The organism is Lentzea sp. (genome assembly GCF_035525475.1).
In the GTDB taxonomy this organism is placed as follows: domain Bacteria; phylum Actinomycetota; class Actinomycetes; order Mycobacteriales; family Pseudonocardiaceae; genus Lentzea.
Genome location: NZ_DATLEC010000090.1, coordinates 1 through 57,671 on the forward strand (window position 1 = coordinate 1; position 57,671 = coordinate 57,671).

25 protein-coding genes and 1 pseudogene (1 of these 26 running past the window's edge) are annotated in these 57,671 nt (G+C 72.2%); 17 read left to right on the plus strand and 9 right to left on the minus strand.

All coding sequences use genetic code 11. The features are described 5' to 3' along the window. Positions 1 to 819 precede the first annotated feature (819 nt). Complete coding sequence (locus tag VM306_RS16060; protein WP_325515790.1) at positions 820 to 2,412, plus strand: tryptophan halogenase family protein; 1,593 nt, start codon at positions 820 to 822, stop codon at positions 2,410 to 2,412. A 151-nt stretch (positions 2,413 to 2,563) separates the two neighbouring features. Here the strand turns inward: VM306_RS16060 and VM306_RS16065 are convergent, their stop codons facing one another. Beyond that, the gene (locus VM306_RS16065; protein WP_325515791.1) at positions 2,564 to 4,351 is read right to left on the minus strand and encodes an AfsR/SARP family transcriptional regulator; all 1,788 of its coding nucleotides are present in this window, start codon (positions 4,349 to 4,351) and stop codon (positions 2,564 to 2,566) included. A 349-nt stretch (positions 4,352 to 4,700) separates the two neighbouring features. Here VM306_RS16065 and VM306_RS16070 point away from each other — a divergent pair, with 349 nt between their 5' ends. The 14 genes from VM306_RS16070 (at position 4,701) to VM306_RS16135 (ending at position 38,950) form a co-directional block, all read left to right on the plus strand. After that, positions 4,701 to 5,147 carry a helix-turn-helix domain-containing protein gene (locus VM306_RS16070; RefSeq protein WP_325515792.1) on the plus strand — a complete coding sequence of 149 codons (447 nt, stop codon included), beginning with the start codon at positions 4,701 to 4,703 and terminating at the stop codon, positions 5,145 to 5,147. 19 nt (positions 5,148 to 5,166) lie between these two features. Then, complete coding sequence (locus tag VM306_RS16075; RefSeq protein WP_325515793.1) at positions 5,167 to 5,670, plus strand: hypothetical protein; 504 nt, start codon at positions 5,167 to 5,169, stop codon at positions 5,668 to 5,670. Beyond that, positions 5,670 to 6,836 (plus strand): MAB_1171c family putative transporter, encoded by a 1,167-nt coding sequence (locus VM306_RS16080; protein WP_325515794.1) that lies wholly within the window; start codon positions 5,670 to 5,672, stop codon positions 6,834 to 6,836. Before VM306_RS16075 ends, VM306_RS16080 begins: the two co-directional genes overlap by 1 nt. A gap of 38 nt (positions 6,837 to 6,874) precedes the next feature. Continuing rightward, positions 6,875 to 7,186, plus strand: coding sequence for an ArsR/SmtB family transcription factor (locus VM306_RS16085; protein ID WP_325515795.1), 312 nt, complete (start codon positions 6,875 to 6,877; stop codon positions 7,184 to 7,186). Further along, complete coding sequence (locus tag VM306_RS16090) at positions 7,183 to 7,431, plus strand: hypothetical protein (protein WP_325515796.1); 249 nt, start codon at positions 7,183 to 7,185, stop codon at positions 7,429 to 7,431. The genes VM306_RS16085 and VM306_RS16090 overlap by 4 nt, the downstream gene beginning before the upstream one ends. A gap of 106 nt (positions 7,432 to 7,537) precedes the next feature. After that, the gene (locus tag VM306_RS16095) at positions 7,538 to 9,673 is read left to right on the plus strand and encodes an MMPL family transporter (RefSeq protein ID WP_325515797.1); all 2,136 of its coding nucleotides are present in this window, start codon (positions 7,538 to 7,540) and stop codon (positions 9,671 to 9,673) included. Between the two features lie 73 nt (positions 9,674 to 9,746). Continuing rightward, a complete protein-coding gene (locus VM306_RS16100; protein WP_325515798.1) occupies positions 9,747 to 9,962 on the plus strand; it encodes an MbtH family protein in 216 nt (71 codons plus the stop codon). A gap of 30 nt (positions 9,963 to 9,992) precedes the next feature. Continuing rightward, positions 9,993 to 29,396: a non-ribosomal peptide synthetase gene (locus VM306_RS16105; protein WP_325515799.1), complete on the plus strand. Its 19,404-nt coding sequence runs from the start codon at positions 9,993 to 9,995 to the stop codon at positions 29,394 to 29,396. Further along, complete coding sequence (locus tag VM306_RS16110) at positions 29,393 to 30,610, plus strand: MFS transporter (protein ID WP_325515800.1); 1,218 nt, start codon at positions 29,393 to 29,395, stop codon at positions 30,608 to 30,610. Before VM306_RS16105 ends, VM306_RS16110 begins: the two co-directional genes overlap by 4 nt. Further along, positions 30,607 to 31,797: a cytochrome P450 gene (locus VM306_RS16115; RefSeq protein WP_325515801.1), complete on the plus strand. Its 1,191-nt coding sequence runs from the start codon at positions 30,607 to 30,609 to the stop codon at positions 31,795 to 31,797. The genes VM306_RS16110 and VM306_RS16115 overlap by 4 nt, the downstream gene beginning before the upstream one ends. Further along, the gene (locus tag VM306_RS16120) at positions 31,797 to 32,549 is read left to right on the plus strand and encodes a thioesterase II family protein (protein ID WP_325515802.1); all 753 of its coding nucleotides are present in this window, start codon (positions 31,797 to 31,799) and stop codon (positions 32,547 to 32,549) included. Before VM306_RS16115 ends, VM306_RS16120 begins: the two co-directional genes overlap by 1 nt. 70 nt (positions 32,550 to 32,619) lie before the next feature. Beyond that, positions 32,620 to 37,350, plus strand: coding sequence for a non-ribosomal peptide synthetase (locus tag VM306_RS16125; protein ID WP_325515803.1), 4,731 nt, complete (start codon positions 32,620 to 32,622; stop codon positions 37,348 to 37,350). Beyond that, complete coding sequence (locus VM306_RS16130; RefSeq protein WP_325515804.1) at positions 37,347 to 37,610, plus strand: acyl carrier protein; 264 nt, start codon at positions 37,347 to 37,349, stop codon at positions 37,608 to 37,610. The genes VM306_RS16125 and VM306_RS16130 overlap by 4 nt, the downstream gene beginning before the upstream one ends. Further along, complete coding sequence (locus tag VM306_RS16135) at positions 37,607 to 38,950, plus strand: NAD(P)/FAD-dependent oxidoreductase (RefSeq protein WP_325515805.1); 1,344 nt, start codon at positions 37,607 to 37,609, stop codon at positions 38,948 to 38,950. The genes VM306_RS16130 and VM306_RS16135 overlap by 4 nt, the downstream gene beginning before the upstream one ends. Positions 38,951 to 39,072: 122 nt before the next feature. On the opposite strand, the gene VM306_RS16140 is transcribed toward VM306_RS16135, so the two are convergent. The 7 genes from VM306_RS16140 to VM306_RS16170 form a co-directional block, all read right to left on the minus strand. Continuing rightward, complete coding sequence (locus VM306_RS16140) at positions 39,073 to 43,902, minus strand: type I polyketide synthase (RefSeq protein ID WP_325515806.1); 4,830 nt, start codon at positions 43,900 to 43,902, stop codon at positions 39,073 to 39,075. 83 nt (positions 43,903 to 43,985) lie between these two features. After that, positions 43,986 to 45,032, minus strand: coding sequence for a ketoacyl-ACP synthase III family protein (locus VM306_RS16145; protein ID WP_325515807.1), 1,047 nt, complete (start codon positions 45,030 to 45,032; stop codon positions 43,986 to 43,988). An 11-nt stretch (positions 45,033 to 45,043) separates the two neighbouring features. Further along, entirely contained in the window at positions 45,044 to 50,308 is a 5,265-nt protein-coding gene (locus VM306_RS16150) for a non-ribosomal peptide synthetase (protein WP_325515808.1), read from the minus strand. A 10-nt stretch (positions 50,309 to 50,318) separates the two neighbouring features. Next, a complete protein-coding gene (gene sbnB / locus VM306_RS16155; RefSeq protein ID WP_325515839.1) occupies positions 50,319 to 51,311 on the minus strand; it encodes a 2,3-diaminopropionate biosynthesis protein SbnB in 993 nt (330 codons plus the stop codon). A gap of 16 nt (positions 51,312 to 51,327) precedes the next feature. Next, positions 51,328 to 52,644 (minus strand): cation:proton antiporter, encoded by a 1,317-nt coding sequence (locus VM306_RS16160; RefSeq protein WP_325515809.1) that lies wholly within the window; start codon positions 52,642 to 52,644, stop codon positions 51,328 to 51,330. Between the two features lie 15 nt (positions 52,645 to 52,659). Further along, positions 52,660 to 53,154, minus strand: coding sequence for a flavin reductase family protein (locus VM306_RS16165; RefSeq protein ID WP_325515810.1), 495 nt, complete (start codon positions 53,152 to 53,154; stop codon positions 52,660 to 52,662). A 3-nt stretch (positions 53,155 to 53,157) separates the two neighbouring features. Next, positions 53,158 to 54,090, minus strand: a complete 933-nt coding sequence (locus VM306_RS16170) for a TauD/TfdA family dioxygenase (RefSeq protein ID WP_325515811.1) — start codon at positions 54,088 to 54,090, stop codon at positions 53,158 to 53,160. A 144-nt stretch (positions 54,091 to 54,234) separates the two neighbouring features. Between VM306_RS16170 and sbnA the strand changes: the two genes are divergently transcribed. Both sbnA and VM306_RS16180 read left to right on the plus strand, forming a co-directional pair. Then, positions 54,235 to 55,188 (plus strand): 2,3-diaminopropionate biosynthesis protein SbnA, encoded by a 954-nt coding sequence (gene sbnA, locus VM306_RS16175; RefSeq protein WP_325515812.1) that lies wholly within the window; start codon positions 54,235 to 54,237, stop codon positions 55,186 to 55,188. Positions 55,189 to 55,855: 667 nt separating this feature from the next. Next, a complete protein-coding gene (locus VM306_RS16180) occupies positions 55,856 to 57,007 on the plus strand; it encodes a lytic transglycosylase domain-containing protein (RefSeq protein WP_325515813.1) in 1,152 nt (383 codons plus the stop codon). Positions 57,008 to 57,076: 69 nt separating this feature from the next. On the opposite strand, the pseudogene VM306_RS16185 reads toward VM306_RS16180, so the two are convergent. Further along, a pseudogene (locus VM306_RS16185) lies at positions 57,077 to 57,671 on the minus strand (PucR family transcriptional regulator) (its annotated part continues 929 nt past the right edge of the window); the annotation flags it as partial.

Genomic DNA, 57,671 nt, shown 5'->3' on the forward strand with positions numbered 1-57,671 from the left:
CCCAGGCTGTAGATCCGTACGTTGTCGGCGAGTGCTCGGCGGCTTGATCAACGAGTACGAACCTGCAGCGGCTTGATCCGCAGGTCAGGCCGTTGAGCCATGTTCTGGCACCCCACAGGGTCTGAGCGCTGTACGTGCCGAGAAATACGTTCGTGCAGGTCAGTAGGCATCGGTGGGTAGCGGTCGTCATCGGGCATGCACGCGTCCGTGCTGGTCCGCTTTGCCTACCTTGCCGTCTTCCAGGTCTTCGCCGCGTTGTGGCTGCTACGTAGGACCGATTGCGGCCAGAGGACGGGGGTTGCTCGCACAGATCCTGGACCGCACGATGATCTGGAACGAGGCCCATCTCCGGCACGCGCTGCGCGAGTACGAGCGGCACTGCAACGAGCACCGATCTCTCGCCGCCGCAGCACCCTTGCCAGCCCTGGCTCCAACCCCTTGGACCTGACCGGATCGAGCGCCTCGCGGTATGCCGACGGGACCATCTTGGTGGAGTCCTCCACGAGTATCGGCATGCCGCTTGACCTGTGTGGATGTAATTTTCGGCACGCACTGCGCCGCCGGGGCTCGCGCTCCTCGTTCCACCGCTCGGGCGATCTGCGGAGGAGCACAGCGGTCGTGACGAGGAATCCGTGCAAGTCGGTCAGGCCGGGGCCGTGCACCGCGGTGAAGGTCGAAGCCGGTTCCGCGGACGACCGTGAGCCGGTGCGCGAGCGACGGTTTTCGGCGGGAATAGCCTGAATATAGGCCGAGTATCAGCTGTGTGGGAACAGTGGGCGCCCACAGTGTTGTCGTGAAAACCGAAGGGTAGTGGTCCGGATGGAAGACCACAGGATATCGAACGTCGTCGTTCTCGGTGGCGGCACCGCGGGATGGATGACCGCGAGCTATCTGGGCAAAGCACTCGGCCGGCACGCGACCATCACGGTGCTGGAAGCGCCGTCGATTCCCCGGATCGGCGTCGGCGAGGCCACCGTCCCGAATTTGCACAAGACGTTCTTCGACTTCCTGGGCATTCCCGAGGAGGAGTGGATGCGGGAATGCAACGCCAGTTTCAAGATGGCGGTGAAGTTCGTGAACTGGCGCACGCCCGGCGAGGGCGAGCCGGAGGGTAGGCAGCTGCGCGGCCGACCGGACCACTTCTACCACCTGTTCGGGCTGCTGCCCACGCACGAGGGCCTGCCGCTGTCGCACTACTGGGCCGCGAAGAACCTCGGCGGGCAGACCGACGAGCCGTTCGACTACGCCTGCTACCGCGAGTCGCCGATGATCGACGCGCGCCTGTCGCCGCGATCGGCCGACGGCACCAGGTGGACGAACTACGCCTGGCACTTCGACGCGCAGCTGGTGGCGGACTTCCTGAAGCGGTTCGCGACCCAGAAGCAGGGTGTTGTGCACGTCCAGGACGAGATGGTGGACGCGACGATCGACCAGCGCGGTCACATCACCTCGCTCAAGACCAAGCAGGGGCGCACGATCTCCGGTGACCTGTTCGTCGACTGCTCCGGCTTCCGCGGCCTGCTCATCAACAAGCTGATGCGCGAACCGTTCCTCGACATGGGCGACCACCTGCTCAACGACAGCGCGGTCGCCACCGCCGTGCCGCACGACGACGCCGCGCACGGGGTCGAGCCCGCCACGTCGGCCATCGCGATGAAGTCCGGTTGGACGTGGAAGATCCCCATGCTCGGCCGGTTCGGCACCGGGTACGTCTACTCGAGCCGGTTCACCGACCCCGACGAGGCGGCGAGGGACCTGTGCAAGCTGTGGGACCTTGACCCCGAGGAGCAGCCGCTCAACCACGTGAAGTTCCGGGTCGGCCGCAACCGCCGCACCTGGGTGCGCAACTGCGTGAGCATCGGCCTGTCGTCGTGCTTCCTCGAACCGCTCGAGTCGACCGGCATCTACTTCATCACCGCCGCGCTCTACCAGCTGGGCAAGCACTTCCCGGACAAGCGGTTCGACCCGGTGCTGATCGACTCGTTCAACCGCGAGATCGAGACGATGTTCGACGACTCGCGCGACTTCCTGCAGGCGCACTTCACCCTGGCGCCCCGCGACGACACGCCGTTTTGGCGGGCCTGCAAGGAGATCACGTTGCCGGAGGACATCCAGTTCAAGATCGCCCAGTACCGGGCGGGCCTCGCGGTCAACATGCCGATCACGGACGAGGCGAACTACTACGAGAACTTCGAGGCGGAGTTCCGCAACTTCTGGACCAACAGCAGCTACTACTGCGTCTTCACCGGCCTGGACGCGCTGCCGGACCACCCGCTGCCGGCGCTGGCGTTCCGGCCGGACGCGGTCGAGGGCGCCGAGCCGACGTTCGCGCAGATCCGGCAGAAGCAGGCCGAGCTGCTGAAGACACTGCCCACCACCTACGACTACCTGCGTGAACTCCACGGCCGTTGACCACCCGGACGGTGGCATGCCAACTACTGGCGGCACCTGCTAAGTTTATTTGGCGGGTGCCGACCAGGATCGGCGTTCCGCGAGGGGATCCCCCACAGCCGGAAGAGGCTGCGCCCGGTGCACCGGGCGCAGCCTCTTCCGGTCTCGGGTCTCAGATGAGGGACAGCTCCGACAGGCCCTCGGCGTGTGCCGTCTCCCGCGCCGCGAGCCGGGCGAGCGGGTGGAACCGGTAGGCGGGCCTGCCCTCCTCGTCGACGTGGGCGAGCTCCAGCAGGTGGAGGTCGAGCAGGGACTCCGTGATCTGCTCGCCGTCCGCGTCGGACAGGCCGAGCAGCGTGCTCGTCACCGAGTGCGGGAACGACGGCAGGTCCAGCAGGGACAGGCGCAGCAGCGCGGCACGGGTGTGCGGTTCGAGCGAGTTGCTGCCGCCCGTGAGCCGCTCCCGCACGTCGAGGTCGCCGAGCCGCAGCTCGTCGAGCAGCCGGTCGGGATCGGCGAGCCGGTGGGCGAACCGGGCCAGTGGCCAGTGCCGCCGGGCGGCCACGCGCGCGCCGGCGATCCGGATGGCGAGCGGCAGGCCGTGGCAGGTGTCCACGATCTCGTCCGCCGCGTTCGTCTCGGCGGTCGCGCGCTCCGGTCCGATGATCTTGGTGAACAGCGACAGCGCCGCCTCGTGGCCGAGCGGTTCGAGGTCGAGCGTGTACTGGCCGGCCAGTGTGGTGAGCGAGCTGCGGGTGGTGACGATCGTGCGGCAGTGCGTGCCGGCCGTGAGCAGCGGCCGCACCTGCCGGTCGGTCGCCGCGTCGTCGAGGACGACGATCATCCGCCGGTCGGCCAGCGCGCCCCGGTAGAACAGCGCGCGCTGCTCCAGGCTCGCGGGCAGCGACGCCTCGTCGAGGCCCAGTCCCGTGAGCAGCGCTCCGAGCGCCTCGCGGGGCGGCAGCGGTGTGCTGTCGCTGCCGCGGAGGTCGACGACGAGCTGGCCGTCGGGGAAGTCCTCGCCCAGCCCGCTCGCGACCCTCAGCGCGAACGCGGTCTTGCCGACCCCGGCCATGCCGGTGACCGTCAGCGGCGCGGACCTGTGCCGCAACCGGTCGGCCGCGAGTGCGAGCTCGGCATCGCGGCCGGTGAAGTCCGGGGTGTCGGCGGCCAGGGTCACCGGCCAGGACGACGCGGTGAGGGAGTGGCGTTGCCTGGGGAACTCCCGGGAGACCTCGTTGGTGAGGATCGCCTGGTAGGCGCCCTTCAGCGTGGGCCCGGGGTCGACGCCGAGCTCGTCGGAGAGCAGTCTGCTGCCCTCCCGGAAGGTCGCGAACGCCTCGGCCTGCCGGTCCGCGCGGTACAGCGCGACCATCAGCTGGGCCCTGAACCGTTCGCGCAACGGGTTGGCGTTGACCAGCCCGACGAGCTCGGAGGTGAGCTCGTGGTGGCGGCCGAGGGCGAGCTCGGCGTCGATCCGCAGCTCGAGCGTCTTCATCCGGATCTCGTCGATCCGCGGGCGCTCGGTCTCGGCCAGCAGGTCGGTCACGTCGGTGAGCGTCGGGCCGCGCCACAGGTCCAGCGCGCTGCGCAGCGTCTCGGAGGCCTGGTCGAACCGGCCCGCCAGGAGAGCCTCACGACCGGTGTCCGCGAGCTTCTCGAACTCGTGGAAGTCGAAGCGGGACGACCCGATCCGCATGAAGTAGCCGGGTCCCTGCCGGAGCAGCACCATGCTGCCCTGCAGGTGCCTGCGCAGCCGGGACGCGTAGGTGTAGATCTGGGCCTGGTAGGTCGCGGGTGGGTTCTTGCCCCAGAGCACCTCGCCGAGTTGGGCGTCGGACAGCACCTTCTCCCTGGCGAGCAGCAGGGCCGCCAGGATCGTGCGCTGCTTGGAACCTTTCAGCGGAAGTTCAGCACCGTTCAGCCAGAGGCCGACTGGTCCCAGGATTCGGAACTCCAAAGGTCACGTCCCCCATTCAAAGTGTGCACCCCTCCCCAGTCCGGAATGGTGCGTCCCCTGAAGACACGAACTCCGGTGCGGATGCGGACCAGGAATGCCGATCCGTCCCGTGAGTTCGCCGGTGACAAGCGCGCCGAATGAGCTCTTCGATGTTCTTCCGCTGAGCGAGCAGATTTCTCACCAGGTGCGGCGCGATCTTGTTCATTGATCTCCAAACAGTCTCAACGTACCGAGATGCGCCAGGGCCGTCAACTGTGGTGGGTGGATTGTGTGCCTTTCATCCACATCGGCTGATGCGTGTAGGGTCGGTGTGCCGCGGCTGGCCGTGTGCGGACTGTGGAGGTGGTGGATGGCCGATGCGGACGGGCAGCCGGAGGGCTCCCTGGCGGCGAAGGTCGACCACCTGTTCCGGACCGTGCGTCCTCGTCCGGGGCGTGAGTACTCGTTCGACGAGGTCGCCGAGACGATCAAGGCCCGTGGCGGGCCGACCATCTCCGCCACCTACGTGTGGCAGCTGCGCCGCGGCCTGCGCGACAACCCCACGAAACGCCATCTGGAGGCGCTCGCGGGGTTCTTCGGCGTGCCGCCCGCCTACTTCTTCGACGACGCCGTCACCGAGATGATCGACTCCGAGCTCGCGCTGCTCATCGCCCTGCGCAACAGCTCGGTGCGCCGCATGGCGTTGCGGGCCTCTGGCCTGTCCGCCAAGAGCTTGAGCGCGCTCACCGCCATGGTGGAGCGGGCGCGGGAGATCGAGGGCCTGCCCGAGGGGCCGGACGGGGAGACGGGTCCGTGACGCGCCTGCGGGGGTCTTCGTGTTCGACGGGGGTCTGAGCCTGCGGCGGCTGCGCCGCCGCTGTGCCGCGCGGGTGCGCGAGCTGCCGATGCCCGACCCGTTCGACGTCCGCGCGCTCTGCGCTCTCGTCGCCGGACAGCGGGGGAGGCCGATCGAGCTCGTGCCGATGACCGAACGGCAGGGCGTGCTCGGGCTGTGGGTGGCGACCGACGACAGCGACCTGATCTTCTACGAAGAGGCGACCACGCTGCCGCACCAGGACCACATCATCCTGCACGAGCTGTGCCACCTGCTCTGCGACCACTACGCGGCGCCGCTGCCCGGGGCGGAGCTGATGCCCCACCTCGATCCCGAGATGGTCCGGTCGGTGCTCGGGCGCACCGGGTACTCGGCGGTCGAGGAGCAGGAGGCCGAGCTGCTCGCGTCGCTGGTCCTGCAGCAGGCCGGCCAGTCGGCGCCGCCGCCGGCCGAGGGGCTCGCCCACCGGATCTCCGACGCGCTGAACTGGGCCGACCCCCGCTGATGCCGGACGCCGTCCGGTTCTACCTGCCGCCGCTGCTGGTGTTCGGGTTCTTCGCGCTCATGCTGGTCAACGGCGAGTACCGGCCGCGCTCACCCGCCCAGCGCGCGGTGTGCCTCGGCCTGCTGGGACTCGGCAGCTCGCTGATCGTCCTGACCCCGGCCGGCTACGCGTTCGTCGCCGGGGTCAGCGGTGTGCCCAACATCGGCCGGCTGATCGGCCACTGCACCCTGCTCCTGGTGGCGTGGGCGGGGCTCGCGTTCGTCGCGTGGCTGACCGGATCGCCGGCGCAGGCCCGCCGCCGGTCGAGACGCGCCGCGTGGTGGCTGCTCGCCGGGGCCGCGGTGCTGACGGTGCTCTTCGTGCTCGCGCCCGTCGACGTGGACGACGTCCGCTTCGCCACGCGGTACGCGCGCACGCCGTGGGTGCTGGAGTACTGGGTCTGCTACGTCGCGTGCCTGACTCCGGCGATCGTCACGGTCATGCGCGAGACGTGGCGCTTCGCGCGGGTGACACCGGATCCCGTGCTGCGACTGGGGTTGCGGTTCGCCGCGGCAGGCGGCTTCTGCGGTCTGGTCTACCACGTCCACAAAGGACTGCTGTTCGCCGCGGCGAGGTTCGGCTTCGACTACCCGCACCTCGGTTTCGTCGACATGTTCGTGCCGCTCGCGTCGAACGTGCTCGTCTTCGGCGGCGCCACGATCCGCTGGTGGGCGCCGCGGGTCGGGCTGACCGCGCTCGTGGCGTGGGTCAAGCGCTACCGCACCTACCGATGGCTGCGGCCGCTGTGGCTCGACCTCTACCGGGCCAGCCCGCACATCGCGTTGCAACGGCCGCGCAGCGCCCACCTCGACCTGCTGCCGGACGACCTCGGGCTGCGCCTGTACCGCCGGGTGATCGAGATCCGGGACGGCCGGGTCGCGCTGCAGCCCTACCTCGATCCGGCCGTGGCCGCGCGGGCCCGGCGCAACGCCGCGCGCGCCGGGGTGCGCGGTCAGGAGGGCGACGCGTTCGTGGAGGCGACGGTGCTGGCGGACGCGCTGCGGTCCGCGGCACGGGGCTGTGAGCTCGCGGCCGAGGCGCGTGTCGGCGTGCCCGGCGGGGGTGACCTCGACAGCGACACGGCGTTCCTCGTCGCGGTGGCCAGGGCGTATCGCAGGCTCGCGTGACACCTGCTAACATTTCTTTGCATGTGCAGGGTTCAGTTGTGACAGGGGACGAGCTGCTGCGCGTCCTCGCGACGCTGGCCAATCCGCACCGGTTGCGGGTGCTGGCGGTGCTCACGAGGGAGCGCGCCTACGTCAGCGCGCTCGCCCGCGAGCTGGGCATCAGCCGCGCGCTGCTGCAGGTCCACCTGCGCAAGCTCGAGTCGGCCGGCCTGGTGCGGGCGCACCTGGAGCTGTCCGAGGACGGCAAAGCGATGAAGTTCTACGAGGTCGAACCGTTCGCCGTCGCGCTGTCACCGGAGTCGGTGGCGGTCGCCGTGCGGACCCTGACGGAGAAGGAAACGCAGGCATGAGCCCCTACGACTGGCAGGAGATCATCGGCGTCGTCGGGGTGTTCGTCCTGATCACCACCGTGACGACGGTCCTCGTCTGGCAGCTCGCGGCGACGTGGCGGGCGAAGGCGGCCCTGTCGCGGGAGAACGAGTACCGCGCGCTTGCCGAGCGGGCGGTGCAGGCGCAGGAGAACTCCGAGCGCAAGCTCGACGAGATGCAGGAGAGGCTGCGTTCCGTCGAACGCATCCTCAAGGAAGTCGAGTAGGTGGAGTGCTGGGCCGCGAGCGGCAACTCGACGGCCCAGCTGAAGAAATGTCTCTCGCCCGAGGGCGAGTTCTGGTGAGCACTCCTTCGAGGAAGGACCTTAGTCGATGCTGCCTGGACACAGGTCGGAAGTCGCACTGGTGGAACGGGTGGCCTCGTGGTCGGTCCGGCACCGGGGCCTGGCGGTGGCCGGATGGCTGCTGGTCGTGCTGCTGGCCGTGCTGGCCGGCGCGCTCGCGGGGCAGGGGGCCTCCGCCCGTGACCCCGGCGAGTCCGGCCGCGCGGGCGAGGTGCTGGACCAGCAGCGTTCCTACGCCCCCGTGCGGGAGAACGTGCTGGTCGAGGGCCCCGGCACCGAGGACCTCGTCGCGGCGCTGCGCGGCAGTGGCGCTGTCACGGAGCTGAGCGTCTCCGGCGAGACGCCCTCGCTGGTCACGTTCCACGTCGCCGGACCCGACGCCGAGGTCTCCGCGCACTACGACGCGGTCGTGCGGCTCGTGGCGGAGGCCTCGTCGCGCCACCCGGACACGCGGTTCTCCCAGGCGGGCGACCGCAGCCTCGCGAAGGCCGTCGACCAGGCGGTGAAGGACGACTTCCAGCGCTCGGAGCTCATCTCGCTGCCGATCACGGTCGTCATCCTGCTGGTCGTGTTCGGGTCGCTGGTCGCGGCGTCGGTCCCGCTGCTGCTCGCCGGGACCACGGTGGCGGCGGCGTTCGGGCTGCTCGGACTGGTCGGGACCTGGATCCCGGTCAACAGCGCCACGTCGTCGATGATCCTGCTGATCGGTGTCGCCGTCGGCATCGACTACTCGCTGTTCTACCTGCGGCGCGAACGCGAGGAACGCGCGGCGGGCCGTTCGGTGGCCGAGGCGTTGCGGATCAGCGCGCGCACGTCCGGGCGGGTGGTCGTGGTGTCCGGGCTGACCGTGGTCCTGTGCGTCGCGGGCTTGCTGTTCACCGGCCTGGACAACTTCCGCGGCCTGACCGTCGGCACCGCGCTCGTCGTCGGCCTCGCCGTCGCCGGCTCGGTCACCGCCCTGCCCGCGTTGCTGTCGCTGCTGGGGCGCTGGGTGGACCGGGTGCGCGTGCCGTTCCTGCGCCGCACGCACCCGCGCGAGTCCCGGCTGTGGACGGCGGTCGCGCGCAAGGTGGTCCGCCGGCCCTGGCTGTGGGGCGGCCTCGCCGTGCTGTCGCTGCTGGTGCTGGCCGTGCCCGCCCTCGGCATGCGGCTGCAGGACGCGGGCGCCACGAACAGCCTGCCGCGGTCGGTCGCCGCGGTCGACGGCGCGATCCGCATGCAGGAGGCGTTCCCCGGCACGCCCACGCCCGCGCAAGTCGTCCTGTCGGGCCGGGTGGACGACGTGGACGTCTCGGCGCTGCACCGCGAGATCGCGTCCAGCGGCGGGCTGCTGCACGAGCCGCTCACGGCCGCGCGGGTGGACTCCGCGCTGGTCCTGCGGGTCCCGCTGGCCGGGACGGGCACCGACGACGAGTCGAACCGGGCCCTGGAGCACCTGCGGGAGAAGGCGTTGCCCGCCGCGTTCGGCGACGTGCCAGGGGTGTCGTTCGCCGTGTCGGGCAGGACGGCGTTCGCCCACGACTTCACCGCACAGGTCCGGGCCACCACGCCGCTGGTGTTCGGGTTCGTCCTGCTGCTCGCGTTCGTGCTGCTCGTCGTCGCGTTCCGGGCGCTGGCCATCCCGCTGATCTCCATCGGGCTGAACGTCCTGTCGATCGGCGCGGCCTACGGCGTGCTCACGTGGGTGTTCCAGGACGGGCACCTCGAGTCGGCGCTCGGGTTCACGTCCTACGGGGGCGTGGTCGGGTGGCTGCCGCTGTTCATGTTCGTGCTGCTGTTCGGGCTGAGCATGGACTACCACATCTTCATCCTCAGCCGGATCCGCGAACGGTGGTCCGGCGGCGCCGACGCCCGTGCCGCGATCGTCGGCGGGGTGGGCGGCAGCGCCGGGGTGGTGACCAGCGCGGCGGTGATCATGACCGCGGTGTTCACCGTGTTCGTCACGCTGAGCGCGATCGAGTACAAGATGCTCGGCGTCGGCATGGCGGTGGCGATCCTCGTCGACGCGACCCTGGTGCGCGGCGTGCTGCTGCCCGCGGCCCTGGCCGTGCTGGGCGACCGGGCGTGGGTCCTGCCCGGCGGCCTGGGCCGGTTCGCCCACGTTCCCGGGCTCGCCGGCGGCTCCTCCCGGCAGCGCGCCGCGGCGCGCCTCGGCGCCGGATAGTTCGGGTATAGACCCAGTATTGGGCCCGCGAGAACTGTTCAGGCGACCGGAGACGATCACCTGAGGAGTTCTCGTGGCCGAGGAACAGGACGACAAGCAGACCTACCGCGTCGTGCTCAACGACGAGGAGCAGTACTCGATCTGGCCCACCGACCGGGACCTGCCCGCCGGGTGGCGCGCGGACGGCACCGAGGGAACCCGTGCCGACTGCCTTGCGCACATCGGTGAGGTGTGGACGGACATGCGCCCGCTCAGCCTCCGCCGCCGCATGGCGGAAGCAGCGCACTAGTCCGCACGATCGGGGAGGAACGGGTCGACCATGAGCACCGGCGAGATCGAGCACACGAGCACCGCCACCGACAGGGACGAGCTCCTGCGCCGGTGGCTCAGCGGCGGCGTGCGGGGCAGGCGGCGGGGGATCGGACGTGCGGACCGGTCCGCGCCGCTGCCGCTGTCGCACGGCCAGCGGCAGATGTGGTTCCTCAACCGACTGGACCCCGGCAGCGCCGAGTACCTGGTGCCCCTGGCGTTCCGGCTGCGCGGACGGCTCGACGTCGCCGCGCTGCAACGGGCCTGGCAGGAGGTCGTCGCCCGGCACGAGGTGCTGCGCACCCGGTACGCGGTGAACGGCGCCGAGCCCGTGCAGGTGGTCGACCCGCCCGCGCCGCTGATCCTGCCGGTCACCGAGGTGTCCGATGTGGACGCCGCGGTCGGCGAGGAGGCGGTCGAGCCGTTCGACCTCGAGCACGACTGGCCGGTGCGTGCCCGCCTGTGGCGCAGCGGGCCCGAGGACCACGTGCTGACGCTCGTTTTCCACCACGTGGCGTTCGACGCGTGGTCCACGCGCGTCCTCGGCGAGGAGCTGGAGGCGCTCTACACGGCGTTCACGCGCAGTGAGCCCGCGTCGCTGCCGCCGGTACCGACGCAGTACGCGGACTACGCGGCGTGGCAGCGCGACGACCCCGCCCTGGCGGACCAGCTCGCCTACTGGCACGGCCAGCTCGCCGGCGTCGAGCCGGCGGACCTGCCCACCGACCTGCCGCGGCCCGCGGTGCGCGACTCCGCCGGCGACGCCGTGGAGTTCGAGGTGCCGGCCGGGTTGTCCGCGCGGATCCGGGACGTGGCCAAGGAGTTCGGCACCACACCGTTCGTCGTGCTGCTCACCGCCTTCCAGGTGCTCCTGGCCCGCTACACCGGCCGGCCCGACGTGCCGGTCGGCACCACCGTGTCCGGGCGGACCCGCCCCGAGCTGCAGGGCATGATCGGCTACGGCGTCAACACCCTCGTGCTGCGCGCGCGGTGGGCCGGCGACCCCGCGTTCCGCGAGCTGCTCGTGCAGGCACGCGGCACACTCGCCGACGCCTACGACCACCAGGCGGTGCCGTTCGCCCGGCTCGTCGACGACCTGCAGCCGGAGCGGGACATGTCCCGCACCCCGCTGCACCAGGTCGCGTTCACCATGCACGACCGCGGCGGGGCGCCCTTCGGCCTGCCCGGCGTCACCGTCGAGCCGCGCACCGCCACCGGGCGGGTGGCCAAGTGCGACCTCGAACTGCAGATCAACGACCTGCCGGACGCCACGTTCGCCGGTCAGCTGGTCTACGCCACGTCGCTGTTCCACGAGGAGACGGTCGAGCGCGCCGCCGGGCACCTGCTGCGGCTGCTGGAGTCGGCGCTCGCCGACACCGCGCTCCCGATCTCCCGGCTGACCGTGCTCGACGACGCGGAGCACGCGCTCGTCACCGGGTCGGTGCCCGGCTGGAACGCCGCGGTGACCGACTGCGTGCACACGCTGTTCGAGGAGCAGGCGGCCCGCACGCCGAACGCCGTGGCGGTCGTCGCCGGTGACACCCGGCTGACCTACGCCGAGCTGAACGCGCGGGCGAACCGGCTGGCGCACCACCTGCGTTCCCTCGGGGCGGGGCCGGAGCAGCTCGTCGGCGTGCGCCTGGAGCGCGGACCGGACCTGCTGCCCGCGTTGCTGGGCGTGTTGAAGTCCGGTGCGGGCTACCTGCCGCTGGACCCGGTGAACCCGGAGGACCGGCTGCGGTACGTGCAGGCCGACGCGGGCGTCACCCTCGTGGTCGACGACGCGCTGCTTGCGTCGCTGCCGGAGGGCCAGGACACCAACCCTGCCAACCTCTCCGGCCCGGACAACGTCGTCTACACGATCTACACCTCCGGCTCCACCGGCAGGCCCAAGGGCTGCGTGCTCACCCACGCCAACGTCGTGCGGCTCATGCGCACCGCCCAGGAGCACTACGAGTTCAACGAGTCCGACGTGTGGTCGATGTTCCACTCGTACGCGTTCGACGTGTCGGTGTTCGAGATGTGGGGCGCGCTGCTGCACGGCGGCACGCTCGTGGTGGTGCCGCGGGAGGTGACGCGGTCGCCGGAGGACTTCCTGGACCTGCTGGTGGACAACGAGGTCACCGTGCTGAGCCAGACGCCGTCGGCGTTCCGCTCGCTCGTCGGCGCGGCGGCCGACGGGGACCCGCGCATCGACCGGCTGGTGCTGCGCGCCGTGGTCTTCGCGGGCGAGAAGCTGGAGATGCCGGAGCTGCGGCCGTGGACCGACCGGTGCGGCCTCGCCGAGCCGCGGCTCGCCAACATGTACGGGATCACCGAGACCACCGTGCACACCACGTTCTACGAGGTGCAGCCGGGCGACCTGGAACTGTCGGCGGGAAACCCCATCGGCCGGCCGCTCAGCGACCTGACGGTGTACCTGCTCGACGCGCACGGCGTGCTGGTCCCGATCGGCGTGCCGGGCGAGATCCACGTCGGTGGTCCCGGTGTGGCCCGCGGGTACCTCAACCGGCCGGAGCTGACCGCCGAACGGTTCGTGCCCGACCCGTTCGGCCCGGCCGGGTCGCGGCTCTACCGCAGCGGCGACCTCGCGAAGCGCCGCCCCGACGGCAGCCTGGATTTCCTGGGCCGCATCGACCACCAGGTCAAGATCCGTGGCTATCGCGTCGAGCTCGGTGAGATCGAGCTCGCGCTGACGGCGCTCGACGACGTCCGCGACGCTGTGGTGCTCGCGCGCGACGAACGGCTCGTGGCCTACGTCGTCCCGGCCGCCGGCGACCTGGACACCGCCGCGCTGCGGATGGCGCTGGGCCGAGACCTGCCCGACTACATGGTGCCGGCCGCGTTCGTGCGGCTCGACGCGATCCCGTTGACCTCCAACGGGAAGCTCGACCAGCGCGCGCTGCCCGCACCGGACCTCGACGCGTTCGCGCGGGGCGAGTACGTGGCGCCGCGCACGCCGGTCGAGGCGCAGGTCGCCGCGGTGTGGGCGACGGCGCTCGAGGTGGAGCGCGTCGGCGTGCACGACGGCTTCTTCGACCTCGGCGGCGACTCCATCCGCGCGGTCGCGCTGGTCGGCGCGCTGCGGGCGGAGGGCTTCGACCTGGCCGTGCGCGACGTGTTCGAACGCCGCACGGTCGCCGAGCTGTGCGAGCTGCTGACCGGCCGCACCGCCCTGGTCGCCGCGGACCAGGCGCTCGTGGAACCGTTCGCGCTGATCGGCGCGGAGGACCGGGCGGCGCTGCCCGAGGGCGTCGTGGACGCCTACCCGCTGTCGCAGATCCAGACCGGCATGGTCATCGAGATGCTGGCCGACGACAGCAAGAACAACTACCACAACTGCTCCTGCTTCCGGATCCTCGACGACCGCCCGTTCTCCCGGGAGGCCTTCGAAGCCGCCGCGCGGATCGTGGTGGAACGCCACGACATGCTACGCACGAGCGTCCACCTCACCGACTTCTCGGTGCCCCTGCAGCTGGTCCACGCCACCGCGACCATGCCGGTCGGGCAGCGCGACCTCGGCCACCTCGACGAGCAGGGCCAGCTCGCGTCGCTGCAGGAGTGGGTGCGCGAGCAGCGCGCCACGCCGTTCGACCTGACCCGGCCCACCCTCATGCGGTTCCACGCGCACCTCACCGGCACGGACGCCTGGTGGATCTCCATCACCGAGTGCCACCCGGTGATGGAGGGCTGGAGCTACCACTCGCTGCTGATGGAGCTGCTGCGGCTCTACCGCTCGCTGCGCGACGGCGTCGAACCCGAGCCCCACGAGCGGCCCGGCGTGCGGTTCGCCGACTCGGTCGCCGCCGAGCTGGAGTCGCTGGAGTCCGGTGTGGACGGTGCGTACTGGCGTTCGGTGGTGACCCGTTACCCGAAGGTCACGCTGCCGACCGGGTGGGGCTCCGAACCCGGCACGACGCACCACGTGCGGATCTCCTGGGAGGACCTGGAACCCGGCCTGCGGGCGCTGGCGACGGCGGCCGGTGCGTCGCTCAAGGCCGTCATGCTCTCGGCCTACCTCAAGGTGTTGAGCCAGCTGACCGACCTGCCGTCGTTCCACGGCGGCCTGGTCTACGACGTGCGCCCCGAGGTCCTCGGCGCCGACCGGGTGTTCGGCATGTACCTCAACACGTTGCCACTGCCGTTCGACCGCGGCGCCCCCACGTGGCTGGCCCTGGTGCAGCAGGTCTTCGCGCAGGAGGTCGAGTCCTGGGCGCACCGCCGGTACCCGCTGCCCGCGGTGCAGCGCGAGTACGGCGCGGCCCAGCTGATCGACGTCTTCTTCAACTACCAGGACTTCCGCCAGGTCGACACCGAACTGGTGGACGCCTCCGTGGGCATCGACGACAGCCCCACCGAGTTCCCGCTCACCATCTCCTCGCGCAACAAGCACATCTTCCTCACCGCGGCCTCGTCGTCGCTGAGCCTCGCCAACACCGAACGCATCGCGGCGATGTTCCGCGCGGTGCTCGCGGACATGGCCGCTGATCCGGCACGTGACGCCCAGAAGACCTTCGTGGCACCGGAAGAGACCGCGCTGACGCTGGGGGAGTGGGCTGTCAACCCCGCCGCCGCGGCGGAGAAGTGCACCTACGAGCTGTTCGAGGACCAGGTCGCCCGCACCCCGCACACCGTCGCCGTCACCGACGGGACCCGTCAGCTGTCCTATGTGGAACTGGACGCACTCGCCAACCGTTATGCGCACCGGTTGCGTGCCCTCGGCGTCGGCACCGAGACCGTGGTCGGCGTGCTGCTCGACCGCGGCCCCGACCTGCTGGCGTGCCTGCTGGGCGTGTGGAAGGCCGGTGCCGCCTACCTGCCGATGGACCCGTCGTTCCCCGCAGCCCGCGTCACCGGCGCGCTCGTGGACGCCGACGCCGCCGCGTTCGTCACGCAACCCGAGTACACCAATGACTTCTCCGGTCCGACGCTCGTCGTCGGCGTGGACGACGTCTCGGCCGAACCGGCGACCGCCCCCGAGCGGGTCGCCGACCTCGACCGGCTCGCCTACGTGATCTACACGTCCGGCTCGACCGGGCGGCCCAAGGGCGTCCAGGTGCCGCACCGCGGCCTGGTGAACCACGTGTGGTGGGCCGTCGAGGAGCTGGCGTCGCAGGGCACCGGCGGCGCGCCGCTGTTCTCGTCGATCGCCTTCGACCTCGTGGTGCCCAACCTGTGGGCGCCGCTGCTCGCCGGCCAGGCCGTGCACATGGTGCCGCAGGACACCGATCTCGGCGCACTGGGCGCGGCGCTGGCCGGTCCGTACAGCTTCATCAAGCTCACGCCCGCGCACCTGGAGGTGCTGACCCACCAGCTCCCGCCGGAGCGGGCCAACGCGATCGCGCCGTTGCTGGTGGTCGCGGGCGAAGCGCTGACCCGCCGCGTCGTCACGGCGTGGCGCGCGCTGGCACCGGACGTGCGGCTGGTCAACGAGTACGGCCCCACCGAGACGTCGGTCGGCACGTGCGTCCACCCGGTCGAGGGCCCGATCACCGCGGAGGTCCAGCCCATCGGCCGGCCGCTGCCGAACGTGACCATGTACGTGCTCGACCACCGGCTGGAGCCGGTGCCCGTGGGCGTGCCCGGCGAGCTGTACGTCGGCGGGACCGGAGTCGCCCGCGGCTACGCCGGCCGCCCGGAGCTGACCGCGGAGCGCTTCCTGCCCGACCCGTACGGCCCGCCCGGCGCGCGGCTCTACCGCAGCGGCGACGTGGTGCGCGTGCTGCCGGACGGCGACGTCGACTTCCTGGGCCGCGGCGACGGCCAGGTCAAGATCCGCGGGTACCGCGTGGAGCTCGGCGAGATCGAGGCGAGGATCGCGCAGGACCCGCGCGTCACCGACGTGCGCGTGGTGCTGCGGGAGGACAACCCCGGCGAGAAGCAGCTCGTCGCCTATCTGACGGGCGCGGAGTTCGACCCCCAGGAGCTGCGCGCGGTGCTGGAACCCGTGCTGCCCGCGTACATGGTGCCGTCGGCGTTCGTCCAGCTCGACGCCATCCCGTTGAACGCCAACGGCAAGGTCGACCGCGCCGCACTGCCCGCACCGGGCGCGGACGCGTTCGCACGGGCGGCGAGCGTGGCGCCACGGACGCCGCTCGAGGAACGGGTCGCCGCGGTGTGGCACGACGTCCTCGGGTCCGAGTGCGGTGTGCACGACGACTTCTTCGAACTGGGAGGCGACTCGATCCGCGCGGTGGCGCTGATCGGCGCGCTGCGGGCGTCCGGGTTCGACGTGTCCGTCAAGGACGTGTTCCAGCACCGCACGGTCGCCGCGTTGTGCGAGCGGCTGTCCGGGCGCGAGGCCGTGACCGCGGACAGCTTCGTCGCGCCGTTCGCGCTCCTCGACGCCCACGACCGGGCGGCGTTGCCGGACGGGATCGTCGACGCCTACCCGTTGTCGCAGGTGCAGACCGGCATGCTGGTGGAGATGCTCGCCGACCCCGGCCGCAGCAACTACCACAACGTCAACGTCTACACCGTCCACGACGACCGGCCGTTCGACGTTCTCGCGTTCGCCCGCGCCGTGCGGATCGTGGTGGCACGGCACGACGTGCTGCGCACGAGCGTCCACCTGACCGGCTTCTCCGTGCCGGTGCAGCTGGTGCACGCCGTCGCCGAGACCCCGGTGGACCGGCGCGACCTGCGCGCTCTCGACGTGCGCGACCGGCGGGCCGCGGTGTCGGACTTCGTGGCCGCCGAACGGGCGGACGTGTTCGACCTCGCCGCGGGAACGCCGCTGCTGCGGGTCTGCGCGCACCTCATGAGCGACGACGAGTGGCTGTGCTCGTTCACCCAGAACCACGCGGTGATGGACGGCTGGAGCAACCAGCTGTTCCTCATGGAGCTCCTCGAGGTCTACCGGCGCGAGCGCGACGGCCAGGACCTCGGCCGCTACGAGCCGATCCCGGTGCGCTACGCCGACTTCGTGGCGGCCGAGCTCGCGGCGCTGGAGTCGCCGCAGGACGCGGAGTACTGGCAGCGGCTCGTCGACGAGCACGCCAAGTTCGAGATCCCCGCCGGCTGGCACGGCGACCGCACCGCCCCGCCGCTGTCCGTGCGCGCCGGCCTCGACTTCGGCGACCTCGCGGACGGGCTGCGCGCGCTGGCCTCGGCGGCGAAGGTGTCGATGAAGAGCGTGCTGGTCGCCGCGCACGTCAAGGTGATGAGCCAGCTCACCGGCGAGGCCGCGTTCCACACCGGGCTCGTCACCCACTCCCGGCCGGAGGCGCCCGGCGCCGACCGGCTGTACGGCAACTTCCTCAACACCCTGCCGTTCCCCGCCGACCGGACCGCGCGGACGTGGCGCGAGCTGGTCCGGCAGGTGTCGGACCGGGAGATCGAGGCCTGGGCGCACCGTCACTACCCGATGCCCGCCATCCGCGGCCGGGCCGGACGGCTCGTGGACGTCTTCTTCGGCTTCCTCGACTTCCACCGGCTCGACTCCGAGGTCGCTGAGGACGGCTGGGGCTTCAACGACGCGCCCAACGAGTTCGCGCTCGCGATCACCACGCTCGGCGGCCTGCTGGCCATCACCACGAACTCGCACGTGCTGAGCCAGGAGAACGCGAACCGGGTCGCCGGGATGTTCCGCGCCGTGCTGACCTCGATGGCGTCCGATGTGGACGGTGACGCCCGCGAGGTGCTCCTGCCCGATGGCGAACGGGAGCAGCTCCTGCGGCTCGGCGAGACCAGCCCGGTGCCCGTCACCAAGTGCGTGCACGAGCTGTTCGAGGAGCAGGTCGCGCGAACGCCCGGCGCGGTGGCCGTGGTCGCCGGCGACGAGTCGCTGACGTACGCGGAGCTGAACGCGCGGGCCAACCGGTGGGCGCACCACCTGCGTTCGCTCGGCGCGGGACCGGAACGGCTGGTGGGCGTCTCGCTCGAGCGCGGTCCCGGCCTGCTGCCCGCTCTGCTGGGCGTGCTGAAGTCCGGCGCCGGCTACCTGCCGCTGGACCCGGTGAACCCGGAGGACCGGCTGCGGTTCGTGCGCGAGGACGCGGGTGCCGGGATCGTGATCACCTCACCCGAGGTGCCCGACGGGCCGGAGACCGACCCCGATCCGGTCTCCTCCCCGGACAACGTCATCTACACGATCTACACCTCCGGGTCGACCGGGAAGCCGAAGGGCGTCAGCCTGACCCATCGCAACGTGGTCCGGCTGATGGCGACCGCGCAGGAGCACTACGAGTTCGGCGAGTCCGACGTCTTCTCCCTGTTCCACTCCTACGCCTTCGACGTGTCGGTGTTCGAGATGTGGGGTGCGCTGCTGCACGGCGGCACGCTCGTCGTGGTGCCGCGGGACGTGACCCGCTCGCCGGACGACTTCCTGGACCTGCTGGTGGACACCGGTGTCACGGTGCTGAGCCAGACGCCCTCGGCGTTCCACTCGATCGACCCCGCGGACCCGCGGACCGGCCGGTGGTCGGTGCGTGCGGTGGTCTTCGCCGGCGAGAAGCTGGAGCTCGGCGAACTGCGGCCGTGGCTCGGCCGGGTCGAGCTGGTCAACATGTACGGCATCACCGAGACGACGGTGCACACGACCTACCACCGCGTCACCGAGGCCGACCTGGCCGGGGGCAACGCCGTCGGGTCACCGTTGCGGGACCTGTCGGTGCACCTGCTGGACACGCACGGCCGGCTCGTGCCCGTGGGCGTGCCGGGCGAGATCCACGTCGGCGGTCCCGGTGTGGCCCGCGGCTACCTGAACCGGCCGGAGTTGACCGCCGAGCGGTTCGTGCCCGACCCGTTCGGCCCGCCCGGTTCCCGGCTCTACCGCAGCGGCGACCTCGCGAAGCGCCGCCCTGACGGCACCCTGGACTTCCTGGGCCGCGCCGACCACCAGGTCAAGATCCGCGGCTACCGCGTCGAACTGGGCGAGATCGAGGTCGCGCTGTCCGCGGTACAGGGTGTGCGCGAGGCCGTCGTCGTCGTGCGCGACGACCGCCTGGTCGCCTACGTCGTCGGCGCGCCAGAGGAGGACCTCCGCGCGGCACTGGCCAGTGACCTGCCGGATTACATGGTGCCGTCCGCGTTCGTGCCGCTCGACGCCGTCCCGTTGACCCCCAATGGCAAGCTCGACCGGCGCGCGTTGCCTGACCCGGACGCCGGCGCGTTCGCCCGCACCGACCACGTCGCTCCGCGCACCCCGGTGGAGGAGCGGATCGCCGCGGTGTGGCGCGAGGTGCTGAACCTCGACCGCGTGGGCGTCCACGACGAGTTCTTCTCCGTCGGTGGCGACTCGATCCGCGCTGTCCGGCTGGTCGGGGCGCTGCGCGCCGGTGGCGTCGACCTGTCCGTGCCCGAGATCTTCGAGCACCGCACGGTCGCGGGCCTCGCCGCCGTGGCTGCGGGCCGCGACGACGTCACGGCGTGCGAGCCCGTCGAGCCGTTCGAGCTGATCGGCGCGGCGGACCGGGCGAAGCTGCCGGCGGGTGCCGCCGACGCGTACCCGATGTCGCAGGTGCAGACCGGCATGGTGGTCGAGCTGCTCACCGAGGACGACGCCTACCGCAGCTTCGCCTCCTACCGGATCGCCGGGCCGTTCTCCGAGGCCGCCCTGCGCGCTGCGGCGAACACCGTCGTGGCGCGCCACGACCTCCTGCGCACCTCGTTCGACCTCTACACGTACTCCGTGCCGATGCAGGTCGTGCACGCCGACGTGGACGTCCCGGTGACCGTGCACGAGGTGCACGGCGAGGACGCGTTGATGGAGTCGCTGCTCGCAGAACGCAACGCGGGCTTCGACCTGGACGCGGCACCGCTGCTGAAGATCGCCGCGCACCTCACCGGCGACGACGGCTGGTGGCTGTCGCTGTGCCGGCCGCACGCGATCGTCGAGGGCTGGAGCCACCACTGGCTGCTCGCCGAGCTGGTCGACTGCTACCGGAGGCTGCGCGACGGACTCCCGCCGGCGCCGCACACCGCGCCCCCGGTGCGGTACGCGGACTACATCGCGGCCGAGATGGCCTCGCTGGAGTCCGAAGTGGACTCCACGTACTGGCGCGACGTCGTGCACTCGCACGCCCCGGTGACGCTGCCGGAGTCGTGGCGCGGTGACGAACCCGGCGAGAGCTACGACGTCGCGGTGGCGCTGGACGAGCAGGCGCTGACGGCACTGGCCGCGCGGCTGCGCGTGTCGGTGAAGACCGTGCTGCTCGCCGCGCACGTCAAGGTGATGGGACAGCTGACCGGCGCACCGGCGTACCACGTCGGCCTCGTCTGCGACGCACGGCCCGAGCTGGAGGGCGCGGACCGCGTCTACGGCATGCACCTCAACACCGTGCCGTTCCCCGCGGACCGCTCCGCGGCGACGTGGCGCGAGCTGGTGCTGGGCGTGTTCGACCGCGAGGTCGCCCTGTGGCCGCACCGGCGGTACCCGATGCCCGCGATCCAGCGCGCCTGGCCGGGCGGGCGGCTCGTGGACGTCGCGTTCAACTACGTGGACCTGCGGCACGAGGAGTCCGCCGGCGAGGACGTCGAGTCGCGGTACTCGGTGTCCCAGACGGAGTTCGGCCTCACCCTGCACTGCCGCCCGAACCGGGTGAACCTCACCGCGAACACCACCGTCCTGTCCAGGGCCGACGGCGCGCGGCTCGGCGAGATGTACCGCGCGGTGCTCGACGCCATGGTCGCCGACCTCGACGGCGACGCCCGCACGACCCACCTGCCCGTCGGCGAACGCGAACGCCTGCTCGTCGAGGCGTCGGCCACCGAGCAGGAACCGGTCGACCTCTGCGTGCAGCAGGAGTTCGAACGCCGCGTGGCGCTCGCCCCGGACGCCGTCGCGCTGACCGCCGACGACCACGTGGCGACCTACGCCGGCCTCAACCAGCGCGTCAACCAGCTGGCACACCGCCTGACCGGCCTCGGCGTCGGTCCCGAGACGGTCGTCGCGATCTGCCTGGAACGCTCGCCGGAGCTGGTCACCGCCGTGCTCGCGGTGCTCAAGGCCGGGGGCGCCTACCTTCCGCTCGACCCGGAGACGCCGCCCTCGCGCCTCGAGTTCATGCACTCCGACGCCGGCGCCGAGCTGCTGATCACGCGGACCTCGTTGCTGGACAAGGTGTCGCACGCGTCCGTCGTGCTGGTGGACGAGCCCGCCCCGGCGGACCTGCCCGACACCGACCCGGCACCGCGGGCCACGCAGGACAACCTCGCGTACGTGATCTACACGTCCGGTTCCACCGGGCGGCCCAAGGGCGTGATGGTGCGCCGGGGCGGCATGGGCAACCACCTGCTCGCGAAGATCGAGGACCTCGGGCTCACCGAGCACGACAGCGTGGTGCAGAACGCCTCGCCGTCGTTCGACATCTCCGTGTGGCAGATGCTCGCGCCACTGGTCGTCGGCGGCGCGGTCCGCGTGGTCGACGGCGACACTGCGCTCGACCCGGACGCGTTGTTCGGGCTGACCGCGCGGGAGCGGATCACCGTGCTGGAGGTCGTACCGTCGCTGCTGCGCACCGCGCTCGACAGCGGCACCGGTCTGCCAGGGCTGCCGGACCTGCGGTGGCTGATGGTGACCGGTGAGGCGCTGCCGCCGGAGCTGTGCCCGCGCTGGTTCGCCCGCTACCCGCACATCCCGCTGGTCAACGCCTACGGCCCGACTGAGTGCTCGGACGACGTGACGCACGCGTTCCTGACCGAAAGGCTGCACGGGCGGCGCGTGCCGATCGGCGAGGCCGTCCGCAACACCCGCCTCTACGTGCTCGACGCGCGGCTGGAGCCGGTGCCGTCCGGGGTCGAGGGTGAGCTGTACGTCGGCGGTCTCGGCGTCGGCCGCGGCTACCTGAACCGGCCCGGCCTGACAGCGGAGAAGTTCGTCCCCGACCCGTTCGGACCGGCGGGCGCACGTCTCTACCGCACCGGCGACCTCGCGAGCTGGCGGCCGGACGGCGCGCTCGACTTCCTCGGCCGGATCGACGACCAGGTGAAGGTGCGCGGGCACCGGATCGAGCTGGGCGAGATCGAGGCGGAGCTCGTGGCGTTGGACGAGATCGCCGAGGCACTGGTCGTCGTGCGCGACGACCGCCTGATCGCCTACTACACGGGCGGGACGCCGTCGCGGGAGGAGCTGCGCGACCGGCTCGGCCGCACGCTGCCCGACTACATGGTGCCGGCGGCGTTCGTGCGGCTCGACGAGTTCCCGTTGACGCCCAACGGCAAGCACGACCGCAAGGCGCTGCCCGCACCCGGCGACGACGCGTTCGCCCGCGGCGAGCACCTCGCACCGCGCACCGAGACCGAGGCCCGCGTCGCCGAGGTCTGGCGGACCGCGCTGGGCCTCGAGCGGGTCGGCGTGCGGGACGGGTTCTTCGACATCGGCGGTGACTCGATCCGCGCGGTCGGCGTGGTCGGCGCGCTGCGCGCCGAGGGCTTCGACGTCGCCGTGCGGGACGTCTTCGAGGCACGCACGGTCGAGAACCTGTGCCGGCTGTTCGCTGGTCGCGGCGCCGCGGCCGAGCAGCGCTACGTCGAGCCGTTCGAGCTGCTCTCCCCGGCGGACCGGGCGTCGCTGCCCGCGGACGTCGTGGACGCGTACCCGGTGGGCCGCACCCAGCTCGGCATGATCATCGAGATGCTGGCCGACGACGGCCGGCACCCGTACCACATCATCAACACGTTCCGGGTGACCGAACCCGAACCGCTCGACCCCGCCGCGCTCACCGCGGCCGCGCAGGTCCTCTCCGGCCGGCACGAGGTGCTGCGGACGTCGTTCCGGCTCACCGGGTTCTCCGAGCCGCTGCAGCTGGTGCACGGCACGGCCGAGCTGCCGGTCGAGCTCCGCGACGTGCGCGGACTGTCCGAAGAGGACCTTGTTCGGGTGCGTCAGGAGCTGGCGGCCGAGCAGCGCGCGGCGGTGTTCGACGTCGCGCGGGCGCCGCTCATGCGGATCATCGCGCACGTCGAGAGCGACGAGGCGTGGTGGGTCACCTTCACGCAGTCGCACGCGATCACCGAGGGCTGGAGCTACCACCTGCTGCTCATGGAGCTGCTGGACGTCTACCGGGCGCTGCGCGACGGCACCGGGCTCGAGCCGTACGACCGGCCGCGGGTGCGGTTCGCCGACACGATCGCCGGCGAGCTGGCGGCGCTGGGATCGGCGGAGGACAAGGACTACTGGCAGCGCGTCACCAGCACGCAGGTGCCGGCGGCGATGCCGGCCGAGTGGGCCGGCGACTCCGACGAGCGCGTGTACGTCGAGGTGCCGTTCGACGACCTCGCCGGTGCGTTGCGCTCGGTCGCGACCGCCGCCGGTGTGTCCATGAAGAGCGTGCTGCTGGCCGCGCACCTCAAGGTGCTGGGCCAGGTCACCGACGAACCGGCCTACCACACCGGCCTGGTCTGCGACGTGCGCCCGGAGGTGCTCGGCGCGGACCGCGTGCCCGGCATGTACCTCAACACGCTGCCGATGGGCGTCGACCGGTCGGCGCGGACGTGGCGCGAGCTGCTGACGCAGGTGTTCGACGCCGAGGTCGAGCTGTGGGCGCACCGGCGGTACCCGATGCCCGCTGTCCAGCACGACTGGGGCGGCGGCCGGCTGATCAACGTTCTGTTCAACTACCTGGACTTCCACCACGTCGACACCGATCGGGTGGCGGCCGGGACCCGGATGAACATCGGCCCCAACGAGTTCGACCTCTCGGTCTTCAACCGCGGCGACCGGCTCTGGGTGAACTCGCACGAACGCGTGCTCAGCCGCGCGAACACCGAACGGCTCGCGGGCATGTACCGCGCGGTTCTCGAGGCGATCGCGTCCGATGTGGACGGTGACGCGCGGGCGGTGTGCCTCCCGGCGGGGGAACGCGAGCGGCTGCTCGGCTTCACCGACGCCGTGGCGGAGCCGGTGACGTCGTGCGTGCACGAGCTGTTCGAGCAGCAGGTCGCGCGGACGCCCGCCGCGGTCGCCGTCGTCGCCGGAGACGTGTTGCTCACGTACGCGGAGCTGAACGCGCGGGCGAACCGGCTGGCGCACCACCTGCGTTCCCTCGGGGCGGGGCCGGAGCAGCTCGTCGGCGTGTCCCTGGAGCGCGGACCGGACCTGCTGCCCGCGTTGCTGGGTGTGCTCAAGTCCGGTGCGGGTTACCTGCCGCTGGACCCGGTCAACCCGCCGGAACGACTGCGGTACGTCCGCGAGGACGCCGGTGTCTCGATCGTGGTCGACGCGGAGATGATGGCCGCGCTTCCGGCGGGACCGGACGCGAACCCCGCGTCGCTGACGGTGCCGGACAACCTGATCTACACGATCTACACCTCGGGTTCGACTGGGAAGCCGAAGGGTGTGTGCCTGACGCACGCCAACGTGGTGCGGCTGATGACGACCGCGCAGGAGCACTACGCGTTCGACGAGTCGGACGTGTGGTCGATGTTCCACTCGTACGCGTTCGACGTGTCGGTGTTCGAGATGTGGGGCGCCCTGCTGCACGGCGGCACGCTCGTCGTCGTGCCGCGCGATGTCACCCGCTCGCCGGAGGACTTCCTCGACCTGCTGGTGGACAACGAGATCACGATCCTCAGCCAGACGCCGTCGGCGTTCCGCTCGCTCGTCGCGCTCGCGGCCGACCCGCGGATCAAGCGGTTGTCGTTGCGGGCGGTGGTGTTCGCCGGCGAGAAGCTGGAGATCGGCGAGCTGGCGCCGTGGGTCGAGCGCGTCGGCCTCGGCCGGGTGGCGCTGGTGAACATGTACGGCATCACCGAGACGACCGTGCACACCACGTACCACCGGCTGTCCAAGAAGGACCTGCTGCCGGGCGCGGGCAACCCGGTCGGCCGGCCGCTGAGCGACCTCGCCGTGCACCTGCTCGGGGCGAACGGTGACCTCGTGCCGATGGGCACGCGCGGTGAGATCCACGTCGGTGGCCCCGGCGTCGCCCGCGGCTACCTGAACCGGCCGGAGCTCACGGCGGAGCGGTTCGTGCCCGACTCGTTCGGGCCGCCCGGATCGCGGCTGTACCGCAGCGGAGACCTGGCCGTGCGGCGGCCGGACGGCAGCCTCGGCTTCGCCGGCCGCGCCGACGACCAGGTCAAGATCCGCGGCTACCGCGTGGAGCTGGGCGAGATCGAGGCCGCGCTGACCGCCCACCCGGCGGTGCGCGAGGCGGTCGTGCTGCTGCGGGCGGAGTCGCTGGTCGGCTACGTCGTGCCCGCGGGCGACATCGACCCCGCCGAGCTGCGCGCGTGGCTCGGCCGCACGTTGCCGGACTACATGGTCCCGGCGGCGTACCCGGTGCTCGACCGGATCCCGCTCACGCCCAACGGCAAGCTGGACAAGCGGGCACTGCCCGAACCGGACCGCGGCGCGTTCGCCGGCGCCGGGTTCGTCGCGCCGCGCACGCCGGTCGAGGAACGGGTGGCGGCGATCTGGCGGTCGGTGCTCGGCGTCGACCGGGTCGGGCTGGCCGACGGCTTCTTCGACCTCGGCGGCGACTCGATCCGCGCCGTGATGGTCGTGGGGGAGATGAAGGCCGCCGGGATCGCGGTGAGCGCGCTCGACGTGCTGCGGCACCAGACGATCGCCGCGCTGCTGGCGTCGTCCCCGGACCACGACGACGTGGAGCCGGTCGAGCCGTTCGCGCTGCTGGCCGATGCCGATCGCGCGCTGCTGCCGGACGGGCTGGTGGACGCCTACCCGCTGACCCAGCCGCAGACCGGCATGCTGGTGGAGATGCTGTCCGCGGACGGCCCGCCCAGCTACCACCGGGTGGCGTCGGCGCGGATCAGCGAGCCGTTCTCCCGCGACGCGCTGCACCGCGCGCTGCAGGTGCTCGTGTCCCGGCACGAGGCGCTGCGGACGTCGGTCGACCTCGACCGGTACTCGGTGCCGCTGCAACTGGTGCACGCCACGGCGGACGTGCCGCTGCGGGTCGTGGACCTGACCGCGGCCGCCGACGCGGACGAGCAGGTGCGGGCGGCGTTGCGCACCGAGGCCGCGACCGCGCTGCCGCACTCCGCGGCACCGTTGCTGCGGCTGACCGTGCACCGGCTGGCCGGCGGGCAGTGGCAGCTCACGATCACCCAGTCGCACGTCGTGGTCGACGGCTGGACGTTCAACACAATGCGCGGCGAGCTGCTGGAGACCTACCGGGCGGTGCGCGACGGCGCCGACCTGCCCGCGTTCACGCCGCCCCGGCTGCGGTTCGCGGACACGGTCGCGGCCGAGCTGCGGGCGCTGGCGTCCAGCGAGGACCGGGCCTTCTGGCAGGACGTGGTCGACGGGTTCGAGCCGTTCGTCCTGCCAGAGGGCTGGGGCGGGCCCGGCGGGAGCTGTCACTTGCGCGTCCCGCTGGACGACCTGACGGACGGGCTGCGCGCGGTCGCGTCGGCGGCCGGCGTACCGGTGAAGAGCGTCCTGCTGGCCGCGCACCTCAAGGTGCTCAGCCAGCTCACGCCCGCCCGCCGGTTCCACTCGGGCCTCGTCACGCACTGCCGCCCGGACGGCGGCGACCGCGTCTACGGCACGCACCTCAACACCGTGCCGTTCCCGGTCGAGATCACGTCGTCCTGGACGGACCTCGTCCGGCAGGTGTTCGACCGCGAGCTGGCGCTGTGGCCGCACCGGCACTTCCCGATGCCCGCGATCCAGCACGAGCTGGCGGACGGCGGACGGCTCGTGCAGGTGTACTTCAGCTACGAGGACTTCGGCACGCTCGACGTGGCCGCGGACCCGGCCGAGGGCCACAGCCACGACGAGTTCCCGCTTGCCGTCACGGCGTCCGACAGCTGCCTCTTCCTGGCCTGCGACAGCGCGTTGCTCAGCAGGGACAACGCCGAACGGCTCGCCCAGATGTATCGGGCCGCGCTGGCCTCGGTCGTCGCGGACGACGTCTGCGGGACCTACCTGCCCGAGGGCGAGCCCGTGCTGCCGGTCGGACCGGAGCCGGTGGCGGCTTCCTCCGCCATCGACCTGTTCGAGTCGCACGCCGCGGCGACGCCGGACGCAACCGCCGTGACGTTCGAGGGCGCCACCGTGACGTACGCGGAGCTCGACGCACGGGCCAACCGCGTCGCGCAGCTGTTGCGCGGCAGGGGTGTCGGCACCGAGTCGCTCGTCGGCGTGGTGCTGGAGCGCGGGGTCGACCTCGTCGCGGCGCTGCTGGGCGTGTGGAAGGCGGGCGCGGCCTACGTGCCGGTCGACCCGTCGTTCCCGGCGGCGCGCGTGGAGGAGATGCTGCGCGGTTGCACGGCGGTGGTCGATCCGGCCGCTGTGGACGGATTGGACGCGTTCCCGGCGGCCGCGCCGGCGCTCACCACGGACCCGGACCAGCTCGCGTACGTGATCTACACGTCCGGGTCGACCGGCAGGCCCAAGGGCGTGCAGGTCACGCACGGCGGCCTGGCGAACTTCCTGGCCTACGTCCGTTCCGAGTACGTGCGCGGCCGCGGTGCGCCGTTGTTCGCGTCGGTCGCCTACGACATGGTCGTCTCGAACCTGCACGGGCCGCTGACCGCCGGCGCGCCACTGCACCTGGCACCGCGCGACCTCCCGCTCGACGCACTGGGCGGCTGGCTCGCCGAGCAGGGGCCGTTCGACTTCGTCGAGCTGACCCGCAGCCACCTGGAACTGGTCACCGGCCAGGTGTCCGAGGTGCTGGCCGACGCGCTCGTCGTCGGTGGCGAGGCCGTGTCCGGCCACGTCGTGGCGGCGGCGCGCGGCCTGGTCAGCGGGCGGATCGTCAACTCCTACGGCCCCACCGAGGCCACGGTCACGACCAACGAGCACGTGGTGCGCGACGAGACCGATGTGGTGCCGATCGGCATGCCGTTGCCCGGTGTCTCGACCTACGTCCTGGACACCGCCTTGCGGCCGGTGCCGGTCGGCGTGCCCGGTGAGCTGTTCATCGGCGGCCTCGGCGTGGCCCGCGGCTACCTCGGCGAGCCGGGGATGACCGCGGAGCGGTTCGTGCCGGACCCGTTCGGCGCGCCCGGTTCCCGGCTGTACCGCACCGGCGACCTCGCCCGCGTGCTGCCCTCCGGTGACGTGGACTTCCTCGGCCGCGCCGACGGCCAGGTGAAGATCCGCGGGTTCCGGGTGGAGCTGGGCGAGATCGAGGCGGTCCTGCGGACGAGGGTCGACGACGCCCGCGTGGTGCTCGACTCCGGCCGGCTCGTCGCCTACGTGGCGGGAGAGCGGGACGACCTGCGCTCGTGGCTCGCAGCCCGGCTGCCCGCCCACATGGTGCCCGCCGCGTTCGTGCTGGTGCCGGAGATCCCGTTGACCGCCAACGGCAAGCTCGACCTGCGGGCGCTGCCGGCTCCGGACGGATCGTCGTTCGCGCACCGGCCGCACCAGGAGCCGATCACCGACACCGAGCAGTGGCTCGCGGACGTGTGGGCGCAGGTGCTCGGTCTGGACCGGGTCGGCGCGGCCGACCGGTTCTTCGAGCTCGGCGGCCACTCGATCCTGGTGTTCCAGGTGATCGCGGCGGCTCGCCGTGCCGGACGGACCCTGTCGTTGCTGACGATGTACGCCGACGACCGCCTCTCTGCTGTTGCGGCGGCGATGGACCGGGAACAGCCTGCCCCGGTCGTGGACCACGGGACCGATGTGAGCGTCGCGGTGCTCCGCGGCGGAGAGCTTGCCGAGGTCCGCGTGCAAGGTGTGGTCACCGCGGACACGGTGTTCCAGGTGGGGTCGCTCAGTAAACCGGTCACGGCGTTCGCGGTGCTGCGCCTGGTCCGGCAGGGCGTGCTCGACCTCGACGAGGACGTCAACACCTACCTGACGAGCTGGTCGGCCCCCGCCGACGGCCGCGTCACCCCGCGCCACCTGCTCGGCCACCTGTCGGGCCTGGTTCCGACGCCCAACCCCGGCTACACCGCCCTGCCCGGCCTCGCCGAACTGCTGCGCGACGCCCGCCTGGAGACACCGCCCGGCGCGGTGTTCCGCAAGGCGGACGTCAACTACACGATCGTCGAGCAGCTGCTGGAGGACGTCACCGGGCAGCCGTTCCCGGAGCTGGTGCGGGAACTCGTGTTCGCCCCGCTCGGCATGGCGCGCAGCGGCTACGGCCCGGCGGCCGGCCCGGCCGCGCAGGGCCACGACCAGGACGGCGAGCCCGTTCCGTGGCTGCTGTGGCCCGCCGCGGCGAGCGGCCTGTGGACGACGGCGGGCGACCTCGCGTCGTTCCTGCTGGAGATCCGCAGGTCCCGGCTCGGCCACGCCGGCGCGCTGCTGTCGCCCGAGCTGGCCGGAGAGATGGTGACCGCGCAACATCGCCACAGCGCGTACGGGCTCGGCGTGGTCGTGGACGACCTCGGCACCGACGTCCAGTTCGGGCACGGCGGCACGGGCGGCGGCTTCCACGCGATGGCGATGTGCCGCATCGGCACGGGTGACGGGTTCGTGGCGCTCACGAACTCCGACGCGGGCGCCGACGCGGTGAAGCAGTACACCTCGCTGCTCGAGGGCGACCGATGAGCGCGGGGGTGCTGCGGCACAACCGGGACTTCCGGCTGCTGTGGACCGGCGCGGGCATCTCCGCGCTGGGCGGCACCGTCACGACGGTCACCTACCCGCTGCTGATGATCTGGCAGGACGGGTCGGCGGTGCGGGCGGGGCTCGTCGGGTTCGCGGCACTGCTGCCGATGCTGTTGCTCCAGCTGCCCGCGGGCGTGTTCGTCGACCGCTGGGACCGGCGGCGCGTGATGATCACGTGCGACGCGGTGTCGTTCGTGACGATCGGCAGCGTCGCGATCTCGTTGCTGCTCGGGCACCTCTGGTTGCCGCACCTGCTCGTCGTGGCCTTCCTGGAGGGCAGCGCGCAGATCTTCTACCGGCTGTCCGAACGCGCGGCGGTGCGCAACGTCGTGCGCCCCGACGACCTGCCCGCCGCGCTGTCGCAGAACGAGGCGCGCGGCCGGGCGGCGGGTCTGCTCGGCCAGCCGCTGGGCAGCGTCCTGTTCGCACTGGTGCGGTGGGCGCCGTTCGTGTTCACCGCGCTCGGGCACCTCGTCGCGCTCGTGACGCTGCTGTTGATCCGCAAGGACTTCCAGACCGAGCGGGGTCCCCGCAAGAACCTGCGGGCCGAGATCGCCGAAGGCGTCGGCTGGCTGCTGCGGCAGCGGTTCCTGCGCTCGGCCGTGCTGCTGGTGGCCGTGACGAACGTGCTGTTCCAGGTGCTGTCGCTGAGCCTCGCGCTGATCGTCAAGGAGAGCGGCGGCTCGCCCGCGGTGATCGGCGTGATCGGCGCGGCGTCCGGTGTCGGCGGGGTGCTGGGCGCGATGAGCGGGTCGTGGTTCGTGCGCAGGCTGCGGCCCGGCATGGTGATCATCACGGTGTTCGCCGCGTGGGCGCTGCTGATGCCGGTGGTCGCGCTGACCGCGAACCCCGTCGTGCTCGGCGGCCTGTTCGCCGGGATGTCGTTCGCCGGCGCCCTGATCAACGTGATGGCCGGCGTCTACCAGGTGCAGGTCACCCCGGACGAGATGCAGGGCCGGGTCGGCAGCGTGGCCGGCCTGCTGAGCTCCGGCGCCAACTCGTTCGGCGCGCTGGCCGCCGGTTTCCTGCTGGCAGCCTGGGGAACGGGCCACACGGTGCTCGGCGTGGCCGCGGTGATGGCCGCCGTCGCCGTGACCGCCTGGCTCACGCCCGTCGTCCGCACCACCGAGTACCGGGAAAGGGTGAACGCATGACGAAGGCGGTCGAGAGCCTGTTCGGCCAGTACGGGGAGACCGACCCGTACGCGCTGTACCGGCGGCTGCGCGAGCACGGGCCGGTGCACTGGGACCCGTGGATGCGGACCTGGATCGTGCTGGACCACGAGGAGATCACCCGGCTGTCCAAGGACCCCAGGCTCTCCGGCGCCCGCATCGAGCAGTTCTACGAGCAGCTCCCCGACGAGGCCCGCACCGGGCTGGCGACGCTGAAGAACGCGCTGGAACCGATGATGCTGTTCACCGAGCCGCCGCGGCACACGCGGTTGAGGCAGCTGCTGCGGCCCGGCCTGACACCGCGGTTCGTCAAGGAGGTCAGGGAGGTCATCGCCGACCGGGTCGAGTCGTTGCTCGACGCGGCCGCCGCCCGCGGCGGGATGGACGTGATCGCGGACTTCTCCGAACCGCTGACCCGCGACGTCATCGGGCAGCTCGCCGGTGTCCCGGACCGCGGCGCGCACCTGCTGGAGAGCTGGCAGGGGCTGCTGCACGAGTTCTTCACCCAGTCCCGGCGGGAGGTGCCGCGGGTGACGGCGCTGCGCGGCCTGTTCGACGAGGGCGCGCAGGCCCGCCGCGACGGCACCGGCACCGACCTGTTCACCAGGATGGTGTCCGGGCAGCTCGCCAGGGACGACTACACCGAGGACGAGGTCTTCGCGAACTTCGTGCTGCTCATCGACGCGGGCCAGGCCACGACCACGCACCTGATCGGCAACGCCGTGCTCGCGCTGCTGGAGCACCCCGACCAGCAGCGGCTGCTGCGGTCGCGGCCGGAGCTGGCGGCGAACGCGGCGCACGAGTTCCTGCGCTACGACAGCTCCGTGCAGTTCACCAGCCGGGTCGCGCTGGAGGACCTGGAGATCGCGGGTCATCACGTCGAACGCGGCCAGTCCGTCGCGCTCGTCCTCGGCGCCGGCAACCGCGACCCCAAGCGCTACACCGACCCCGACCGGCTGGACGTGACCCGCAAGGCGCACGACCAGCTGTCGTTCGGGCACGGCATCCACTACTGCCTCGGCGCCTCGCTGGCGCTGGCCGAGATCGAGATCGCCGTCTCCCGCCTGCTGGAGCGGTTCGCGAGCATCGAGCTGCTGGACGACGCGCCGGTGTGGCTCGAGAGCATCAACTTCCGGTTCCTGCGCCGGCTGCGGATCGGGGTGAGGTGATGGCCGGCTGGTTCCGCACCTTCACGCCCCGCCCGCACGCCCTGCGGCAGCTGGTGTGCTTCCCGCACGCCGGTGGCGCGGCCAGCACGTTCCGCGGCTGGGCCGAGCTCGTCGGTCCGACCGTCGAGGTGGTGGCGGTGCAGTACCCCGGCCGCCAGGACCGCATCGCCGACCCGCTACCCGGCGACCTCGCCGAGCTGGCGGACCGGGTGGCCGCGGAGGTCGCGCCCCGGCTGACGAGACCGACCGCGTTCTTCGGCCACAGCATGGGCGCCGCGGTCGCGTTCGAGACGGCCCGGCGGCTGCGGCCGCAGTTCCCGTCCCGGCTCACCCGGTTGTACGTGTCGGCGTGCGACGCACCACCCGCGCACCGCCGCCGCACGGCCGACCACACTGATGCCGAGATCCGCGAGTACGTCCGGTTCCTCGGCGGCTCCGGAGCGGCGCTGCTCGAGGACGAGGAGCTGTGGCAGCTGTCGTTGCCCGCGCTGCGCAACGACTTCCGCCTGATCGAGTCCTACCGGTACACCACCGGCGCACCGCTCACGTGCCCGGTGACGGCGATCGCCGGCGACAGCGACCAGTCGGTGTCGCACGCGGATGTCCTGCGCTGGCAGGACATCACGATCGGGCCGTTCGGCGCGGTCACCCAGCCGGGCGGCCACTTCTACTTCGACGACTCGGCCGCGGGACTGGCGGAGCTGTTCCGCGCCGACGAGAACTGGGCGAAGCCGGGTATGGCCGCGATATAGCCCGAGTATCGGGTCCGGCGAGAGGTTCGAGGCGGCAACCCGTCCCATCGCGCACACAGTGGAGAGACGAATGGACAGCGTGCCCCACGCCTGGATCGCGCGGCGGGCGGCCAGTGCACCGGACGCCCTCGCGCTCGTCGAAGGCCCCCGCCAGGTCACCTACCGCGAGCTGGACCGCTCGGCGAACCGGCTCGCGCACCTGCTGCGCGCCCGCGGCGTCCAGCCCGGCGACCGCGTCGCCGTGCGGCTGCCCCGCGGAGTCAACCTGGTCGTCGGACTGCTCGGCGTGTGGAGGGCGGGCGCGGCCTACGCGCCGCTCGACCCCTCGCACCCGGCGGAGCGCACGGCGACGGTGCTCGCGGACGCGCGCCCCCGGCTGGTGATCTCGGACTCCGCCACGGACGTCGTGCTCGACCCGGAGCTGACCGTCCTGCGCGACCAGGACGACACCGCGCCGGACGTGCCCCTGACCGGTGACCACCCCGCGTACGTGCTCTACACGTCCGGGTCGACCGGCACGCCGAAGGGCGTGGTCGTCACGCTCGCGGGCATCGGCAACCAGCTGCGGTGGCTCTCGCGCACGCACGCCCTCGAGGCGGGCGACCGGGTGCTGCAGAAGACCGCGCTCACGTTCGACGCCGCCGGCTGGGAGATCTGGGCGCCGCTGGTCAGCGGCGCGACCGTCGTGCTCGCCCCGCCCGGCGCGGAACGCGACGCGGGTGCCGTCGTGCGCGCGATCGCCGACCACGGGATCACCGTGCTGCAGGTCGTTCCCTCGGTGCTGCGCGCGCTGGTCGAGGAACCCGGCTGGGAGCGCTGCACCACGCTCCGCGTGCTCTCGTCCGGCGGCGAGCAGCTGCACGCCGACCTCGTCCAGCGGTTCCTGCGGGTCGCGGAGAACTGCCCCGTCACCGTCTGGAACACCTACGGGCCAACGGAAGCGGCCATCGACGTGACCGCCCAGCGGTTCGACGACCTGCAGCGCTCCGGCCCGGTGCCGATCGGCGCCCCGATCGACGGGATGCGGGTCGAGCTCGCCGACGACGGCGAGCTGCTCATCGCCGGACCCGGTGTCGCCCAGGGCTACCTCGGCAGCCCGGCGCTGACCGCCGAGCGGTTCGTGCCCGGCGAGGACGGCGGCCGGTGGTACCGCAGCGGCGACCGCGCCCGCCGCCGCGCCGACGGCACCCTGGAGTACCTCGGCCGGATCGACCAGCAGGTGAAGGTCGACGGCGTGCGGATCGAGCCCGGCGAGGTCGAGGCCGTGCTGAGTACCCACCCCGCCGTGCGCCAGGCCGTGGTCGTGCCCTACACCGCCGCCAACGGCACCACCCGCCTCGCCGCCCACGTGCGCACGGACGCCGGGGCGGACCTGGCCGCGTTCCTCGCCACCCGGCTGCCGGAGACGCACGTGCCCGCGGCTTTCATCGAGGTCGGCGACTTCCCGCGCACGTCGAGCGGCAAGGTCGACCGCGCGGCCCTGCCCGCACCCGGCGTGTCCGGCCCCGCCGTGACGACCGAGGCCCAGGAGCTGGTCGCGGGCGTGTGGCGGGAGCTGCTGGGCGTCGAGCGGGTCGGCGCGCACGACGACTTCTTCCGGCTCGGCGGCTCGTCGCTGCAGCTGACCAGGCTCGGCAACAGGCTGCGCGCGGCCACCGGTGTGGACGTCCCGCTGGCCGCGCTGCTCTCCTCGACCACGGTCGCGGCGCAGGCCCGGCTGATCGACCCGCGCCCGGCGTCCGCGGTGCCGGTGCGCCCGGTGCCCCGCGACCGCGCGCTGCCGCTGTCGTTCGGGCAGCAGCGGCTGTGGCTGCTCGACCGCATCCACCCCGCTGCCCGTGAATGGGTCTCCGGGCTGTTCCTGCGCACCGACGCCGGCGAGACCGCCGTGCGCGCGGCACTGGACTCCCTGGTCGCACGGCACGAGTCGCTGCGCACCCGGTTCGTCGTCGAGCACGACGAACCGCGCCAGGTCGTCGACCCGCCGCGGCCGGTGGACCTGCGCGTGCTCGACGTCCCGGCCGACCGGATAGCGGCCGTCCTCGACGAGGACGCGCGGCGCGGCTTCGACCTCGCCACCGGACCGGTCGTGCGGGCGCTGCTCTTCCCGGCGGCCGGGCGGCTCGTCGTGCTGATGCACCACATCGTCTGCGACGGCTGGTCGTCCGCCGTGCTGGAGCGCGAGTTCCACGAGGTCCTCGCGGGCCGCACACCGTCCACACCGGACGTCCAGTACGCGGACTTCGCCGTGTGGCAACGCGAACGCCTCACCGAGGACGTCCTCGAACGGGAGCTGGCGCACTGGCGCGAGGAGCTGGCGGGGGCCGCGCCGCTCGCACTGCGCACCGACCACCCGCGCCCCGCCGCCCGCGACGCCCGCGGCGCCGTGGTGGGCTTCACCGTCCCGGCCGCGGTCGCGCGGGAGCTGGCGGAGCTGGGCCGGCGCAGCGACGCGACCCCGTTCATGGTGCTGCTCACCGCCTACGCCACGCTGCTCGCCCGGTACACCGCCCAGTGGGACGTCGTCGTCGGCAGCCCGGTCGCCGGCCGAGACCGGCCCGAGGTCGAGGACGTCGTCGGGTTCTTCCTCAACAGCCTCGTGCTGCGCTGCCGCCTCGACGGCGACATGACGTTCGAACAGGCCCTCGACTCCGTGCGCGACACCTGCAAGCAGGCGTTCGCCCACCAGGAGCTCCCGTTCGAACGGCTTGTGGCCGCGCTCGCACCGGAACGGGACCTCTCCCGCACGCCGCTCTACCAGGTGGCGTTCGACTTCCACGGCGGTGAGCTGACCGGCGCCCCCGCCGACGACGCGGAGCTGGCCACTCTGCTCGAAGCCTCGCAGGTCGCCAAAACCGACCTCACGCTCTACCTGCGCGAGCAGGCCGACGGCTCGATCACGGGCATGTTCGAGTACGCGACCTCGCTGTTCGACCACTCGACCGTCGAGCGGCTGGCAGGGCACTTCGGGCAGCTGCTGGCCACGGTCACGGGCGGCACGCCGCTCGGCACCGCGGACCTGATGCCCGCGGCCGAACTGCGCGACGTGCTGTCCTGGAGCGCCAACCCGGTCGAGCCGGTCACGTCGTCGGTGCTCGACGGGTTCGAACGGCGGGCCGCCACGACGCCCGACGCGACCGCGCTGGTCGTGCCCGGCGGGACCGTCACGTTCCGCGAGCTCGACGCGCACGCGAACCGGCTGGCGCGCAAGCTGCGGGACGCGGGTGTCGGGCCGGAGTCGGTCGTCGGCGTGTGGCTCGACCGGAGTGCGGACCTGCCCGCCGCGTTCCTCGCGGTGTGGAAGGCGGGCGGCGCCTACGTCCCGCTCGACCCGGACTTCCCGGCCGACCGCGTCCGGTACGTGCTGGCCGACGTCGGCGCCGACGTGCTGATCACCCGCCGGGACGGCTTCGACGGGCTGCGGCCCGACGTGCACGACGGCGACGCGACCCCGTTGCCGCGCACGACCGACCTGGACGCGCTGGCGTACGTCATCTACACCTCCGGCTCGACCGGTCGCCCCAAGGGCGTGCAGGTGCCGCACCGCGGTCTCGCGAACCACGTCCGCTGGGCGGTCGGCGAGCTCGCCGGAACCGGTGGAGCGCCGGTGTTCTCGTCGGTCGCGTTCGACCTGGTCGTGCCGAACGTGTGGGCGCCGCTGCTGGCGGGCCACCCGACGCACCTGCTGCCGCAGGACCTCGACCTCTCCGAGCTCGGCGCGCACCTGCTGGCCGCGGCGCCGTACGGGTTTCTCAAGCTCACGCCCGGCCACCTCGACGTGCTGACGCAGCAGCTGACGCCCGAGCAACGCGGGTCCCTCGCCGACGTGGTCGTCGTCGCGGGCGAGGCACTGCCGCCGCGGCTCGCCGCGCAGTGGGACGGCCTGGTCAACGAGTACGGCCCCACCGAGACGTCGGTCGGCGCCTGCACGCACCCGGTGCGGCGGCCGCTCGGGGACGCGGTGCCGATCGGGAAACCGTTGCCGGGCGTCACGATGCACGTGCTCGATTCCCGGTTGCGACCGGTGCCCGTCGGGGTCGTGGGGGAGCTGTTCGTCGGCGGCGCCGGCGTCGCCCGCGGTTACGCGGGCCGGCCGGACCTGACCGCGGAGCGCTTCCTGCCCGACCCGTTCGGCCCGCCCGGTGCGCGGTTCTACCGCACCGGCGACCTCGTGCGGCTGCTGCCCGGTGGTGACGTCGACTTCGTCGGCCGCCGCGACCAGCAGGTCAAGATCCGCGGCTACCGCGTGGAACTGGGCGAGATCGCCGCCGTCATCGCCGAGCACCCCGGCGTGCGCGACGCGGTCGTCGTGGCGCCCGGCGGCGTGCTGACCGCCTACTACGTGCCGGTGGCCGGCGACGTGGAGCTCTCCGACTGGTGCGCCGAACGGCTGCCCGCCTACATGGTGCCCGCCACCTCCACCTCGCTCGCGGCGTTCCCGTTGACCGCCAACGGAAAGCTCGACCGCGCCGCGCTCCCGCCACCCGGACGCGCCGTCGAGACCCTGGTCGCGCCGCGCGGTGTCGTCGAGGAGCGGGTCGCCGAGATCTTCACCGCGCTGCTCGGCGTCCCGGCCGGGGCGCACAGCCACTTCTTCTCGATCGGCGGCAACTCGATCCTCGCCATCCGGCTGATCGCGACGATCCAGTCCGAGTTCGAGGTGACCGTGCCGATGCGCGCGGTCTTCGAGGGCGGCACCGTCGCCGACCTCGCCGCCGTGGTCGAGCAGCAGGTGCGTGCCGAGATCGACCTGATGTCCGACGAAGAACTTGCCCTGCTCGACGAGAGTGAGAACCGATGACCGAGGAAGAATACGTCTCCGCGCTGCTCGCCTTCGTGCGACGGGAGTTCCTGTCGGACTCCGACGACGTGGAGCTGACGGCGGCCACCCCGCTGATCGAGTCGGGCGTCCTCGACTCGCTGCGCATCGCCGTGCTGATGGCCTTCATCCGCGACGAGTTCGCCGTGCAGGTCCCGCTGACGAAGATCGACGTGAAGCACTTCGCCGACATCCGCACGATCGCCGCGATGCTGCACGAGGAACAGGGGGTGCGCGCATGAGCCCCGACTACGACGTCGCGGTCATCGGCGGTGGTCCTGCCGGCTCCACGATGGCGTCCTACCTGGCGCGGGCCGGGCTGAAGGTGGTGGTGTTCGAGGGCGAGACGTTCCCCCGCGAGCACGTCGGCGAGTCGCTGGTGCCCGCGACCACACCGGTGCTGGCCGAGATCGGCGCGCTGGAGAAGATCGACGAGGCCGGGTTCCCGAAGAAGTACGGCGCCTCCTGGACCTCCGCCGAGTCGCGCGACATCCCGAAGATGGGCTACAGCGGCCTCAGCCACGGCTGGACCGCGGACATCCAGTTCGTGGAGCGCAACCAGCCCGGCGTCGACCGCGACTACACGTTCCACGTCGACCGCGGCCGCTTCGACGCGATCCTGCTCAAGCACGCCCAGGAGCAGGGTGCCACGGTCTTCAACGGCGTCCGCGTGCGCGACGTCGACTTCTCCTCTCCCTCGGAGGTCCGGCTGACGTGCCGGGTCGGCCCGCGCGACGTGCCGTTCACCGCGCACATGGTGGTCGACGCCTCCGGCCGTTCGACCCTGCTGGGCAAGCAGCTCGAGGTGAAGGTCAGCGACCCGGTGTTCGACCAGTACGCGGTGCACACCTGGTTCGAGGGCCTCGACCGCGGGGCGCTCGCGGGCGACGCGTCGCAGGTGGACCACATCTTCGTGCACTTCCTGCCCATCAAGGACACCTGGGTGTGGCAGATCCCGATCACCGACACCATCACCTCTATCGGCGTGGTGACGCAGAAGAAGCGCTTCCGCGAGAGCTCCGGCGACCGCGAGGAGTTCTTCTGGGACTTCGTCTCCAGCCGACCGGAGCTGGCCGACGCGCTGAAGAACTCGCAGCGCATGCGCCCGTTCAAGGTCGAGGGCGACTACAGCTACGCGATGGAGAAGATCTGCGGCGACCGCTTCGTGCTGATCGGTGACGCGGCCCGGTTCGTCGACCCGATCTTCTCCAGCGGTGTGAGCGTGGCGCTCAACAGCGCGCGCATCGCCGCCCAGGACATCATCGCCGCGCACGCCGCCGGCTCGTACGAGAAGGAGCGCTTCGGCACGTACGAGACGAAGCTGCGGCGCGCGGTGAAGTACTGGTACGAGTTCATCTCCATCTACTACCGGCTCAACGTGCTGTTCACGGCGTTCGTGCAGGACCACCGGTACCGCGTGGACGTGCTCAAGATGCTGCAGGGCGACGTCTACGACGGCGAGGAGCCCAAGGCGCTCAAGGCGATGAAGGAGGTCGTGGCGGCCGTCGAGGCGAACCCCGAGCACCTCTGGCACCCCTACCTCGGCACGCTGCGGGCGCCGACCTCGGCACCCAGCTTCTGACCACGCGAACGACGCGGGCCGGCTCCTCCGGGAGCCGGCCCGTTCTCGTGTGTCCGTTGTGGAGCGACGAGAAAGGTGGCCGGGACCGGTTGCCCGGTCCCGGCCACCTTCGCGTCGTGCGATCAGCTGGCGCCGAGCCGTTCCGCCAGGTGGTCCGCGATCGCGGTGACGCTCGGCTGCTGCCACAGCAGCGCGGACGGCAGCTTGTGGCCGAACCGCTTCTCCAGCCGCTTGCGCACCACGATCGTCAGCACGGAGTCGAGGCCCTGCTCCACCAGCGACCTGCGGACGTCCAGCGAGGCCGCGGGCATCCGCATCTCACCGGCGATCTGCGCCCCGACCACCTCGATGAGCTTGTCCTGCAGCTGCCCCGACTCCAGTCCGTCGAAGTCGTCGGGCGCGGCGGCGGGGACGACCTCGGCAGTGGCGAGCTCGCCCAGCAGCGGCGGGCGGTCGGCGTCCTCGGTGGCGACCACCCGCAGGACCGGGTAGTGGCCGGGGCCGCGCTGCGCCGCGAAGTCCCACGCGCGGAACGCCTCGTCGACGGAGATGTCGCCGACGCCGCGTGCGGCGAGCTGGCGGTCGACGGAGGCGTTGACCGCCATGCCCTGGCCGCGCCACGACGTCCAGCCCAGGCTGGTGACGTCGGGGCGGTGGGCCGCCAGCGCGTCGAGGAACGCGTTGGCCGCGCCGTAGGTCGCCTGGCCGGGCAGGCCGAGCAGCTGGCCGCAGGACGAGAACAGGGCGAAGAAGTCGAGGGTGCCGGCGGGGAACGCCGCGTGCAGGTTCGCGGCACCGGTGACCTTCGGCGCCAGCACCGTCCGCATCGAGTCGAGGTCGACGTCGGCGGCCATGCGGTTGTCCAGCACACCCGCCGCGTGCACGATCCCGCGGATCGGCGGCAGGTCCAGCTCCCGCAACGACGCGACGGCGTCGGCGTCGGTGATGTCCAGCGCGACGCAGCGGACGGTCACCCCGGCGTTCTCGAGCGCGCGGACCGCCTCGACCTGGCGCTGGTCCGGGTGGCCCGCCCAGTCGCCGCGGGCGGGGAACGGCGTGCGGCCCACGAGCACGAGCCGCCGGGCGCCGCGTTCGGCCAGCCACCGCGCGACCTCCAGGCCGAGCACGCCCAGACCGCCGGTGATCAGGTAGGTGCCGTCGGGACGGCAGGTCAGCGGCGCGTGGGACGGTTCGCCGGAGGCGGGCCGCAGTGTCGCCGTCTCGACCTCGGAGCGGATCGAGATCACGTCCGCGGCCGGTGCGGAGCCGATCACCTCGTGCAGCCGGTCGGTCGAGCCGTCGGCCGGCAGGTCGACGACGCCGCCCCAGAACTCCTCGTACTCGGTCGCCAGCACCCGGCCCAGGCCCCACAGCACGGACTGCGCGAGCGCCTGAGGGCTCGCGCTCTCGCGGACGCCGGCCGTGACGCACCACAGGCGCGGCGGTTCGTCCATCGTGGACAGTTGCTGCGCTTTCTCCAGCAGCTGCCAGGCGATCTCGGCCGGCTCCCCGCCGGGTGCGAGGAACACCTCGTCGGTGACACCGGGCACGACCTCGCGGGCATCGCCGAGCTCGAGGGGCCGCCAGGCGATCTCGTGCACCTGCTCGGCCGGGGTGGACCGGGTGGCAGGACTGCCGTACCGCAGGCCGGTCAGCTGGGCCAGCACGGCGCCACCGGTGCCGGCGATCAGCACGTCGACCGTGTCGTCCGCCGTGACGGACACCTGGACGTCCACCACCGGCGACGGCGTGCCGGTGACCTGGACGGCGCCGATCCCGGCGACGACCCTCAGCTCGGCGGGGCCGGGGAACGCCGAGGGAGCGATGGACAGCGCGGCGTCCAGCACGGCGGGCCAGGAGCCGTCGGCGAGCACGCGGGCGCGCAGCACGGTGCCGGCGCGCAGCAGCTCCTCGACGGTCCACTCGAAGGCCATGTCCGGGACGCCCACCGAACGGAGGTGGTCGCGGACGTGGCCGGGGTCGAGCGGCGCCGATCCCCTGGGCAGCTTCGGCAGCCGGGCGGGCGGAGCGGGGACCGGGCCGGTCGTGGCGGTGCAGAGGGTGAGCCAGGTGTCCCCGGTCCTGCCGGCGATGCGCAGGCCGGTCCCGTCGCGCACGACCTGGATCTCGCCGCCGCGCACCGGCAGGCGCAGGTCGACGTCCGTGACGGCCGTGGTTCCCGCGGCGCGGAAGAAGGTGTTGACCAGCACCGCGGCCGGGACGATCTCGGTGCCGTGGATGGTGTGGCTGCCGGGGTAGGGGCGGTTCGCGTCGTCGAGGGTGGTGCGCCACAGCGTCAGGTCCGGCCTGCCCGCCACCGGCACCGGGGCGCCGAGCAGCGCGTGGTCGGCCGGGTCGTGCTGCTGCGGCGTCCCGCTGACCGATGACTCGTGCCAGTGCGGGGTGTGCTGCCAGGCGTGCAACGGCAGGTCGACGAGGCCGCCAGCGGGCTGGAGGCGGTTCCAGTCGACGTCGACACCGGCGCAGAACGCGGCACCCAGCGCGGTGAGCACCGAGACCTGCTCTGGCTTGTCGCGCCGCAACGTGATCCCGACGAACGCGTCCTCGTCGCCGAGCGTCTCGGTGAGCGAGTGCGCGACGACCGGGTGGGCCGAGATCTCGATGAACCGCCGGTGGCCGTCCTCGATCGCGGCCCGCGTCGCGTCCAGCAGGCGCACCGGGTTGCGCAGGTTCGCGGCCCAGTACGTGCCGTCGAGCGGCGCGGTGGACCTGGGATCCGCCTGCGCCGTGGAGTACATGGTGATCCGCGGCTCGCGCGGTTCGAGGTCGCTCGCCGCCGCGGCGAGATCGGCGGTGAGCGCGTCCATCTGCGGGCTGTGGAACGCCACGTCGGACGCGACCCGGCGGACCTGGACGTCGTCGGACCACTCCCGCACCAGGGCGTCGATCGCGGCGGGCGAGCCGGAGACCACGCAGGACGAGGGCGACGCGGAGATGCCGGCGGCGACGTCGGTGCGCCCGCCGAGCCGTTCGCTCGCCTCCTCGAACGACAGCGACGTCATCGCCATCGCGCCCTGCCCGGCGACCCGGCGCAGCAGCGCGGAACGGCGGCAGCTCAGCCGCGCGCCGTCCTGCGGGCTCAGCGCGCCGCAGGCGACGGCGGCCGCGATCTCGCCGACCGAGTGGCCGATGACCGCGTCCGGCGTGACGCCGTGCGCCCGCCAGAGAGCCGCGAGGCCGACCTGGACGACGAAGATCATGGTCTGGATGCGGTCGATCGTGTCGAAGTCGCCGTCCCGCAGCACCTGCGCGGGGGAGAAGCCGATCTCCTCGAGGAAGACCGGTTCCAGCTCGGCGACCGCGGCGGCGAACTCCGGTGAGCTGTCGAGCAGCTCCCGGCCCATGCCCGCCCACTGCGCGCCATGGCCGGAGAACACCCACACGAGCCCGGTGCCGGGGTCGGGCGGTACCGGGTTCGGCAGCGCCTCACCGTCCGCGACCAGCCGCAGGCCGTCGGCCAGTTCCGCCGCGGTCGACGCGACCACGGCCGCGCGGTGCGGCAGGTGCGATCGCCGGTGGGCCAGGGTGTGGCCCACTGCGGCGAGGTCGTCGTGCTCGGCGAGCCGGGCCGCGGTCGAGCGCAGGGCCTCCTGCGACGCCGCGGACAGGGGGAACAGCCGCGGCCCGTCCGCCGGGGCGGTCGCCGCGGCGCGGACGGGTGCCTCCTCCAGCACGACGTGCCCGATGGTGCCGCCGTAGCCGAACCCGGAGACGCCGGCCCGCCGGACCCGCTCTCCGCGCCGCCACGGCGTGCGGGTGGTGTTGACCCGCAGGCCGGACGCGGCCCAGTCGATCGCGGGGTTCGGCGTGGCGCAGTGCAGGCTCGGCGGGAGCTCCCCGTGGTGCAGGGCGAGCGAGGCCTTGATCAGGCTCGCGATCCCGGCGCCCGCCTCCAGGTGCCCGATGTTCGGCTTGACCGACCCGATCCGGACCGGTTCGGCGCGCCCGCCGCCGTAGACGGCCGCCAGCGCACCGGCCTCGAGCGGGTCGCCGAGCCGGGTGCCGGTGCCGTGCGCCTCGACGTAGTCCACTGTGGAGGGTTCGATCCCCGCGCGGGCGCACGCCTCGCGCAGCAGCTCCTCCTGTGCGGAACCGGACGGCGCCATGATCCCGTTGGTCCGCCCGTCCTGGCGCACCGCCGACCCGCGGATCACGGACAGGACCCGGTCGCCGTCGCGGAGGGCGTCGTCGAGCAGCTTGAGCACCAGTACGCCACCGCCCTCGCCGCGCCCGTACCCGTCGGCGTCCGCGGAGAACGGTTTGCACCGACCGTCGGGCGAGGTCGCCCCGGCGGCGTCGAGGGTGAGCGTGAGGCCCGGCCCGAGGATGAGGTTCACGCCGCCGACCAGCGCGACGCCGCACTCACGGTCGGCGAGCGCCCTGGCCGCCAGGTGGGTGGCGACCAGCGACGCCGAGCACGCGGTGTCGACCGCGAGGCTGGGCCCGTGCAGGTCGAGCGCGTAGGAGATGCGGTTGGCCGCCGCGCACAGCGCGCTGCCGATGCCGGTCCACGCCTCGATCGAGGGCAGGTCCTCCAGCATCCGGCGGCCGTAGTCGTCGGACCCGATGCCGACGAACACACCGGTGTCGCCGCCCGCGAGCGACCGCGGCGGGATCCCGGCGTGTTCCAGCGCCTCCCACGCCACCTCCAGCAGCAGGCGTTGCTGCGGGTCCATCAGCTCGGCCTCGCGCGGGGTGAGCCCGAAGAAGCCGGAGTCGAAGCCGGAGACGTCGGCCAGGAAGCCGCCGGGGACGGCCGCGCGGCGCAGCTCCGCGGGATACGAGCCGTCGTAGGCGCGCCACCGGCCCTCCGGCAGGTCGCCGACGCCGTCCCGGCCGGAGACCAGCATGTCCCAGAACGCGGCCGGGCCGTCGGCGCCGCCCGCGAACCTGCAGCCGACGCCGATCACGGCCACCGGTGGTGTGCTCATGACTCTCCTCGCATTCTCGGTCCCGACGGCGGAGGGCCTGACCGCGGGACCGAGCCGCCGGTCACGGCCCACCGGTGGTGTGCTCACGGTTGCCCTGGCGAGTCCAGCCAGGGCGCGCGGTGGTCGATCCCGACCACGGCGGCGGACAACGTCACGCCCGGTCCCACGCCGAGCATCAGCAGGTGGTCGCCCGGGTCCAGCTCGCCGGCCGACAGCAGGTGGTCGAGCGACACGACCTGGTCGCTCGCGCCGAGGTGGCCGACCGTGCGGCCGAACTCCCAGGTGGAGCGGGACATGCCGAGCCCGAGCGCGGCCATGCACCGCTGCTCGACGATCTCCCGCGAGTAGTTCATGTACGCCACGCGCGTCACGTCGCCGAGGCCGATGCTCGCCTCGTCGAGCACCCGCTGTACGACGGTCAGCGTCTGCTGGTGGATGCGGATCAACGCGCCGGTGCCCTCGCCGGAGGACACCATCCGGCTCTTGTAGGCGGCGTTGCGCGCCACGAAGTCGAGCGGCGCGCCGACCGTGGGGCCCGGCGGGAACATCGGCTCGTCGCCCCGGTGCATCTGCTCGGCCTCCGGCACGGCCACCGAGGCGACCGCGAGGAGCCGGGCGAACCCCGGTTCCCGCGACAGGACTACGGCCGACGCCGCGTCGCCCGCGACGTAGCCGGGACCCATCCGCCAGCGGTCCATCATCGGCGTGCCGAAGTTGTCGGACGCCACGAGCAGCGCGTCGCCCCGCCCGGCCGTCACGTGCGCCGCTCCCAGCTCCAGGGCGCCGAACATGCCGTTGCAGCCCATGCGCACCTCGACCGCGAGCACGTCGCCGCCGAGGAGGTGCCGCTGCAGGTGGTACTGCGGCTGCCAGCCGTCCGGACCCTGGTGCCACGAGTCGGCGTACAGCAGCACGCCGATGTCCGCCGGGTCCTGCCCGGTGCGCTTGAACGCCTCCTGCGCCGCCAGCAGCCCCATCTCCGGCGCGGGCACGTCACCCGCGACGGCCGCGCCGGCGAGCTGGTGCAGCTCCACCTCGTCCGCGGGGTAGAGGCCCTGTGCGACGGCCTCCTCGATGCCGACCACCGGTGGGAGGTGGACGCCGATCCCCTTGATGTACACGTCGTGCACGCGATGCCCCCTCAGTCGGCGAACGTTCCGAGCACGTGGACGAGGCGGTCGAGCACCCGCCGCGCCTCGGCCGGGCGGAACAGGTCGGGCCGGTAGCCGAGCCGCAGGTGCAGCCGCTCACCGGGTACGGCGGCGAGCCGCAGCGGGTAGTGGGTCTCGTCCTCGACCTCGAACCCGGTCAGCCGCAGCGCTTCCGGCAGCGCGCCGGCCCACTCGTCGCGGTCGAAGGAGTAGTTGACGAACATGATCGCCGTGTCGAACAGGTCGTGGCCGGTGTCGGCGAGTCCCAGGTGGTGGTGCGGGATCAGCGCCGCCTGCTCGGCCTGCAGCCGGGACAGCACGTCCGGTCCGAGCCGCACGCGGACGGGGATCGTGTTGGTCAGGAGCCCGACCATGCGCTCGATCCCCGGCAGGTGCGGCGGGCGGCCCGACACGGAGCAGCCGAACACCACGTCGTCGCGTCCGGTGAGCCGGCCCAGCACCTCGCCCCACGCGGCCTGCACGACCGTGTTGAGCGTGACGCCGGGGATGCGGGCGAGCTTGGCCGTGGTCTCGGCGTCGAGATCGGCCCGGACCTGCTCCTGCCGTTCACCGGCGGGTGCGCCGGGGGCCACGAGCGTCGGGCCGGGCAGGCCCTCCAGCGCCGCGGCCCACGCCGCGCGCGACTCGCCGAGGTCCTGGTCCGCGAGCCACCGCAGGTAGTCCGAGTAGGGCGGGCCTGGCCGCGGTTCGTCGTCCTCCGCGTACCGCTCGAACAGCTCGCGCACGATCAGCCCGGTGGACCAGCCGTCCCACAGCACGTGGTGCGCGGTCAGCAGCAGCCGGTGGTGGCGCTCGCCGAACCGCAGCACGTGGAAGCGGACCAGCGGCGGACGGGTGAGGTCGAACCCCTCGGCGCGCTCCTGGGCCGCGATCCCGTCGGCGTCCCCTGCCGTGCACGCGGTCTCCCGCCACGGCAGCGTGACGTCCGAGCACACCACCTGGACGTCGTCGCGGAACGCCGCCCGCAGGTTCGGGTGTCGGCGCAGCAACGCCGTCGCCGCGTCCCGCATCCGCGCGCCGTCGAACGGGCCCTCCAGGTCGAACCGCAGCTGCGAGACGTAGGAGTCCGCGTGCTGCCCGGACACCGCGTGCAGGAAGACGAACCCCGCCTGCAGCGGCGAGACCGGCAGGACGTCGGTGACGTCCGGGTGCGCGGCGGTGATCTCGTCGATCTCGGCCTGGGTGAGCCCGGTGAGCGGCACGTCCGCCGGGGTGAGAGGGGCGCGGTCGCGCAACGCGGCGAGGTCGTCGAGTGCCGCGCTCCACCGGGTGGCGAACTCCTGCATGTCCTGCGCGGAGAACGCGGACTCACGCCACGCGAGCTGCGCGCGCAGCTCGCCGTTGATGGAGAAAGTGGTGCACGCCAACGCGTATCCTGGGTCAGGGGTGCAGGTGAACGACTCGACCGGCAGCTCCCCGAGGTCGCGGAAGGCGATCCGCGGGTGCGCGTCGGCACCGCCGCCGCGGCGCTGTTCCTTCACCTGTCGCAGCGCCTTGTCCGCCGGAGCCCACGCGCAGTGCACGGGCACGGGAGCGGCGATCCGCCCGACCGGCCCGGCGGCGCGCGGCACCTCGGCGAGGCACGGTTCGGTGACCGCCTGGGTGAGCCCGGCCAGCACGACGTCGGCCCGGTCCACCCGGTACCGCTCGGCCAGCGAGTCCCAGTCGGCGGCGGGAAGCGTGATCTCCACCGTCGAAAGGGGACCAGCCTGCACTCCCGCACCTGGCGTGGCCGACACGTGGTCGCGCAACGCGACCGCGGCGGGCAGTGCGGCGCCGGACCACAGGGCGTCCACATCGGACAGCAGCGTCCGCCACGACTCGCCGTCGGCGACGAGGTGGTGCAGCACCAGCAGCAGCCGCCCGCGGTGCGCGGGCCCGGAGTCGAACCACACCGCCTGCACGACCCGGCCGTCGGCGGGGGAGAGGCGCTCGGCGGCCGCCGCCCGTTCCGCCTCGACGAGGTCCGGCTCGGGGTCGCCGACCAGCAGCACGCGGCTCAGGCAGTCGTCCACCGCGTCGGCGGCCTCCCACGTCCCGTCCGCGAGCACGCGCATCCGCAGCGCCTCGTGGTGTGCGACGAGGGACTCGACGACGGCGGTCACGGCGTTCAGGCGGGTGCCGAGCGGCACCGGCACGACCACCGACTGGTGCAGGCCCTCCAGCCGCGTGGCCAGCCGTGCCAGCTCGGGCGTCGGGGGGAACGGCCCGGTGCCGGACGTGGTCTGCACGTCCCTGGCGACTCCGGCGAGCCGTGCCGCCGTCGGGTGCTGGAACACCTCGCGCGCGGTGAACTCGAGTCCCGCCGCGGCCGCGTTCGACACCAGCGGGAACACCATGATGCTGTCGCCGCCGTGGTCGAAGAACGAGTCGTGCGGCCCCATGCGCGCGACCCCGAGCGCTGTCGCGAACAGCTCGCACAGCAGGGCTTCCCGCTCGCTGCCCGGCGCGGCGTCGTCGTTCGAGGAGAAGTCGGGTGCGGCCAGGAGCCGGCGGTCGACCTTGCCGTTCGGGGTGACCGGCAGCGCGTCCAGCAGCACGACGGCGGCCGGCACCATGAAGTCCGGCACGACCCGCGCGGCGTGCTCGCGCAACTCGTCGGGCGTGACGTCGTGCTCCGGCACCACGTACGCGACGAGCCGCTTGCGCCCCTCGTGCTCCCGGACCGCGGCGACCGCGGAGCGAACCGCGGGATGCGCGAGCAGCACCGCCTCCAGCTCGCCGAGCTCGACGCGGAACCCGCGGATCTTGACCTGGTCGTCGGCCCGGACCCGGTACTCCAGGTTGCCGTCCTGCCGCCACCGCACCAGGTCGCCGGTGCGGTACATCCGCGCCCCCGGCGGCCCGAAGGGGCACGGCACGAACCGGTCGGCGGTCAGCGCCGCCCGGCCCAGGTAGCCGCGCGCGAGCCCGTCACCCGCGAGGTGCAGCTCGCCCTCCGCGCCGGGCAGCGCGGGCTCCAGCCGCGAGTCCAGGACGTAGACCTGCGTGTTGGCGACGGGTTTGCCGATCGGCGCCCCGTCGCCGGCGGTGAGCCGGCAGGTCGTGCTCGCCACCGCGGCCTCGGTGACGCCGTAGACGTTGACCATCCGCCGGCCCGCCGTCCACCGCCGCACCACGTCCTGATCGGGCGTCTCGCCGCCGGTGATCAGCAACCGCAGGTCGGGCAGCCCGTCGGAGGGCAGCTGCGCGAGCATGACCGGCGGTATCGCGGCGTGCGTGACGCGCTCGGCGCGCAGCAGCCCGGCCAGGTCTTGCCCGTCCTGCGCGAGGACCAGGCACCCGCCTGACACGAGCGTCGGCCAGATGTCGCCGACGGCGACGTCGAAGCTGGGGGAGACGAACTGCAGCACCCTGCTGCCGTCCGTGAGCCCGAACCGTTCGGCGTGGTCCAGGACGAAGTTGCGCATCGCGTCGTGCGGCACCACCACGCCCTTCGGCGCGCCGGTCGACCCGGACGTGTAGACGACGTAGGCCGCGCCGGCCCCGTGAGGCGTCGGCAGGACGGCCTCGACCGCGCCGGCGGGAGGAAGATCGCCGAACGCGGTGCCGTCGACCACCAGGGCAGGCTGGAGGTCGTCGAGCAGGTAGGCGACGCGGTCGGCCGGGTAGTCCGGGTCGACCGGCACGTACGCCGCGCCTGCCCGCAACACGCCGAGCATCGCCACGATGAGCTCCGGTGAACGGCGCAGCGAGAGCGCGACGAAGTCCTCGGCGCCGATGCCCCGCGCGCTGAGGTGGGCGGCGAGTGCCGAGGCGCGCGAGCTCAGCTCGCCGTAGGAGAGCGTGCGGTCGCCGAACCGTAGCGCCGGGGCGTCGGGAGTGCGGGCGGCCTGCCGGGCCACGAGCTCGGGCACGGTCTCGGCCGGCAGGTCGCGCGCGGTGGCGTTGCGGTCGACGAGCAGGTCGCGACGCTCCACTTCGGACAGCGGCGACACGTCCCCGACCGGCCGCGCGGGGTCCGCGGTCACGGTCCGCAGGAACGCCGACAGCCGGTCGCGGTGGGCGAGGAACCCGGACAGGCTGTGGTGCTCGGGGTTCGCCTCGAACACGAGCGACATCTCGCCGCCCGCCTGGCCGCGCACCCCGAGCGAGAGGTCGACGATCGGGCCCGACGCCAGGTTGTGCGTCGAGGCCGTCGCGCCGCCGAACCGCAGCGTGCGGTCGTACGGCATGAAGTTCACCATCGGCCCGATGAACGCCTGCTCGCTGCCATCGAGTCCCAGGTCGCGGCGCAGGTCCTCCGCACGGTACCGCTCGTGCCGCAGCGCCTCGCGCACGACGTCGGCCATGCGCGGCACGAGGTCCACGAGGCTTTCCGCAGCGGAGATGTCCAGACGCAGCGCGACGGAGTTCGTCGCCATGCCGGGTGCGCGCCGCGACGCCGTGCTGCGCCGGCCCGCGACAGGCATGCCGATGACCACGTCGCGGCGGCCGGTGACCCGGTGCACGTAGGCGGCGACCGCCGCGAGCACGACCACCTGCCACGTCGACCCGGTGACGGCGGCCGCCTGCTGCAACGTCCGCACGTGCGCGGGAGCCAGCTCCATCTCGCGGCTGAGCCGCACGGGCAGCGTGGCGGGGTCGGCGCCGGACGGCACGTCGCCGAGCACCCGCATCTGCGCGGGCCGGTCGGCGAACCGCTCCGTCCAGTACTCGCGGTCGTGGTCGAACTGCGCCGAATCCCGGTAGTGCAGGTCCTCGGCCAGGATCGTCGAGAATGACGTACACGGCGCACCGCCGTCCTCATCGGACACCAGTGCCGTGTAGAGCTCCGCGAGCCGCGCGCCGACCAGCTGCACCCCGTAGCCGTCGATGACGGCGTGGTGCATCCGGTAGTAGAAGAGGAAGCGATCCGCGGACACCCGGAACAGCGCGAAGGCCGAGATCGGTGCCGCGGCCAGGTCGACCCGCCGCGTCGTGTCCTCGCGCATCCACCGCAGCGCGTCACCTTCGGGATCGGCCCGGCCGGTGTGGTCGTGGAACGGCAGTGGTTCGTCGTCCGCGGGGGCGACGAACTGGAAGAGCTCGCCGTCCACGCGGTCGAGCGCCGTGACCCGCAGCGTGTCGGCCTCGGCGCGCAGCCGGTTCCACGCGGTGGTGAACACGCCGACGTCCAGCGAACCGTCGATCGCCAGGTACTCGGCGCAGTTGAAGAGCTGCCCGGTCGGGTCCAGCTGGTGGGCGAACCAGACGCCCCGCTGGGCCGCGGACAGCGGCAGTCGCTCGGTCATGGCCTTCCCCTCAGCCGTGGCGCTTGAGCTCGTCGAAGAACCCGTCGACGACGAGTCCGCGCGCGTGCTCGTGGACGTGCATCCCCACCGCGAGGTCCAGGACTCCCAGCCCGAACGGGGAGAAGACGACCGGCCGGTCCGCCGGCACATCGATCTCGCCCGCCAGCAGCGCGCGCATGTCCCCGGCCACGAACGACCGGTCGCCGGTGAGCTGTTCGGTGAGGTGCAGCGAGGTGTTCGCCTTCATGCAGTGCTCGACGTCGTCGGCGACGTTGCAGGAGACGAGGACGATCTCGGGGGACAGGTCGCGCAGGGACACGTGCAGCACCAGCGGGTTGTGGTCGAGCCACGCGGGGTCGTGCACGTGCGGTTCGCCCGCGGTGGTCGCGAACACGACGAGGTCCGACGACCGGATCAGGTCCTCCGCCTTGTCGTGCACGGTGACCGGCCCGCTCCCGCGCAGGTAGGAGGCGAACCCGCCGGCGTGCTCGGGCGACAGGTCGTGCACGCCCGCCTCGTCGAACGCGAAACCGTTGGCCAGCAGGTACGTGTGCACGTACCGCGCGATCAGCCCGGCGCCGACGAAGCCCACGCGGGTGGGCCGGGCACCGCGGGCGGTGCTGAGCCGTACGGCCGCGAGCGCGGCGGAGGCGGCCGTGCGCGCGGCGCTGACGACCGAGGCTTCCATGCACGCGAACGGGTAGCCGGTCTCGGCGTCGTTGAGGATCAGCACCGCGGAGGCGCGGGGGAGGCCGCCCGCGACGTTCTCCGGGAAGCTCGAGATCCACTTCAGGCCGTGCACTTCGCCCAGTGACGCGGGCAGCGCGATGATCCGCGACGACGGCCGGTCGGGGAAGCGCAGGAAGTACGAGTCCGGGTTCACCGTCCCGCCGGCGCCGTGCAGCCGGTACGCGGCCTCGACCACGCCGGTGACCTGTTCTTCCCGGCCGCGCAGGACCTCGCGGACCTGCGCGCCGGAGATGACGGTGAAGGGGGGAGGCAGCACGGGAGGTCCTTCCTCAGACGGGGTCGGCGGCCTGGGGCTGCCGCGACGGGGGTTCGTACTCGCGCAACCGGAGCCGTTCGCTCGCGGTCACCTCGATGCGCGACGCGGCGGCGCGCAGGATCGGCGGGCTCATCAGCGACGTGACGATCGCGATCAGCACGACGATCGTGTACATCTCGGTGCTGAGCACCCCCAGCCGCAGGCCGACCATCGCGACCACGACCTCGACGACACCGCGGGCGTTCATGCCCGCGCCGATGCCGAGCGCCTCCCAGCGGTTGAGCCCGCTCAGCCACGCGCCGAGGAACGCGCCCGCGAACTTGCCGGCGACGGCGATGAGCAGCAGCACCACGGCCGCGACGAGCACGGAGGGCTGGACGAGGGCGGTGAGATCCATGCGCAGCCCGGCCATCGCGAAGAAGACCGGCGCGAGGAACGTCATCACGACCGTGCGCAGCGGCAGCAGCTTCTCCAGCACGTCACCGCCCGCGTTGCGGATCAGCATGCCGCCGATCAGCGCGCCGAGGACCGCCTCCAGTCCGAGCAGGTGGCTCAGGGCGCTCATCGCCAGCACGACGACGACCGCCGCGCCGATCGTGGCGCCGTCGCCGACCCTGTTCATCACGAACCGCACCAGCGGACGGCCGATCACGTAGGAGGCGACGAGGAACAGCACCAGGAACCCGGTGGACCGCGCGATCGTGCCCGCGTGCACGCCGGTCGTGGCCATCGCGGTCACCACGGACAGGCCGAGCCAGCCGATCACGTCGTCGACCGTGCCGGAGATGAGGATCAGCTGACCGACGTTGCGGTGCAACAGCTTCAGGTCGATCAGCGTCTTCGCGATCACCGGGATCGCACTGACGCACATGGCGACTCCGAGGAACAGCGCGAAGACCAGGCGCTCGTCGCCGCCACCGGCCAGCAACGCCTGCGGCACCAGGAAACCCGCGCCGATGCCCAGGCCCAGCGGGATCACCAGGCCGGGGAGGCTGATCCTCACCGCGGTGCCGCGGCGCTTGCGGACGAGCGCCAGGTCGAGCGACACGCCGGTCACACCGACCAGCAGCAGCACCCCGATCTGACCGAACGCGTCGAGCACGTGGAACTGCTCCACCTGGTGGGGGAACAGCCACTCCGCCCAGCCGGGAGCCACCCAGCCGAGCAGCGAGGGGCCGAGCAGGATGCCGGTGAGCAGCTCGCCGACGATTGCGGGCATCCCCGCTCGCATCGCGAGGCGGCCCATCAGCAGCGCCAGCACCAGCAGCACGGCGACTTGGACCAGGAACAGGAACAGGGAGTGGCCGCCGAACGGGGGGACGGGGGTCATGTCGAGGAACTCCAGTCAGCCGAACTTGCCGTCGAGGAAGATGAGCGGCGCGCGGTCCTCGCTCACCACCCGGCTCTCGACCACCGAGCCGACGATCAGGTCGTGGTCGCCCACCGGGTGCGTGTGCGCGAACTCGCAGACGAAGTAGGCGACGCAGCCCGGCACCACCGGCGCGGGCACGGTGTCCAGCGTGCGCAGCCCGAGGTGGTCCGGTGCGCCGTCACGGCCGCGGCGCGCGTAGTGCCGCGCGTACTCCTCCTGCTCGGCGTCGAGGACGCTGATTCCGAAGTAGCGCGCGCGTTCGGCGAGGTAGCGCATCCGCCCGTCCGTCGTGACCGACACCCCGACGAGCGCCGGGTGCAGCGACAGCGTGACGAACGAGTTGGCGGTCAGGGCGTGCTCGCCGCCGCCGTCGCGCACCGCCACCACCGTGACGCCGGTGGCGAACCGGCGTGCGGCGCGTCGCAGCGCGTCGGCCTGGCGCTCGTCGTGGAGCTGCGTGCTCGACACGGGTCAGTCCGACATCGCGACGAGGATGCGGCGCGGCCCCGTGAAGGAGCGCCGGCCGTGGCCGACCGCGACGTTGTCGATCAGGAGCACGTCGCCCACGCGCCAGTCGACGTCGACGGCCTCGGTGAGCCCGCGGTCGCGGATCTGCCGCACGTGGTCCGCGGGGATGGGGGAGCCGTCGGCGAAGGTGACCGACTGGGGCAGGTCCTCCTCGCCCATGATCTGGTACAGCGCCGCCGCGGTCTCGTCGCCGAGTCCGGCCGCGTGCCACTGGTCCGCCTGGTTGAACCAGACCTCGTCCCCGGTCACCGGGTGCACCGTGGTCGACGGCCGAACCTGGCTCACCCGCAGGCCGCCGTCGGGGCGCCACGCGAACTCGCTGCCGGAGGTGGAGAGGAACTCCTCGACCACGTCCCGCTGATCGGTCTCGAACGTGTCCTGCCAGCTCTTGCCGAACCCCTTGCCGCCGTGCAGGTTCTGCGTGTACCGCACGCCCTTCGCGAACGCCTCGCGGACCTCGTCGTCGAGCGAGCCGAGCCACCGCATTCCGTCCACCAAGGGCGTGGCACCCCCGGTCTCCGGCGCGACAGCGCAGAAGAACATCAGCCGTTCCGGCCACTGGTGCGCGTACGACATCTCGTTGTGCATGGAGATGTCGAATTCCGGCGGGTATTCAGTGGACGTGTAGACGTTCTGCCCGACCTTCGTGCGCGGCGAGTTGCCGTGGACGTAGGCCAGCCGGTTGGGCAGCAGCAGATCCATCACCTCGTCGAGCTCGGAGGTGGTGACATGGAAGCCGCGGAAGACCAGTGCCTTGTGTTCTGCGAGGAGCTCGCCCAGGTCAGCGGACCCGCGCAGATGGTCGGCCAGCCCTCGTGGCCCCGGCTCGGCTCCGATGCCTGCAGGGTCGAGCTCGAGTGGAGCCCATTGTTCCATCCGCCTCTCCTCCCTTTTCGTCGTGAAACGAGCCTGGGGAGGGCGCCTATATTTCGTCGGTATCGCGCCTATGGCGGGCCGTATAGCGGAAATATGGCGTCGCCGTAAACGATTTCCGCATCGGCTAGGAGATGGGATTTCGGTGTGGCAGCTGTCATCACGAGTCCGCTGGAGTTCAACGTCGCGGACCTGTACGTGGACCTGCGCGAGATGGCCGGTCGGCACCTGATGCTCAAGTGCGAGGGCTTCAACTTCGCGGGGTCGATCAAGCTGAAGGCCGCGGTGGAGATGGTCGACGCGATGGAACGCGACGGCCGCGTCACGCCTGGCACAACCCTGGTCGAGTCCTCCTCCGGCAACATGGGCGTGGCGCTCAGCCTGGTGGCAGCCAGCAAGGGCTACCGGTTCGTCTGCGTGACCGACGTGCGGTGCACACACGCCGCGCGCCGCGCGATGGAAGCGTTCGGCAGCGAGGTGCACGTCATCTCCGAGCCCGACTCCTCAGGCGCCTACCTCGGCTCCCGGATCGCGTACGTGCGGGCGTTGTGCCGCGACAACCCCGGGTTCGTGTGGCTGAACCAGTACGCCAACCCCTGCAACTGGATGGGCCACTACCGCTCGACCGCTCCCGAGATCGCCAAGGAGTTCCCCGACCTCGACGTGCTCTTCGTCGGCGCGGGCACCACGGGCACGCTGATGGGCTGCGCGCGCTACTTCCGCGAGACCCAGCCATCCGTGCGCATAGTCGCCGTCGACAGCGTCGGCTCGGTCACGTTCGGCACGAAGGCTGCCACCCGCCTGATCCCCGGCCTGGGCACGAGCGTCCGCCCGCAGATCCTCGACGAGTCGCTCGTGGACGACGTCGTGCACGTCGAGGAGCGCGACACCGTCCGCACGTGCCACGAGCTGGTGCGCCGCGGCTACCTCTTCGGCGGGTCGACCGGCACCGTGGTCAGCGGCGCGCTGCGCTGGCTGTCCACCAGGGACGAGAACCTGGTCTGCGTGGCGATCGCGCCGGACTTCGGCGGCAACTACCTCGACTCGCTCTACCAGGGGAAGTGGCTGGCGGACGCCGGTCTCACGGCCGACTCCGACTGACCGCGGCAGGCGCCCGAGCGGACTCGAGCATCTGCGTCGCTTTCACTGTCAATGAGTTTCGAATCTTGGTTCGCGCAGGGGCCAGCCACTTCGACGGGGCCGTTTCTATTTCGTTCTCTCGGGAGTCGGTATCGAGGTCATGAAGATCGCGCCGGGGTGCGCGGTCCACTGCGACATAAAATCGTTCGTCGGCAACCTTCAGATCGCTAATCACCTGAAGTCAGTGCTGGACTGCCACGCGTTCAGCGAAGCCACCGTCGACCTCGAGGGTGCGGCGCTACACGCGACCACGCCCCGGCCACCGATGGCGAGGCTGAGCGGCGTGTCCGGGCGCGACCGACGAGTCGTCGCTTGATCGACGAGTACGAACCTGTAGCAGCGTGAGGCGCAGGCCAGGCTGCACGGCCGGGTTTTGGCACCCGACAGGCTGCGAAATAGGGTGATCACGTCTATCGCGTTCGCGAGATTGGACATCGTTATCGCGTTGATGAGGAGCTTGACCAGCAGAGCCGGTGCCGGGAGCCGAGGCGTCCCATCCGTCGAGAGCGGTCTGGTTTCACTCAGGGGAACGGTGCGAGGCGGTGCTGAGGCCGGACGTGCTGCCCTGGTGTGCACGAACCGCGTTCATCCATCATTCTCGCCACCACGCGGTGCTCTACTCGGCCTCATGGACAACGACATCGTTCGCCACTCCCGCCACGTGCCCTGGGTGGCGATGGTCGTGGCGCTCTCGGTGACAGCCGCGGTACTCACCCCGGCGCGGCCTTCGAAGGAAGGGCTCGCACGTGAGGACGGCGGAGACGGGACCGGCGTCATGGACCTGCCCGCTCCGGGGCTGCAGGGCGGGGGAGACCGGAGCGAGCAGGGGGACGTTCTCCGTCTTCCCGATACCGGGATCATGCCCGTCAACCGCGTCGAACCGAGTCCGGGCGGTTCCGTCGCGGGCATTCCCGCCACGCTCTACAGCGCCTACCGGCACGCGACCCTGAAGCTGGCGGTCTCCCAGCCCCGGTGCCGCCTCCCGGCCACCTTGCTGGCCGCGATCGGCAAGGTGGAGTCCGACCACGCGCGAGGAGGGAGGGTCGACGCCTCCGGCACGACGACACCTCCGATCATCGGTCTCCGGCTGGACGGAAGTCCTGGCCTCGCGGCGATCTCCGACACCGACGGCGGGGCGTACGACGGCGATGTGACCTGGGACCGGGCGGTGGGCCCGATGCAGTTCATCCCCGGCACCTGGCGTCGCTGGGCGACGGACGGCAACTCCGACGGGAGAAGCGATCCGCACAACGTGCACGACGCGACGGTCGCCGCCGGGCGTTATCTCTGCGCGAACGGACGGGACCTGTCCACGCCGGGCGGCCTCAGAGCGGGAGTGCTGAGCTACAACCACTCCGAGCACTACCTGAACACGGTCCAGAAGTGGATGGACGTGTACCGCACGGGGGCTGTCGCGTTTCCCGACGTCTCCGGTGCGCCGGACGGCGTGGTCCCGCCGGCACAGGATCCGGTGGCACCTCCGTCCGAGGTCGTGGTGCCCGCACCCGGCACCACACCTGCCCCTCGGCCGACCCAGCCTCCCGCTGCCCAGCCGCCGCCCGCGCAACCGCCGAATCCGGGCACGACACCGCCGCCCACCACGTCACCCGGCGTTCCGCTCGCGGATCTGGTCGACGGGGTGACGGGGACCGTCTGCGTGCTCGACGGACTGATCGTGCACGTGACCGGCCAGGCGGCCGGCCTGCTGGCCGGGTTGACGTCGCTGCAGGTCCCGGCTGTGCGTCCGGCTGACCTCGAAGAGTGCCCGCCTGTCCGCTGAGGGTGGTTCCGTCACCGTGGTGGCCGTCGGCGACCTGCGCGGTTCCTTGAGCAGGAGGCGCACAGCCAGATGCAGGCCGAGTCGCTCGTCGGGATCTCCCAGGTCCACCGCGATGAGCGAACGGATCCGTTCGAGGCGCTGGAGGACGGTGTTGCGGTGGATTCCGAGGTCCAGTGCCGTTCCGGTCGCGGACGACTGTCTGTCCAGATAGGACGAGAGCGTGCGCAGGAGCTGGCCGCTCGGGTCCGCGGTGATCAACGGCCTGAGCAGCTGGGTGGCGGAACCGAGCTGGGTGTCGGTGACGTAGTGGTTGATCAGCAGCCTCGTGGCGCTGCGGGTGTCGACCCGTTCCACGGCACCGGGTTCGTCGCGCGTCAGTGCGATCGTGCACGCGAGGCGGGCGTCGGCGAGGGAGTCGCGGATGCCGGCGGTGCCTTCCGCCGGTGTACCGACACCTGCGCGCATGCGCAGGCCTTCACAGGACCTCTCCACCTCCAGCAGGGCGTTCTGCAGCGAGAGCACCGTTCTGGCCTCGCGTTCGTGGTCCTCGTCGGTGAGCCAGAACGACCAGCCGTCGCCGTCCGGCACCGGGCTGGACGTCCCGTCCAGCGGGGCGAGCGCTTCCCCGAGGCGGTAGGAGAGGAAGGACCTGGAGACGGCACCG

Bases quoted from the DNA above. Each gene is read 5' to 3' on its own strand.
- VM306_RS16060 (WP_325515790.1), top strand. From the start codon at position 820: ATGGAAGACCACAGGATATCGAACGTCGTCGTTCTCGGTGGCGGCACC.
- VM306_RS16070 (WP_325515792.1), top strand. From the start codon at position 4,701: ATGGCCGATGCGGACGGGCAGCCGGAGGGCTCCCTGGCGGCGAAGGTC.
- VM306_RS16080 (WP_325515794.1), top strand. From the start codon at position 5,670: ATGCCGGACGCCGTCCGGTTCTACCTGCCGCCGCTGCTGGTGTTCGGG.
- VM306_RS16090 (WP_325515796.1), top strand. From the start codon at position 7,183: ATGAGCCCCTACGACTGGCAGGAGATCATCGGCGTCGTCGGGGTGTTC.
- VM306_RS16095 (WP_325515797.1), top strand. From the start codon at position 7,538: ATGCTGCCTGGACACAGGTCGGAAGTCGCACTGGTGGAACGGGTGGCC.
- VM306_RS16105 (WP_325515799.1), top strand. From the start codon at position 9,993: ATGAGCACCGGCGAGATCGAGCACACGAGCACCGCCACCGACAGGGAC.
- VM306_RS16110 (WP_325515800.1), top strand. From the start codon at position 29,393: ATGAGCGCGGGGGTGCTGCGGCACAACCGGGACTTCCGGCTGCTGTGG.
- VM306_RS16115 (WP_325515801.1), top strand. From the start codon at position 30,607: ATGACGAAGGCGGTCGAGAGCCTGTTCGGCCAGTACGGGGAGACCGAC.
- VM306_RS16120 (WP_325515802.1), top strand. From the start codon at position 31,797: ATGGCCGGCTGGTTCCGCACCTTCACGCCCCGCCCGCACGCCCTGCGG.
- VM306_RS16125 (WP_325515803.1), top strand. From the start codon at position 32,620: ATGGACAGCGTGCCCCACGCCTGGATCGCGCGGCGGGCGGCCAGTGCA.
- VM306_RS16130 (WP_325515804.1), top strand. From the start codon at position 37,347: ATGACCGAGGAAGAATACGTCTCCGCGCTGCTCGCCTTCGTGCGACGG.
- VM306_RS16135 (WP_325515805.1), top strand. From the start codon at position 37,607: ATGAGCCCCGACTACGACGTCGCGGTCATCGGCGGTGGTCCTGCCGGC.
- VM306_RS16140 (WP_325515806.1), bottom strand. From the start codon at position 43,902: ATGAGCACACCACCGGTGGCCGTGATCGGCGTCGGCTGCAGGTTCGCG.
- VM306_RS16150 (WP_325515808.1), bottom strand. From the start codon at position 50,308: ATGACCGAGCGACTGCCGCTGTCCGCGGCCCAGCGGGGCGTCTGGTTC.
- VM306_RS16160 (WP_325515809.1), bottom strand. From the start codon at position 52,644: ATGACCCCCGTCCCCCCGTTCGGCGGCCACTCCCTGTTCCTGTTCCTG.
- VM306_RS16170 (WP_325515811.1), bottom strand. From the start codon at position 54,090: ATGGAACAATGGGCTCCACTCGAGCTCGACCCTGCAGGCATCGGAGCC.
- VM306_RS16180 (WP_325515813.1), top strand. From the start codon at position 55,856: ATGGACAACGACATCGTTCGCCACTCCCGCCACGTGCCCTGGGTGGCG.